The organism is Bacillota bacterium (assembly GCA_023511455.1).
Classification (GTDB): Bacteria; Armatimonadota; HRBIN16; order HRBIN16; family HRBIN16; genus HRBIN16.
Genome location: JAIMBJ010000007.1, coordinates 1 through 57,671 on the forward strand (window position 1 = coordinate 1; position 57,671 = coordinate 57,671).

44 protein-coding genes, 1 tRNA gene and 1 pseudogene (1 of these 46 running past the window's edge) are annotated in these 57,671 nt (G+C 59.7%); 23 read left to right on the plus strand and 23 right to left on the minus strand.

Annotated elements, in window-relative coordinates; genetic code table 11:
• The first annotated feature begins 135 nt into the window (after positions 1–135).
• Together K6U75_06190 and K6U75_06195 are read left to right on the plus strand one after the other, a co-directional pair.
• Positions 136–1,440, plus strand: coding sequence for a cytochrome ubiquinol oxidase subunit I (locus K6U75_06190; GenBank protein MCL6474626.1), 1,305 nt, complete (start codon positions 136–138; stop codon positions 1,438–1,440).
• 15 nt (positions 1,441–1,455) lie between these two features.
• Positions 1,456–2,541: a hypothetical protein gene (locus tag K6U75_06195; GenBank protein MCL6474627.1), complete on the plus strand. Its 1,086-nt coding sequence runs from the start codon at positions 1,456–1,458 to the stop codon at positions 2,539–2,541.
• Positions 2,542–2,583: 42 nt separating this feature from the next.
• Here K6U75_06195 and K6U75_06200 read toward each other — a convergent pair whose 3' ends face one another.
• A complete protein-coding gene (locus K6U75_06200; protein ID MCL6474628.1) occupies positions 2,584–6,243 on the minus strand; it encodes a S8 family serine peptidase in 3,660 nt (1,219 codons plus the stop codon).
• Between the two features lie 170 nt (positions 6,244–6,413).
• Here K6U75_06200 and K6U75_06205 point away from each other — a divergent pair, with 170 nt between their 5' ends.
• From K6U75_06205 to K6U75_06265, 13 genes and pseudogenes are all read left to right on the plus strand, one after another.
• Complete coding sequence (locus tag K6U75_06205) at positions 6,414–7,676, plus strand: bifunctional 3,4-dihydroxy-2-butanone-4-phosphate synthase/GTP cyclohydrolase II (protein MCL6474629.1); 1,263 nt, start codon at positions 6,414–6,416, stop codon at positions 7,674–7,676.
• Positions 7,660–8,142, plus strand: coding sequence for a 6,7-dimethyl-8-ribityllumazine synthase (ribE, locus tag K6U75_06210; GenBank protein MCL6474630.1), 483 nt, complete (start codon positions 7,660–7,662; stop codon positions 8,140–8,142). Before K6U75_06205 ends, ribE begins: the two co-directional genes overlap by 17 nt.
• 6 nt (positions 8,143–8,148) lie before the next feature.
• A complete protein-coding gene (locus K6U75_06215) occupies positions 8,149–9,279 on the plus strand; it encodes a trypsin-like peptidase domain-containing protein (protein ID MCL6474631.1) in 1,131 nt (376 codons plus the stop codon).
• A gap of 15 nt (positions 9,280–9,294) precedes the next feature.
• Complete coding sequence (locus tag K6U75_06220; GenBank protein MCL6474632.1) at positions 9,295–9,741, plus strand: acetyl-CoA carboxylase biotin carboxyl carrier protein; 447 nt, start codon at positions 9,295–9,297, stop codon at positions 9,739–9,741.
• The gene (locus K6U75_06225; GenBank protein MCL6474633.1) at positions 9,666–11,030 is read left to right on the plus strand and encodes a homoserine dehydrogenase; all 1,365 of its coding nucleotides are present in this window, start codon (positions 9,666–9,668) and stop codon (positions 11,028–11,030) included. Before K6U75_06220 ends, K6U75_06225 begins: the two co-directional genes overlap by 76 nt.
• Positions 11,027–12,100 (plus strand): LptF/LptG family permease, encoded by a 1,074-nt coding sequence (locus K6U75_06230; protein MCL6474634.1) that lies wholly within the window; start codon positions 11,027–11,029, stop codon positions 12,098–12,100. Before K6U75_06225 ends, K6U75_06230 begins: the two co-directional genes overlap by 4 nt.
• A 3-nt stretch (positions 12,101–12,103) precedes the next feature.
• Positions 12,104–14,800, plus strand: a complete 2,697-nt coding sequence (locus K6U75_06235; GenBank protein ID MCL6474635.1) for an HD domain-containing protein — start codon at positions 12,104–12,106, stop codon at positions 14,798–14,800.
• Between the two features lie 42 nt (positions 14,801–14,842).
• Positions 14,843–15,073: a hypothetical protein gene (locus K6U75_06240; GenBank protein MCL6474636.1), complete on the plus strand. Its 231-nt coding sequence runs from the start codon at positions 14,843–14,845 to the stop codon at positions 15,071–15,073.
• 137 nt (positions 15,074–15,210) lie between these two features.
• Entirely contained in the window at positions 15,211–15,474 is a 264-nt protein-coding gene (locus K6U75_06245; GenBank protein ID MCL6474637.1) for a type II toxin-antitoxin system VapC family toxin, read from the plus strand.
• Between the two features lie 155 nt (positions 15,475–15,629).
• Positions 15,630–18,479, plus strand: a pseudogene (locus K6U75_06250) (DUF1156 domain-containing protein).
• Between the two features lie 20 nt (positions 18,480–18,499).
• Positions 18,500–21,139 carry a DUF499 domain-containing protein gene (locus K6U75_06255; GenBank protein MCL6474638.1) on the plus strand — a complete coding sequence of 880 codons (2,640 nt, stop codon included), beginning with the start codon at positions 18,500–18,502 and terminating at the stop codon, positions 21,137–21,139.
• A gap of 3 nt (positions 21,140–21,142) precedes the next feature.
• Positions 21,143–24,490 carry a DUF3883 domain-containing protein gene (locus K6U75_06260; GenBank protein ID MCL6474639.1) on the plus strand — a complete coding sequence of 1,116 codons (3,348 nt, stop codon included), beginning with the start codon at positions 21,143–21,145 and terminating at the stop codon, positions 24,488–24,490.
• A gap of 50 nt (positions 24,491–24,540) precedes the next feature.
• Positions 24,541–27,093, plus strand: a complete 2,553-nt coding sequence (locus K6U75_06265) for a right-handed parallel beta-helix repeat-containing protein (protein ID MCL6474640.1) — start codon at positions 24,541–24,543, stop codon at positions 27,091–27,093.
• A 5-nt stretch (positions 27,094–27,098) separates the two neighbouring features.
• Here K6U75_06265 and K6U75_06270 read toward each other — a convergent pair whose 3' ends face one another.
• Positions 27,099–27,722 (minus strand): Uma2 family endonuclease, encoded by a 624-nt coding sequence (locus K6U75_06270; protein ID MCL6474641.1) that lies wholly within the window; start codon positions 27,720–27,722, stop codon positions 27,099–27,101.
• A gap of 38 nt (positions 27,723–27,760) precedes the next feature.
• Entirely contained in the window at positions 27,761–30,427 is a 2,667-nt protein-coding gene (locus K6U75_06275) for a hypothetical protein (protein ID MCL6474642.1), read from the minus strand.
• A 148-nt stretch (positions 30,428–30,575) separates the two neighbouring features.
• Here K6U75_06275 and K6U75_06280 point away from each other — a divergent pair, with 148 nt between their 5' ends.
• The 3 genes from K6U75_06280 to K6U75_06290 all read left to right on the plus strand — a co-directional run bounded on the left by K6U75_06280 (position 30,576) and on the right by K6U75_06290 (position 32,261).
• Positions 30,576–31,496 carry a Tat pathway signal protein gene (locus K6U75_06280; GenBank protein MCL6474643.1) on the plus strand — a complete coding sequence of 307 codons (921 nt, stop codon included), beginning with the start codon at positions 30,576–30,578 and terminating at the stop codon, positions 31,494–31,496.
• 122 nt (positions 31,497–31,618) lie between these two features.
• The gene (locus tag K6U75_06285) at positions 31,619–32,026 is read left to right on the plus strand and encodes a response regulator (GenBank protein MCL6474644.1); all 408 of its coding nucleotides are present in this window, start codon (positions 31,619–31,621) and stop codon (positions 32,024–32,026) included.
• 19 nt (positions 32,027–32,045) lie between these two features.
• Entirely contained in the window at positions 32,046–32,261 is a 216-nt protein-coding gene (locus tag K6U75_06290) for a hypothetical protein (protein MCL6474645.1), read from the plus strand.
• Between the two features lie 40 nt (positions 32,262–32,301).
• Here the strand turns inward: K6U75_06290 and K6U75_06295 are convergent, their stop codons facing one another.
• The 9 genes from K6U75_06295 to hisI form a co-directional block, all read right to left on the minus strand.
• Positions 32,302–35,538, minus strand: a complete 3,237-nt coding sequence (locus K6U75_06295) for a hypothetical protein (GenBank protein ID MCL6474646.1) — start codon at positions 35,536–35,538, stop codon at positions 32,302–32,304.
• Between the two features lie 77 nt (positions 35,539–35,615).
• Complete coding sequence (locus K6U75_06300) at positions 35,616–36,611, minus strand: ABC transporter permease (protein ID MCL6474647.1); 996 nt, start codon at positions 36,609–36,611, stop codon at positions 35,616–35,618.
• Positions 36,612–36,619: 8 nt separating this feature from the next.
• Complete coding sequence (locus K6U75_06305; GenBank protein ID MCL6474648.1) at positions 36,620–37,072, minus strand: J domain-containing protein; 453 nt, start codon at positions 37,070–37,072, stop codon at positions 36,620–36,622.
• Between the two features lie 41 nt (positions 37,073–37,113).
• On the minus strand, positions 37,114–37,998 hold the full coding sequence (locus K6U75_06310; GenBank protein ID MCL6474649.1) for a hypothetical protein: 885 nt from the start codon (positions 37,996–37,998) through the stop codon (positions 37,114–37,116).
• Entirely contained in the window at positions 37,998–38,783 is a 786-nt protein-coding gene (locus tag K6U75_06315) for a PspA/IM30 family protein (GenBank protein ID MCL6474650.1), read from the minus strand. Before K6U75_06315 ends, K6U75_06310 begins: the two co-directional genes overlap by 1 nt.
• A gap of 192 nt (positions 38,784–38,975) precedes the next feature.
• A complete protein-coding gene (locus tag K6U75_06320; protein MCL6474651.1) occupies positions 38,976–39,755 on the minus strand; it encodes a DUF1559 domain-containing protein in 780 nt (259 codons plus the stop codon).
• Positions 39,756–39,868: 113 nt separating this feature from the next.
• Positions 39,869–41,614, minus strand: coding sequence for an ABC transporter ATP-binding protein/permease (locus tag K6U75_06325; protein ID MCL6474652.1), 1,746 nt, complete (start codon positions 41,612–41,614; stop codon positions 39,869–39,871).
• On the minus strand, positions 41,611–42,339 hold the full coding sequence (locus K6U75_06330) for a hypothetical protein (protein ID MCL6474653.1): 729 nt from the start codon (positions 42,337–42,339) through the stop codon (positions 41,611–41,613). The genes K6U75_06325 and K6U75_06330 overlap by 4 nt, the downstream gene beginning before the upstream one ends.
• A 1-nt stretch (position 42,340) precedes the next feature.
• A complete protein-coding gene (gene hisI / locus K6U75_06335) occupies positions 42,341–42,727 on the minus strand; it encodes a phosphoribosyl-AMP cyclohydrolase (GenBank protein MCL6474654.1) in 387 nt (128 codons plus the stop codon).
• 100 nt (positions 42,728–42,827) lie between these two features.
• Here hisI and K6U75_06340 point away from each other — a divergent pair, with 100 nt between their 5' ends.
• The 5 genes from K6U75_06340 (at position 42,828) to K6U75_06360 (ending at position 47,679) form a co-directional block, all read left to right on the plus strand.
• The gene (locus K6U75_06340; protein MCL6474655.1) at positions 42,828–43,574 is read left to right on the plus strand and encodes a biotin--[acetyl-CoA-carboxylase] ligase; all 747 of its coding nucleotides are present in this window, start codon (positions 42,828–42,830) and stop codon (positions 43,572–43,574) included.
• Between the two features lie 123 nt (positions 43,575–43,697).
• A complete protein-coding gene (locus K6U75_06345; protein ID MCL6474656.1) occupies positions 43,698–44,816 on the plus strand; it encodes a DegT/DnrJ/EryC1/StrS family aminotransferase in 1,119 nt (372 codons plus the stop codon).
• Between the two features lie 9 nt (positions 44,817–44,825).
• Complete coding sequence (locus tag K6U75_06350) at positions 44,826–45,899, plus strand: Gfo/Idh/MocA family oxidoreductase (protein MCL6474657.1); 1,074 nt, start codon at positions 44,826–44,828, stop codon at positions 45,897–45,899.
• 139 nt (positions 45,900–46,038) lie between these two features.
• The gene (locus tag K6U75_06355) at positions 46,039–47,142 is read left to right on the plus strand and encodes a DUF3866 family protein (protein ID MCL6474658.1); all 1,104 of its coding nucleotides are present in this window, start codon (positions 46,039–46,041) and stop codon (positions 47,140–47,142) included.
• Positions 47,143–47,679 carry an NUDIX hydrolase gene (locus K6U75_06360; GenBank protein ID MCL6474659.1) on the plus strand — a complete coding sequence of 179 codons (537 nt, stop codon included), beginning with the start codon at positions 47,143–47,145 and terminating at the stop codon, positions 47,677–47,679.
• Here K6U75_06360 and K6U75_06365 read toward each other — a convergent pair.
• The 11 genes from K6U75_06365 to K6U75_06415 all read right to left on the minus strand — a co-directional run.
• A complete protein-coding gene (locus K6U75_06365) occupies positions 47,655–48,728 on the minus strand; it encodes a glycosyltransferase family 4 protein (protein MCL6474660.1) in 1,074 nt (357 codons plus the stop codon). The genes K6U75_06360 and K6U75_06365 overlap by 25 nt on opposite strands.
• 6 nt (positions 48,729–48,734) lie before the next feature.
• Positions 48,735–49,685, minus strand: a complete 951-nt coding sequence (locus tag K6U75_06370) for a hypothetical protein (protein MCL6474661.1) — start codon at positions 49,683–49,685, stop codon at positions 48,735–48,737.
• A gap of 6 nt (positions 49,686–49,691) precedes the next feature.
• Positions 49,692–50,603, minus strand: coding sequence for a diadenylate cyclase CdaA (gene cdaA, locus K6U75_06375; protein ID MCL6474662.1), 912 nt, complete (start codon positions 50,601–50,603; stop codon positions 49,692–49,694).
• Between the two features lie 117 nt (positions 50,604–50,720).
• The gene (locus tag K6U75_06380) at positions 50,721–51,569 is read right to left on the minus strand and encodes a hypothetical protein (GenBank protein MCL6474663.1); all 849 of its coding nucleotides are present in this window, start codon (positions 51,567–51,569) and stop codon (positions 50,721–50,723) included.
• A gap of 29 nt (positions 51,570–51,598) precedes the next feature.
• Complete coding sequence (gene rdgB, locus K6U75_06385) at positions 51,599–52,213, minus strand: RdgB/HAM1 family non-canonical purine NTP pyrophosphatase (protein ID MCL6474664.1); 615 nt, start codon at positions 52,211–52,213, stop codon at positions 51,599–51,601.
• 1 nt (position 52,214) lies between these two features.
• A complete protein-coding gene (gene rph / locus K6U75_06390) occupies positions 52,215–52,940 on the minus strand; it encodes a ribonuclease PH (protein MCL6474665.1) in 726 nt (241 codons plus the stop codon).
• Between the two features lie 80 nt (positions 52,941–53,020).
• Positions 53,021–53,095: transfer RNA gene (locus tag K6U75_06395), tRNA-Arg, on the minus strand.
• A 46-nt stretch (positions 53,096–53,141) separates the two neighbouring features.
• A complete protein-coding gene (locus K6U75_06400; protein MCL6474666.1) occupies positions 53,142–55,397 on the minus strand; it encodes an AAA family ATPase in 2,256 nt (751 codons plus the stop codon).
• Positions 55,398–55,511: 114 nt separating this feature from the next.
• Positions 55,512–56,345, minus strand: coding sequence for a prepilin-type N-terminal cleavage/methylation domain-containing protein (locus tag K6U75_06405; GenBank protein ID MCL6474667.1), 834 nt, complete (start codon positions 56,343–56,345; stop codon positions 55,512–55,514).
• A gap of 31 nt (positions 56,346–56,376) precedes the next feature.
• Positions 56,377–57,432: a LacI family transcriptional regulator gene (locus K6U75_06410; GenBank protein MCL6474668.1), complete on the minus strand. Its 1,056-nt coding sequence runs from the start codon at positions 57,430–57,432 to the stop codon at positions 56,377–56,379.
• A gap of 53 nt (positions 57,433–57,485) precedes the next feature.
• Positions 57,486–57,671 carry the 3' portion of a hypothetical protein gene (locus K6U75_06415; protein MCL6474669.1) on the minus strand. It continues 24 nt past the right edge of the window, so only the last 186 of its 210 coding nucleotides appear in the window; its start codon lies off the right edge, out of view — the gene reads right to left on this strand; the stop codon is at positions 57,486–57,488.

The following is a 57,671-nucleotide window of genomic DNA, read 5'->3' on the forward strand; positions in this document are numbered from 1 at the left end:
ATGTGACATTTCAAATTGGGAATAAAATAGGACATTTCAAATTGGAAACCACAATAAAACTTTAGGTGATTGAAATACCTCACTGGATTAGGATATAATGATAACGGTTATGATTGTCGTCGTGGGAGGAAGGCGATGGAGTACCCATTCTGGGATGTTCCTCTACTGGGTGGCGGAATGCTCATCGGCATTATTGCCATCCTGCACGTGTTTGTGTCCCACTTTGCCATTGGAGCAGGACTGTTCCTCGTGCTGACGGAGCGTAAGGCGCGCCGTGAGAATGATACCGCCCTGCTGGACTACTTGAAACGCCACAGTACCTTTTTTATCCTGGTAGTGCTGGTGTTCGGGGCAGTCAGCGGAGTAGGTATCTGGTGGGCTATCGGGTTGGTGCACCCCACAGCGACCTCCGCTCTCATCCACGTCTTCGTGTGGGCGTGGGCGATTGAGTGGGTGTTTTTCCTGGTGGAGCTGCTTGCCGCGTTCATCTACTACTATGGTTGGGACAGGCTCAACGCCCGCACGCACCTTGCCGTGGGATGGATTTATTTCGTGGGCGCGTGGTTGAGCCTGTTCATGATTAACGGCATCCTGACGTTTATGCTGACCACAGGCAGATGGACGGAAACTGGGTCCATTGTGGACGCTTTCTTCAACCCATCGATGTTGCCTTCGCTGGTGGTGCGTACCGCGGTCACTGTTGCGCTGGCAGGTCTGTACGCGCTAATCACTGCCTCCGCGGTGGCGGACGAGTCGCTGCGCGAGCGCGTGGTGAAATATGCCTCCAAGTGGGTTCTGGTGGGAATGACCATTATTCCCATTGGCGGTATCTGGTATATCTCTCGTATTCCCGATCAGGCGCGAGAGATTTCGATGGGCGGCGCACCGGTGGTGACGCTTTTCGCCGCGGCGAGCGTTATCTTTTCCGCCTTCGTGTTCCTGGCCACGTTCATCGGACCGTTCCTTTTCCCCAAGAGGTTCCATGTGACCTTTGCTTTTGTCATCGTGGCGTTGGGACTGGTCACAACGGGCCTCACCGAGTGGGTGAGGGAAGCCATCCGCAAGCCCTACATCATCTACGACTACATGTACTCCAATGCGATTCGCACCGAGGAAGTGCAGAATCTCTGGGAGACAGGCGTACTCGGCACGGCGAAATGGGCGCTGCTCACGCCCGAGGAAAAAAGCGACCCTCTCAAGATGGGCGAAAAGGTCTTTCGGTTCCACTGTCAATCGTGCCATACCGTCAACGGCTTTAACGGCATCAAGTTCGCCGTCAAAGGATGGCAAAAGGATTTTCTGGACATACAGATACAAAACCTGAACCAGCTGAAGGGTTACATGCCACCCTTCCTTGGCACGGATGAGGAACGCCGTGCGCTGGTAGAGTGGCTATACAGCTTAAACAATCCGCCGCAGCAAACCGCGGCGCGTCGGTAGAGGAGGTAATGCGAGATGCCGGTTGTTGTTCCACCGCCCGATCCGGCGGGGCTTCCTGCTCCTGCGTGGTTGTTGCAGGTGTTGCTGGTGTTCACCTTCATCCTGCACTTGCTCGCGATGAACTTGCTCGTCGGCGGCACGACAATCATGGCAATCAGTCTGCGCAAGGGCAGAAACAGCCCGTTTCACGCCGAGCTGGCAAGGCGTTTGTCCAAAGCGTTGCCTGTGACCATGTCGCTGACCATTACACTGGGCGTGGCACCCTTGCTGTTCGTACAGGTGCTGTACGGTCAAGCTTTCTACACAGCGTCCATCCTGATGGCGTGGCCGTGGCTTGCGGTCGTCGCGCTGGTCTTGCTGGCGTACTACGGGTTGTATCTGGTGCAGTTTCGCCCCGACTGGCTGGGCAAATGGGTAACGCCCATTGCCTGGGTGAGTGCGCTTTTCATCCTGCTGGTGGCGTTACTGTACACCCACAACGCCACGCTGAATCTCGCCCCGAACATGTGGGCATCTCTCTATGCGATGAGCGCAGCGGGATTGCATCTGAACTGGTCGGAGCCGACGCTGATCCCGCGCTATCTGCATTTCATGGTTGCCGCCTTTGCTGTTACGGGATTGGGTATCTCACTGCTTGGGGTACAGGCGAAGAAGGCGCAAAACGCCTGGGGGCAGGAGGCGGTTGCCTACGGCTCGCGGTGGTTTCTCGGTGCCACCCTGTTGCAGCTTGCCGTAGGGCTGTGGTTCCTGTTCAGCCTGCCGGGCAACCTGATGCAAAGCTTCATCGGAGGCAACGTAGTCCACACCGTCGTGCTGTGGAGTGGGGTGGTGCTGGCGGTAGTTGCGCTTTTGCTGGTAAATCGCTACTTGCCGGCTGCCGTGGGGCTGACCGTGCTGGCTGTCGCGCTGATGGCTGTTACCCGGCACAACCTGCGCGAGATGTACCTGCGACCCCATCTGGATGTCCGCACGCTGGAGGTCAATCCCCAGTGGGGCATGTTCATCATCTTTGTGGTGCTGCTGGTGATAGGGCTGGCGGTGGTGGGATGGATGGTGTGGCAGTTCGCCAAAGCCAGTCAGCCGCAAGCCAGCGCAGAGTAGAAGAGTTCGGCTCCCACCCCTCGCAGAGGGGTGGGAGCTCGCTCACTCGTCCCCAATCGCGCCGAAGTTGCTCACGAGAATACCGAAGTCAAACAGGCTGACCTCATCATCTCCGTCCAGGTCTGCGTTAGGGTTCCAGTTGCTATCGCCCGGCACAGAGCCGAACGCGCCTACCAGCTGACCGAAGTCGAACAGGGTGACCTCGTTATCACCATCCACGTCACCGTTCATCACGGTGTAGAAGTCCACAGTAACGTCGCCCGTGAGGGAAATCTGGGTTCTGGTACGCCTCAGCCAGTGCGACACCTTTGCCGCCATGTCGTACGTGCCGTGAAGTGTGGTCTGCAAGGTGTAGCGTGCCTCGGCATCGAGGCTGAGGAAGTGTGTCTCCAGCGGGCTGGTGCTTCCCGGCAGGCGAATGTCGATGGTAGCCGTCAAACCGGAAGGGTATCCGATAAACTGTTGCAAGTCCATCGTGCCGGATACCTGTTTGGTGCTTGCAGGAATGGTGTAGACTGGGCTTTCGGCGACATGACCCGCGACATCAGTTGCTATGAACATCACCTTCGTGGGCGGGTTTCCCTGCAGGTTCAGGGGTACCTCACTGGCGGTCAGCGTTTCGAACGCACGCGAGCCCGGAACTCCTGTGGTAGGTGCACGGTGGAAGGACCACGTGTTGCCTCCGTCGGTAGAATAACCAAAGGAGCACGCTTGGGTGTTCAGCCCCGAGAGTTCATCCCGCACGCGCACCGTACAGGAGGCACTTCGTCTATCTGCGCTGAAACCAGTGATGGTGAAGTCCTGCCAGTCGCCAGGCGGGTGCGGGTCCAGTCTGATGGGGAACCACTCGCTGTCGGAGTAGTTGCCTGCCCGGTCGTAGGCGCGGAACCGTACCGCTGCCTCGGACACCAGGGGCACGTAATCCGTATAGACCCACTCCAGACTCGTCGAACCGTCGGGGAAGTAAGTGGTAGCGGAAAGCGGACCGACGGTGCCTAACTCCGGCGTCCAGTACCAGTAGTAGGCGCCGCTGGAGAGCAGCCCGGAAACGGCGTCGCGCACCCTGATTTGGAATAGCCCGTAACCGGCGTCCCAGCCGGAGGGGCCGTTCTGCCAGTCACCGGGCGGGGTTCCATCCACGATGACCAGGTTCGTTGTGTAGGCGATACCGCCGTTGACGGACGCCACGTTGTAGGTGATGTCGAGCGCCCCTTCGTCAAAAGCGGTTACATTCCAGATTAGTTGCCTGTAAAATCCGGCAGGGATGTTTCCCTGATTGATGCCATCTCTATCGGTGAAGGAGAAGCTCTCTTCCATGCCGTCCGGCGCGTAACGGACGAAGGTCATGTGAGCCAACGTCAGAGCGGGATGAAGGCTGATGCTTCCGTACACGCCGGATGCCACGTAGGAGTGTGCGTATGCCGTGCCGATGACATCAAACGGGGTAAAAGGCTGTACAGCCACCGGTGTGGAAAGGTGCAGCGTGATGTTCGGGAAACGCGGTCCATACACCGCCCGCACAGCGACCGCCCACTTCTGCCAGGGGTCTCCGCTATCGCGGTGTGCATAGGTATGAACGTCGATGCGGTAGTTTCCCGCTGGAGCATCGTGTATCTCGATGACCTCTACGGTGTCACGCATGGAGGTTCCCCAGCTACGGCCTGGTCCATAGAGGTAGAGGTCCAGGTCGTTGACGAGGGCGGTCGTGGCTCCGGAGGGTGCCGGAGCATCCGGGTAGACCAGCACGACGCGCAGCAGCGAGGCGTCGTACGGCAGAACGAACTCCCTGGACTGCACGTCGCCGGTACGGTAGTTTGCACCCCAGTACACCTCCCACCAGCCGTCCACGCCGAAGTGACAGAGCATCGCATCCACTTTCCCAAGCCCCAGAGCATCAGGGTAGCCCAGTGGGATGGCGTTTGCCAGAATGATGGCTTTCGTGACCCACGCGTACAGGTCGTAGTTGCCGAACTGCCCGATGACGCCGGTCGCCAGCCCTGCCACGTGGGGAGCCGCCATGGAGGTGCCTGTCCAGTTGTACAGATATCCCGCATCGTCGGTGTTGCTGCACGAATCGATCCAGGCACCGGGCGCCACCACGTCCGGCTTGCGTCGCCAGTCACCGGTCGGTCCTCGTGAAGAGAAGTAGGTTACCTGATCCACGTAGCCGGGGAGGTCATCATAGATGGCGCCCACGGTCAGTGCCCCTTTGGCAACCCCTGGCGACGCGATGGTGCGTTCACGGGGCCCTTCGTTGCCGGCGGCGATAACGGGTAGAATGCTCTTGCGGAAAATCTCGTCCACCTTGCGGGACTCGGCGTCCGTACCCTTGAGGTCTGTGCCGGCGGCACCACCGCTGAAGTTGAACACCTGGCGAGAGTACACCGTGCGATTCCCCATTGAGTCCAGCGCCGCCATATCCAGCAACCCGCGGTACACAGAGTCGCCCTCTGCATAGCGGTCTCCGCGAAACACCTTGCTGACGAGCAGGTTATAGCCGGGCAGACCGGTATCACGGAAGCCCTGTGCCGTACCGCGGTATCGTGCCGCCGCATTGCCCGCGCCGAGCAAGGTACCCGTCACATGGGTGCCATGACCGTGCACGTCGTCCCACCAGTAGGTTTCGGAGGTACGGTTGTAACCAGCCGTATTGCTCCAGATGTTACTGAAGTCCAGGTGGAAGCTCAAGCCGGTATCCATCACTCCGACCTTGGTGCCTACGAACGGGTCTCCTCCATCGCGCCCGTAATACCATATCAGGTCGGCGCTGATAGACCCTTGCGACTCGGTGTGCAGGGCGCGTGAGGGACGGATGGGCTCCACAAACAGCACCGCGTCCATATCGAGTATGCGGTGTACCGTAGGGGCATCCGCCACCACTGTCATCACCCCCAGTGAAGGGTCGTACACACCCATCTGTGCCACCCGACTCGCAATAGCGTCGCAAGCCGTCTCGTCCGCGCTAAACAGGTTCACATACAGCCAGATGCGCTCTCCAGACCTGTCTCCGAGAAACAAAAGGAGATCCGGGTCAACCTTCTGCAAAGGGTATGGATGTCCCACCCAGCGCACCTGCGGATGAGAAGCTACCGCCTGTAAGGCGTCTGCGGGGATGCGTGCCTGATAGGCGTTGTAGGGATAGAAGCCCAGCAGTTGCACGCCCTGCGCTTCCAGCCATGTCTGCAGGGTCTCATCCAGCCAATCGTTAAGCAGGATGAGCGCATAGACGGTGCTCTGTGCGTTGACGCCCTGTCGAGCGCGTTGTTGCACCAGCGCGGCCAGAGCAGGCTGCAGCTTCTCGCCCGGGGGCGGTTCATAGTCTCCGCAGAGAAAACCGAGCGCAGCCTTCTCCCCCTTGGTGCCGAAGGAAAGCACACGGCGTTCTCGTTGTACCACTCCCTCGCCCCCCAAAACTCGTCCTTCCCGCAGATACTGGGGACCGACGGGCCGGTCGAGATTCGCAAGTTCCGGACGGGTATGCGCCACCGAGGTGTGGTACTGCAGAGGGGGAGCCAGATCGCCGGGAAGGGATGGCATCCCCACCGCATCGCGCATCTCTAATAACCGCTGGAACGGGAACAGCTCGGAACCCATGTTGGGGCGGTTCGCGTGTTGGGCGGTGGACACATTAGTGCAAACAACAACCAGGAACAGGATACCCATCCAGCTTACAGGAAACCACCCGATGCTTTGCCGTTGCATCGTGCCGACCTCCTTTGCTAATGTGGTATACCTAGTATGCATAAGCAATTACAAAAAAGTCAATGCATCGACGTGCGTTTTTGCTCGCTATACCGCATGACACATCCAAAGTTGCACTGCGCCTGAAGGTGCTGGTATCATTAACATAGCCGATGCGCTGAGGTGAGGTCATGAGCGATTTTTGTGCCATTGAAGAAGCCGTAGAGCGGCTGAAGCAGGGCGAGATGATTATCGTGGTCGACGATGAGGACCGCGAGAATGAAGGAGATTTTGTCATTGCTGCCGAGAAGGTCACGCCTGAAGCCATCAACTTCATGGCGAAGTATGGTCGGGGACTGATATGTCTGGCTGCCACCGCACAACGACTGGACGAACTGCGCATCGGGCCGATCACCAGCAAATACAACGCCCGGCACGGCACCGCGATGATGGAGCCAATAGACGCTCGAATCGGGACGACCACGGGCATCTCTGCGCACGATAGGGCGCAGACCATTCGACTGTTTGTAGACCCGCGTGCCCGTCCGGAGGATTTCGAGAAGCCGGGGCATGTGTTTCCCCTGCGGGCGGTGGAAGGAGGTGTGCTGAGGCGCGCCGGACATACGGAGGCGGCAGTAGACCTGGCGCGGCTGGCAGGACTGTACCCGGCAGGTGTTATCTGCGAGATTATGAACGACGATGGCACGATGGCACGCCTGCCACAGCTGATGGAGCTGGCGAGGAAGTTCGGTATGTGCCTGGTGACCATCGAAGACCTGATCCGTTACCGCCGGCGATACGAGAAGCTGGTAAACAAAGTGGCGGTTGCCAAACTGCCCACTCGCTACGGGGAGTTCACCATCCACGCCTACGAGTGTACCGTCGACCCCAACCCATACGTTGCCCTCGTGATGGCCGATGTTGCCGATGGTAAGCCCACGCTGGTGCGGGTACACTCGAGTTGCCTGACAGGCGACCTGCTGGAGTCGCTGCGTTGTGATTGCGGAAGCCAGCTGGAAATCGCTCTGCAGAGGATAGCGCAAGAAGGGCGTGGGGTCTTGCTGTATATCCAGCAAGAAGGACGTGGTATCGGTTTGTTGAATAAATTGCGAGCGTATGCCCTTCAGGACGAGGGGCTGGACACGGTGGATGCCAACATCGAGCTGGGCTTCCATGCCGACGAAAGAGACTATGGCATCGGGGCGCAGATTCTGGCGGACCTCGGTCTGCGAGAAATTCGGCTGATGACCAACAACCCCACCAAGCGCATCGGGCTGGAGGCGTACGGCCTGAAGATTGTGGAAATTGTGCCGATTGTGGGCGATGTTACTCCTTACAACAAACACTACCTGCGCACCAAGCGGGAGAAGATGGGACACACCCTTCCCGAAGATGTAGAACAAATGACTGAGCAAAATCCGGAGGGTACGGTTTGCCATGCCCAAAATGTATGAAGGACAGCTGGTGGCCACAGGCTACCGCTTTGCCATTGTGGTCAGCCGCTTCAACGAGTTTGTTACATCCAAACTGCTGGGAGGCGCGCTGGACGTGTTGGCACGCCATGGCGTGGACATCGAGCGCGACGTGGAGATAGCGTGGGTGCCGGGCTCGTGGGAAATACCGCTGGTAGCGGCGCGCTTTGCGCGAACGAAGCGGTACGATGCGGTAATCTGTCTGGGCTGCGTCATCCGCGGGGATACGCCCCACTTCGAGTACATCGCGGCGGAGGCGGCAAAGGGTATCGCCCAGAGCATGTTAGAGTCGGGTGTGCCCATCGCCTTCGGCGTGCTGACCACTGACAATATCGAACAAGCCATTGAACGTGCGGGCACGAAGGCTGGGAACAAGGGTGGTGATGCCGCCATTAGCGCGATAGAGATGGTCAGCCTGATGCGCCAGCTGCCCGAACCAGAGCGGTGAGGCATGATGCCCAGACCATGGAACACGGTTATCGCTTTCGTGCTGGGATTCGCCGCCTGCGCATTGATACTGCGGTGGATGGGGTACCAGTCTCCATCGTCCTCCCGACAGCTGGTTCTGGCGACGCTGGATGCCCCCGTACGGCAGGTGGGTAGTGTAACCGGCGCGAACGCTATCGCGGAAGCCTGCGCACGTATCGAGCCTGCTGTGGTGAACATCGATACGTTTATGCGTCCCCGACGTTCCCTGCGCCTGGAGGATTTCTTCGGTCCGCAAGAGGCAATGCGAGGCTCTGGCTCGGGGGTCATTATCAGCCCGGATGGCTACATCATCACCAACCACCATGTAGTGCGAGGCGCGGACGAGATTGTGGTGTCGTTGGCTGATGGCAGACGGTACCTGGGCAAGCCGGTGGGTGCTGACGAACAATCGGACATCGCCGTGATTAAGGTCGACGCGCGAGGTCTACCCACTGCCGAACTGGGTGACTCCGATAAGCTGCGTGTGGGGGAATGGGCGATTGCGGTGGGTAACCCGCTGGGTTTGGGCAGCACGGTAACGGTGGGAGTCATCAGCGCGCTCAATCGGCGCAAGCTGTTGGTCGAGGGAGACCGCTATCTGGAGGTGGCCATCCAGACGGACGCCGCCATCAACCAGGGCAACTCTGGCGGCGCTCTGGCGAATATCCACGGGCAATTGATAGGGATTAACACCGCCATTGCAGCTCCGCCCGGCGGCGGTTCCATTGGCATCGGTTTTGCCATCCCCATCAACCACGTCAAGAAAGTGGTGCGCGACATTCTTGTGCAGGGGGGAACGGTGCGGCGGGCACGACCCTGGATTGGTGTCTATTTCGACGCAGTCCGCCCCTCCCTGATGCGGCGTGCGCGCCTCCCCGACCTGAACGGCGTAGCGGTCGAAGAGGTAGTGCCCAATAGCCCGGCGGATAGAGCGGGTCTCCGTGCGGGCGACGTGATACGCGCCTTTGGCGAACGCCCTGTACGCGCGACGCAGGAGCTGCTGGAGGAAATCATGAAACGACAGCCAGGCGACCGTGTGAACATCAAGGTGTGGAGAAATGGCAAGGAAATCACCCTCTCTCTAACCGTTGGGACTTTTCCCGATGGCAATCGGTAACATGAGGTGAGTGCGGTGACCGAGGAGATAGAGCGAACCGAAGCCCTGTTGAAGCTGGCGAGGCGATACCATCTGCAGGAACTGGAATGGCAGGAGGAAGGTTTGCGTGTTTTCATCCGCCGGGAAGCAACGCCGGTGGAAACGGTGGGTGTCCCCCTGACATCCGGGGTTGTACAGGACACAACTGCTGGTACTCCTGCCAGTGCCACGCTGGTTGAACTGTGCGCCCCGATGACGGGAGTATTTTACCGCGCCACCTCGCCCGATGCTCCTCCCTATGTCGAGGTGGGCGACTTCGTCGAAGAGGGACAAACCGTGTGCCTGATTGAAGCCATGAAGGTGTTTAACGAAGTGCCTGCCGAGCGTTCGGGCAGGGTGGTGGAGATATGTGCCTCCAACGGGCAGCTGGTGGAACAGGGAGCGGTGCTCTTTCGTCTGGAGCCAGAGGAGGTAAGCGCGTGAGCAAGGAGGTCATCCATCTGGGCATCCTGGGGCTGGGCGTGGTCGGCTCGGGAACGGTCGAAGTGCTTCGGCGCAACCGCGAAAGCATCGAGCGCAAGATAGGAGCGCGTCTGGAAATCCGCCGGATTGCCGTGCGGGACGTGAACAAACCCCGCCGTGTGCCTGTAGACCGCTCATTGCTCACCAACAATGCCTATGAGGTCATCGATGACCCGCAGGTAGACATTGTGGTGGAGCTGATTGGCGGTGTGCATCCCGCCAAGGAGTATGTGCTGCGCGCGTTAGAAAACGGCAAGCCAGTGGTCAGCGCGAACAAGGAACTGCTTGCCAAAGAGGGCGCGGACATCATGATGGCGGCGGGTAGATGCCATCTGGACTTTGCCTTCGAGGGAAGCGTAGGAGGTGGCATCCCGATTATTCAACCCATGAAAAACGCGCTGGCAGGTAATCGTATCGAGCGGGTGATGGGAATCGTGAACGGCACGACCAACTACATCCTCACGAAGATGGCAGAGGATGGCACCGACTTCGACCAGGCGCTGAAAGAGGCACAGGCGCAGGGCTACGCGGAAGCCGACCCCAGCGCGGACGTGAACGGACATGATGCCCAGTATAAGATAGCTATCCTGGCATCGATCGCCTTTACTGCCCGTGTGAAGGTGGACGACGTGTATTGCGAGGGTATTGCCAAAATCACCCGCACCGACATGGAGTGGGCGAACCGGCTGGGATATGCAATCAAACTGGTGGCGATAGCGCAGGAGGTCTCGCCCAAAGCGGTACAGGTGCGCGTACATCCCGCGCTTTTACCTCTCTCACACCCGTTGGCAAGTGTGCGCGACGTTTACAACGCCATTCTGGTGCACGGAGATGCCGTGGGCGATGTGATGTTCTATGGGCGCGGGGCGGGCAGTTTGCCTACGGGCAGCGCAGTAGTCGGAGACATCATCGATGTGTCGCGCAACTTGCTGTTCGGTAGTAGCGGGCGTGTGGGCTGTACGTGCTTCGACCAGCGTTACGTCATTCCCATCGAGCAGGTGGAAACCAGCTATTACGTCCGGATGCGCGTGCAGGACCGTCCAAACGTACTGGCGCAGGTCGCCGGGGTGTTTGGCATTCACCACATCAGCATCTCCTCGGTGGTGCAAAGACAGATTAACCCGCAAGAGGCGGAGATTGTGTGGATTACGCACCGCACGCAGGAGGGCGCGATACGCCATGCGACCGCCGAAATCCGACGTCTACCCGTCGTGATGGACGTGTGTAGCACCATTCGCGTGGAAGAATGAAACTCATAGACCGCATGTTGCTATCCGAGCTGCTGGTGCCCTTCTTGGCGGGCACGCTGGCTGTGGTGCTGATGCTGATTGGCAACATGCTGTTTTTTTATGCCGAAGTGCTGTTTGCCAAAGGCGTACCGGTGGTTGCCGTCGCGCAGATGATTGTCTATCATACCCCCTTCTTGCTGGTGCTGACTCTGCCGGTCGCAACGGCGCTGTCGGTGTCGCTGGCGGTGAATCGGCTGGCGAGGGACTCCGAGATTGTTGTACTGCGCAACGCGGGCGCGAGCCTCTGGCGTATTTTCCTGCCCCTGCTGGTGGCGGGATTGGTGATTTCTGTGGTAAACTTCTGGCTTGAGGAATCGGTGGTGCCGCAGGCAGAACGACAGTTCCGCCGTGTGCGAGACCGCATCTTCCTGATGCAGACGGCGCCGATGTTCCGTTCCAACGTGGTTTTCAAAGTGAGCGATTATGCCTTCTACATTGGCCTGGTGGAGAGCGTCAAGGACAACCGCGCCGAGTTGCGAGATGTTCAGGTGTGGGAGATGCCCGTATCCGGCTATGCGCGGACGATTTTGGCTCCTCGCGCGGTGTACGACGACGGGACATGGCGTTTCTACAACGCGCATGTGCATATCTACGGCAGGGATGGGTTTGCCATTGATGCCCGCGCTGCCGGGGAGATTACCATCAACTTACGGGTGGCGCTGGAGGAACTGCTCAGCCCGCCGACACCGGAGGAAACCAACGCAGCGGAACTGCGTCGTCAGGCACAGGAGCTGGAGAAGGCAGGGATGCCAGCCACGCGGCTGTGGGTAGGATACTACTTCAAGTATTCCATCCCTTTTGCGTGCGCGGTGTTTGCTCTGTGCAGCGCGCCTCTGGCGTTGACCTTCGCCCGTGCGGGCAGCTTCATGGGAGTGTTGCTGGCGATTATTCTCGTATTCCTGTTCTGGAATACCCTGCTGCTGGCGCGATTGCTGGGCAATCAGGGGTTTTTGCCTCCGGCGGTTGCCGCATGGGCGCCCAACGTGCTGTTCGCCGCTGGCGGACTGTTTATTCTGTGGCGGTTGGAGTAAGGGATGAGCCGTGTGAAATCCAAAAAGCAAGATTCGCCTGACGCGGTACAGGCTGGAGCCTGTACGACCCCATCCAGTGATAGCATCATTGCTCTCCACCTGCGTGAGGAATGGGTTCACGCGCTGGCTGAAATGCAGGACGCCCGGGAGATAGGGCAGTGGATAACGGAACAACGCGAGCAGCTGATGCATCACATTCAGCCCCACCAAGATGGACTGCATACCTGCCGTTCTTTTACAGCTCTTGCCGACGCGGTGGTGCGTCGTTTGTTTCAGCTTGCTGTCCAGCGCGCACACGTCGCACAGCCCCCGGAGATTGCCGTCGCCGCCACCGGCGGGTACGGGCGCATGGAACTGTCGCCGCACTCGGATATCGACATCACCTTCATCCCGGAGCGCGACGGCGACGCCACTACCGATCGCATCATCCGCGAAATGTTTCGTCTGCTGATGCACGTGATGATGGAGTACGGGCATCTGAAGGTGGGCTACGCCTATCGGCTGATTGAGGACTGTGCCACGCTGGACCACACTACCCAGACGACCCTCGTGGATGCCCGACTGGTAACAGGGAGCCGACACATCTTCGCCCGCTTTCTGGAGGAGTTCTGGGCAAACTTCAATCCCACCGATTTTCTGTTCCGCAAAATCGCCGAGCGGCGCCAGGTACGCGCCCGTTATGGCACCACTCCTTATCTGGTGGAGCCGAACGTGAAAGAGGGGGCTGGCGGGCTACGTGATATTCACCTCGTGCGGTGGCTGGCAGCCGGATGGGCAGGGCTGCCCACGGCAGGGGAGTGGGAACAGCTGGTAGCCCGTGAGTGGCTGACGCCGGAGGACGCGGACCGCCTGATGGAGGCGCACGAGTTTCTGCTGCGCGTGCGCAACCACCTGCATGTTCTGGCAGGGGAACAGCGAGACGTTCTCACCCCCTCCAAACAAGAGCAAATCGCCTCTCGTCTCGGATACGAGCCCGGCGAGCACGCGCCCCCCGTGGAACAGTTCATGCACGATTACTACCTTCACGCCGCAGACGCACACCGAATCTGCGAGGAGGTTATCCGTCGGGTCGAGCAGGGGAGGCACGTGCTGGGCATTGGATTAGACTGCGAGCGCAAAGAGGTGATACCGGCACAAAACCTGTTGCAGCGCGAGGACCCTGTATGGATGGTGTGGGCGGTGCGATTAGCACTGGAGTACGACCTGAATCTGAGCACACCTCTGCAACGGTTGATGAGGCAAACCGCTCAGCGGAAGCCGACCACGCATGACCCCAAACACCTTGCGGAGACGTTTCTTGCCATCCTGCGTGCCCCCAGCGGGGTGGCACGCGCCCTGCGCCAACTGGCAGACACGGGTGTGCTGGGATGGATACTGCCGGAGTTCGAGGCGACCCGCACGCTAATCCCGTATGACCCCTCGCATAACTTCACCGTGGGCGAGCATACCCTGCGCGTGATAGAGAACGTCGATGCGCTGAACAGTATCACCGACCCCAACTACGCGGATTACCGGCGCATTTTTCAGGAGACGCCGCACCGTGAGATACTGTACCTTGCTGCGCTGTTGCACGATGCGGGCAAGGCGAACCCACACATGGAGCACGCCGAAGCCGGAGCGCAGATGGCGCAGGAGGTGGGCAAAAGGCTGTACCTGAGCGAAGACGCGATTGCCGACCTGGTGTTTCTGGTGAGGCATCACCTCTTAATGGCGGAAACCTCGCGGCTCCGCGACCTCAACCTGGAAGAAACCATACGCGATTTTGTCCACATCGTGGATACGGTAGAGCGACTGAACATGCTGTATATCCTGACGTATGCCGACACCCATGCGGTCGGCAGCGGGCAGTGGACGGAGGTAAAGGCCGCCTTCCTGCGAGAACTGCATCGCAAAGCGGAGCGGTTCCTGATGGCATCGGAAGCGGTGGATCACGCACCGCCTGACATCGGCAGATTCCGCCGCCGCCTGGCAAAGGAGCTGAGCCTGGAAAACCTGCCCGAAGAGCTGGTCACTCGCCACCTGAACCAGATGCCCGCGACCTACCTGCTGAACACGCCGCAGGAGCAGATTGGCTTGCACATCCGGATGGTGCAGGAGGCGATACAGGGCACACCCCAGCTGGCATTCCAGACAGCTCCCGATGCATCGGTTACCGAGCTGACGGTCTGTGCTATCGACGACCCTGAGCCGGGCTTGCTGGCAAAGATTGCGGGCGTTCTTTACGCGGGACAGGTTGCCGTGCACGCGGCGAACGTGTTCACCCGCTCGGGGGAAATCAAGATTGCCCTGGATACGTTGTGGGTGGACTATCGCGGTCGCCCGATACCCCCTTCGAAGCGCGCGGAGATCGAGGAGCATATGGTCGCAGTGCTTACGGGCGAGTTGTCGGTAGCGGAACTGCTCCAACGTCGCCGTCGCCACGAACAGACGCCACCTGAGCTGGTCAGTCTGGTAGTGCATCACGACCTGTCCGAGCAGTTCACGGTGATAGAGGTGCGCACCACCGAGCATATTGGGATGCTTTACTGGGTGTGCCGCGCGCTGTCGCAGCTGGGCTGGAACATCCACAGCGCGAAGCTCAGCACGTGGGCGGGCAAGGCGGTGGGCGTGTTCTACATCACCGACTCGGAGGGACGCAAAATCCACGCCGACGCCCAGCGACTGAAGGACACCCTCGCGGAAGGGGCAGAGGCGTTATAGCAACGGGTGATATAATAGGAGTTGCAGGGAGGTGGCGCAAAGGTGGAAGAACGTGAAGAAGGCTGCACTCATCAGACGCCGTCGAGTAGGGATGTCTTTACCACTTTGAAGCAGGCATCCATCCAACACGGCAGCAGCGAGGCTTTACTCTTCTGCTTTGGACGACTTGCCAGTTGCGCCGACGAGTTGAAACGACTGGAAGACCAGATTGAACAGATGGACACGGCCGCCGTCGAGAAAGCAGGCTCGTCTTTAACCTTTGCAGACAACTGACCACAATGAGCCGCTACCTCATGGACACCAACCATGTCAGTGGTCTGTGGAGAGGGGAGGAACGCCTCGCCGAAAGGATTAGGTCGTTCGATGGCGTAGTTTATCTGTGCACTCCAGTGGTTGGAGAGCTATAGCACATGGTGTATTCCAGTCATCGACAGGCAGAAAACATCGTCGAATTGGAGATTCTGCTGAGCCTTTTCCCTGTGTTGGCTTATGATGACCTTGCCGCACGTGAATATGGACGTATCCGCTCTTTGACGAAGCAACAGGGCTTCACACTACCGCCTGTTCACGCGATGATCGCTGCAACTGCACTGGTGCATGGTCTAACAGTGTTGACGTCGGATAGCGATTTCCTGCGGATTCCCGATTTGCGAGTGGAAAACTGGCTGATGTGAGCGCTGCTTAGGGCGATGATGGCAGACAAGCGAACCGTGGGGAGGTGGACTCCCGTGACACCCGAAAGATGAATCTGAGATGCTTCGCTAACACTCAGCATGACAATGGAGTGCCAACATCACATGACAGAAAGGTCATTGCTAGGAGTGCCGACATGAGTAAAGACGAGTCTCCGAACACGAGCGCGGACAAAGACGCACGTCCTATCGAGGTGGACTTCCCGTTGCAGAAAGTCTCCCAGGAGTCGGTGCGGGAGAAGAATATCCGACACGGGCACATCAGCACGCTGCATATCTGGTGGTCGCGCAAGCCGCTGGCAGCATCGCGGGCGTCCATCTTAGCCGCACTGCTGCCCGACAACCCCATCAAACGCCACGAGTACCTGAAACTCATCGAGCGACTCGCCCCGTGGGAAGACGCAAAGGCAAACAGCCGTGCGCTCCTACTACAGCAGGCGCGCGCCCTGATACGCGAGGCGTTCGGTGGGCGCGCCCCGCGCGTGTTAGACCCCTTCGCGGGCGGCGGCAGCATCCCGCTGGAGGCGATGCGACTGGGCTGCGAAACCTACGCGCTGGACTACAACCCCATCGCCGTGCTGCTCAATCGCTGCGTGCTGGAGTACCCGGCGCGCTTTGGCGCGCCCGACTCGGTGTCCAGCGTGCCCTTGCCACCATCCGACGCGCCGTCGCAGGCGACCTTGCTCGTGGATGTCCCTGCCCCATCGCCCCTGTTGCTGGCGGTGCAGGCGTGGGGCGACTGGGTGCTACACGAGGCGCGGAAGCGACTGGAACGCTTCTACCCGCCCGACCCTGACGGCTCGATTCCTGTCGGCTACTATTGGATGCGCACCGTGCCCTGCCAGAACCCCAGCTGTGGCGCGGAAATCCCCCTCACCGCCAACTTGTGGCTGGCAAAGAAAGACCAGAAAGAGGTGGCGCTGAAGATTGTGCCTGAGCGTGCGCAGAGGCGGGTGGCGTTCCAGATTGTGGGTCAGGAGGGCGAACCGATAGACTTCGACCCTGAGCGGGGCACGGTGGCGCGGGCGCATGTGGAGTGTCCCCTGTGCGGGGGCGTGATAGACGACAAGACGACCCGTCGTCTGTTCCAGGAGGGCAAGGCGGGTCAGCGGATGGTTGCCGTGGTGCTGCACCACCCTAATCATCGGGGCAAGCGGTATCGGCTGGCGACCGAAGCGGATGGGGACGCCTACCGCGCTGCTCAAGCGGAGCTGCAGCGTGTGCGCGACCGTCTGCGCGAAGAGTGGGGCATGGAGCCGGTGCCCGATGAGCCGCTGCCGCCGCTGGAAGCGCTCGGTTTTCGAGTCCAGCGCTACGGTCTGACCCGTTGGGGCGACCTGTTCAATGCGCGGCAGCAGTTGGCGTTGGTGACCTTTGTTGACCTGGTGCGTCGGGCGCACGCCGAGATGCTGGCGCAGGGCGCCGACCCCGAATTCGCTAAAGCCGTGGCGACCTACTTGGCGTTAACAGTCTCTCGAATGTCCGATTTTGAGACATCGCTAGCAGCCTGGCATCCACAGTGGGAGTTTTCTAAGAACACATTCTCACGACAGGCAATCCCGATGACTTAGGATTACTCAGAGCTTAATCCGTTGTCTCCCATCCTAACAGGCACTTGGCGGAGTATGTTTGGGCAAGTTATGGAAACCTTATCGAACCTTGTTAGCACTCCAATCTCAGATACGACTCTTGGGAGTATTCAACACGGTTCCGCGACCGACCTGCCGTGGGAAGACAACTTCTTCGACGCCGTCATCACCGACCCGCCCTACTACGATAATGTGCCCTACGCAGACCTCTCGGACTTTTTCTATGTGTGGCTCAAGCGCAGCGTGGGGCACCTGCACCCCGACCTGTTCGTCACCCCGCTCACGCCCAAATCCCAAGAGATGGTCGCCGACGCCAGCAAGGTGGGCGGCGATATGCAAAAGGCACGCGAGCGATTCGAGGCGATGCTTCTGCAGGCGTTTCGTGAAATCCGCCGCGTGCTGAAGCCGAACGGCATCGCCGTGATTGTGTTCGCGCACAAGACCACCGCAGCGTGGGAGACGGTGCTGGGCGCACTCACGGAGGCAGGACTGCGCATCACGATGGCATGGCCCATCCACACCGAGATGCAGGCGCGGTTGCGCGCGCAGGAGTCGGCTGCACTGGCGAGCAGCATCTATATGGTCTGTCGCAAGCGTCAAGGCGCGACAACGGGCTACTGGAGCGAGGTGCGCCGTGAGACGCGCGAGCGCGTGGAGCGCCGCCTGCAGCAGTTCTGGGACGCAGGGGTGCGTGGGGCGGATATGTTCATCAGCGCGATTGGCGCGGCGATGGAGGTCTTCACCCGCTATGCTCGCGTGGAGAAAGCGTCGGGCGACCCTGTGCCGTTGGGCGAGTTTTTGCAGGAGGTGCGCCAGGTGGTCGCCGAGTTTGCGCTGCGGCGCGTGCTACACGAGCAAGCCGTTGCCAGCGAGCTGGACGCGCTCACCCGCTTCTACCTGCTCTATCGCTGGTCTTACGGGCGCGCGGAGGCGCCGTTTGATGAGGCGCGCAAGTTGGCGACCAGCGTCGGGCTGGAGCTGACGCAGGTGTGGGGCGCGGGCGAGGTCATCGAGCAGGACAAGGAGCGCGTGCGCGTGCGGGCGCACTACGAGCGGGCGTGGGGCGTGCGTGTGGGCAGGAATGCGGGGCTTCGACGTCCAAAGACAACGATTGAGCAGTTCACGATGGAGGCGATGCAGCAGGGCGAGGGCGGGAAGGACGATGCGGTCGCCGCATGGGATGTGCTGCGGGAGCGCGGGCGCAGCGCGCTGATTGAGGCGATTCAGCTGGCAGCGGCGCTGTGGGAGGCGAACCAGCTGAGCCTGTTGCGCGAATGGCTCGACGAAGGCTACGGTAACCGCCCCGCCTTCTGGCTGACGGCGCAAGCCATCTCGGAGCTCCTGCCCGACGGCGAGCGCGAACGCCGCGTCCTGCAAGGACTACTTGCACATCGGTAAAATAACAGATGGAGGCACCCATGCGGGCATGGTACGAGGTGATTAAGCCGCGCGCGGACATTCTGAGTGGCGAGTTGGACGAGGCGATTTTCGCGGCGAACTTGGCGGATGTGCTGCACGGGCGCGCGCCGCTGGAGTATGGCGACCCCGCGCGGTTCTTTCAGCAGACCTACCCGACGCAGGGGCTGGTGAACCTGCTGGCGGCGGTAGCGAAACGGCTGGCGCAGGGTACAGGCGACTCGGTGATTCAGCTCCAGACGCCGTTCGGCGGGGGCAAGACGCACGCGCTGATCAGCCTTTACCACCTGTTTCGGCATGGGAGGCAGTTCCCCGACGCCGTGCTAGTGCGCCAGACGGTGGAGCGGGCGGGGCTGGACGCGCTGCCAGAGGTGCGCATCGCCTGCTTCGTCGGCGAGGACGCCGACCCCATTCGCGGCAAGACGCCGTGGGGCGCGCTCGCCGAGCAGCTCGGCGTCTACCCGCTGGTGGAGGAACACGACCGCCGCCGCCGCGCGCCCGGACGCGACCTCGTGCTGCAAATGCTCGGCGAACAACCGACGCTGATCCTGCTCGATGAGCTGGCGGTCTACCTGGTGGCAGCAAAAGACTTTCAGGATCAGGTGCTGGCGTTCTGTCAGCAGTTGACGGAGGCGGTGAGCGTCTCGCCGCGCGCCGCGCTGGTGGCGACGCTGCCCAGCAGCGCGCCCTACGGCGAGGAGGGTGAACGCGCCCTGCGTCAGCTGGAGCAAATCTTCGGGCGCGTGCAGGCACTCTACACCCCCGTTGAAGGCGACGAGTTCTTCCGCGTGCTGCGCCAACGCCTGATGCAGGAAGTGATTGACCCCACCGAGCTGAACCGCGTCGTGGACGCCTTTTTCGAACTCTACAAGCGCGCCGATGTGCCCGAAGAGGCGCGCCAAGACGCCTACCGCGAGCGGATGCGCCTGGCGTACCCGTTCCACCCACTGGTCATCGACACGCTCAATCGGCGGTGGAGCACCTTTTCGAGCTTTCAGCGCACGCGCGGCGTGCTGAAGTTTCTCGCCTCCGCGCTGCGCGACCTGTACGAGCGTCAAGTGAACACGCCGCTGATTCTGCCCGCGCACCTGAATCTGGAATATGCCTCCATTCGGCAGGAGCTGCTGCGGCATATCGGCAACCCGTATGCAGGTGTCATCAGCCAGGACATTGCGGGCGCGGGCGCAAACGCCGTGCAGATTGACCAGCAGCTGGGCGCGGAGTACGCGCCGATGCGCATTGCGTCGGGGCTGGCGACCGCCATCTTTTTCGGCTCATTCAGCGCGGGCGAGCAGGTGGGCGTCACGGAGCCTGAGCTGCGCTTGGCAGTCCTGCGCCCGAACCTGCCCCCCGCCGTGATTGGCGACGCGCTGCACAAACTCACCCAGAAGCTCTGGTACCTCCACTCCGAGAGCGGGCTGTACGCCTTTCGGCTCACGCCCAACCTGAACAAGGTGCTGCTGGAGAAAGAGGAGCAGGTGCGCGCCCACGACTTAGCACAGCGCGTGCGCGACGAGGTTCAGGCGCGCATAGGACGCGAGAGCCTGACGCCGCTGGCGTTCCCGAATAATTCCGGCGACATCCCCGACACAAAGGAGCTGAAGCTCATCGTACTGGCGCCTGAACATCTCTTCGGCAGGTCCGAGACGGAGGCGTTCGTGGGGGAGTTGCTCACGCGCGCGGGGGACAAGCCGCGCGTCTACCGCGCCACTTGCTTTGTGCTTGCGCCCGACGCCAACGAACTGGAGCAACTCCAGCGTCGCGTCAAACAGCTGCTCGCGCTGGAGGCGATTCAACGCGACCAGAAGCTCCTGCAATCGCTCAGCGACGAAGACAAGCACACCGTCAGCGGTCGGATTAGCGAGATACGGAACGCCCTGCCGCAGTTGGCGCTGAGCGCGTATCGGCATCTTGCTCTCTGGCGCGAGAACGCCGTGCAGTGGTTCAATCTCGGCATCCCGACGGCGGGCAGGCAGGAGACGCTCACCTCGCGCGTGGTGAACTTTCTGCGCAAGGAAGACATGCTGGTCAGCCGCGTCTCGCCGCAGCTGGTGCGCGATAAGGCGGTCGGCGCGGATACCGATAAGCCCCTTGCAGAGGTGGTGGACGCTTTCTACAAGTACCCCTCGCTGCCGATAGTGGAGTCGCCGCGCGTGGTGCTGGACGCGATTCAGCGCGGGGTGCAGGAGGGGCTGTTCGCCGTGCAAATCGGCGAGCGCGTCTACTTCAAGGAGCCTGTGTCGCTGAGCGAGAGTGAGTATGGAGCGACGGTGCGCACCGACTACACGCCGCCTGCTGCGCAGCCGTCCGACCAGACCGCGCCCGCGACAGACGAGGCGACGCCTACGCCTTCGCGCGTTATCGAGAACGGCGTTGAGCTGCTTCCCCCGCCTGCGACGCCCGCCTCCGCGCCGACGCCCGCCCCCAGCTACCGACGCTACGCCCTGCGCGCCCGATTCTCCACCGACAAGTTCTCGGAGGTCTACTCCAGCGTCATCAAGCCGATTGTCGAAACGGGACGCAGCTTCACCTTCACGCTGGAGTTCGAGGTGGACGGCGAGCTGCCCAAGCAAGTGGTCGATATGCGCGTGTCGGAGTCGGCGCGGCAGCTCGGTCAAGTGGAACGCGAGGAGAAGGCATAACCGATGGACGCGCCGCTACGCAAGGGGCAATTGCTGGAGTCCAGCCGCTACCCTGAACCCGTCACGGTCATCGAGGTGGAGCCTTACGGGGGGGATGGGATATGGCTATTGCGTGCAGTGGGCGTCAACTCGCGTCAATACTACGAAGAAATCCTCACAACAGATGAGCTGCGTGCCTTGTGCCCCGCTGCGCCGCTGGCGAGCGACTCTCGTGGCGATGCGGAGCTGTTCTTTCTGGGCATCGAGGCGCACCGCCTGCGCGCGGCGTACCTGTTCGACCCGCTGCTCGCGGTCAATGTCTCGCAAATAGACCCGTTGCCTCACCAGATCGAGGCGGTGTACCACTACATTTTGCGCCAGCCCGATGTGCGCTTCCTGCTGGCGGACGACCCTGGCGCGGGCAAGACCATCATGGCGGGGCTGCTGCTCAAGGAGCTGAAGTATCGCGGAGTCGTGCAGCGCACGCTGCTGGTTGTGCCCGGACACCTCAAGTACCAGTGGCAGCGCGAGATGAAGGAGAAGTTCGGCGAGCCGTTCGCCATCATCGATCGGGGCGTGCTGGACACCCACTGGGGACGCAATGTGTGGGAGGAGCAAGCGCAGGTGATTACCTCACTCGATTTCGCCAAGCGGGACGATGTGCTGGAGACGCTGCAGGAGGTGCATTGGGACTTGGTGATTGTGGACGAGGCGCACAAGATGGCGGCGTACCAGTACGGCTCCAAGACGAACAAGACGGCGCGCTATCGGCTGGGCGAGCGGCTCTCGCTGCAGACACACGGACTACTGTTCCTGACGGCGACGCCCCATCGCGGCGACCCCGAAAACTTTCGGCTGTTTCTGGACCTGTTGCGCCCGGGCTTTTTCGGCACCGTGGAGATGCTCAACCAGTCGATCCAGCAGCAGGACAACCCGCTGTTTTTGCGCCGTCTGAAGGAAGACCTCAAGGACTTTCACGGACGCCCGCTGTTCCCCCCGCGCCGTGTCTACACGCGCACCTTTCGGCTGAGCGACGCCGAGAAACGGCTCTACAATCGCCTCACCGAGTATGTGGAGCAGGAATACGGGCGCGCGATGCAGGGCGAGAAGCGCAATGTCGCCTTCGCGCTGCTTTTGCTGCAGCGACGCTTCGCCTCCAGCATCTACGCCGCGCGCAAATCGCTGGAGCGACGCCGCGACCGCCTGCAAAAGTTTCTGGAGCTGGGCGCGCGATTCACTGAGCAGGGGCAAGGGGTGCTGTTCCTCGATGAAGACGAACTGGAGGAGTTGGAAGAGCAAGAGCGCGTGCAGCTGGAAGACGAACTGCTGGAAAAGCTCACCAACGCTGCCACGCAGGCAGAGCTGAGGCGTGAAATCGAAACCCTCAACGATCTGGTGCAGCTTGCGCGTCAAGCAGAAAAGCAAGAGATTGAAACGAAACTGAACGAACTCCGCGAGGTGCTGGACGAACTCAACCTGCGCGGCACGCGCGAGAAACTGCTCGTGTTCACCGAATCGCGCGACACGCTCGACTATCTGGTGCGGCAGCTGCGCAAGTGGGGCTATGCGGTCACCGAGCTGCACGGCGGGATGAACTTGGACGCACGCATCCGCGCCGAACACGAGTTCCGCCACGAGACTCAAGTCATGGTCTCCACCGAGGCGGGCGGCGAGGGGATTAACCTGCAGTTCTGTGCGCTGATGGTCAACTACGACATCCCGTGGAACCCGAACCGCTTGGAACAGCGCATGGGGCGCATCCATCGCTACGGGCAAAGCCGCGAGGTGCATATCTACAACCTTGTCGCCGAGGACACCCGCGAGGGCGAGGTGCTGGCGACGCTGTTTGAGAAGCTGCAGAACATCCAACAGCAGATGGGCACCGACCGCGTGTTCGATGTCATCGGTGACCTGCTGGAAAAGAGCCTGCGCGAGTTGATTGTGGAGGCGATTACGAACCCCACGCGCTGGCACGAAATTGTGAGCCAGATTGCCACGACCCCCGACGAGGCACTCATAGCGCGCGTGCGCGAAGCCACGCAAGAGGCGTTAGCCACGCGCCACATCGACATGCAGGCGATTCTGGGCGAGGAGCGTCGTGCCCGCGAGCAGCGTCTCGTGCCCGAGTATGTGGAGCAGTTCTTCGAGCGCGCATGTCGGCGTCTGGATATCCGCTTGCGCCGCCCTCCACCTCACCTGTGGAGCCTCGATACACCCTACGAGCTGCGTCGCCAGTCCCAAGCGTTCAAGCGCGCCTACGGCGAGGTGCAGCCCAGCTATCAGCGCTTGACCTTCCACAAATCGGTCGCCCGCGAGCAAGGCGCGGAGTTCATCGCGCCAGGACACCCCCTGCTGGAGGCGGTCGTCGAGCAACTGTTGGAGCAGAGCAAGACCGCTTTGGCGCAGGGCGCGACCTTCGTCGACCCCGACGGCAAGCGCGACCGCTGGCTCTACTTCTACGCTTTGGAACTGCGCGATGGGAACAACCAAGTCGCCGCACAGCGGCTAACGGCGATTTTCTGTCCGCACGGCGGCGCGCCTCAAAGCGTCAACCCGTCCATTCTGTGGGATTTGCAGCCCGCCGTGTCGCCGCCGTATCAGGCGCAACCACCCGATGAAGCCGCCATTCACACCTACCTGCTGCAGCACCTCCTGGAGCCGTTGGAGCAAGAGCTGCGGGCGCATCGCGAGCAACTGGCGGAGATCAAGCGCAGGTATGGCGTCGCTTCACTCAACCGCCGTATCGGGGAGTTGACCCAGCGTCTGCTGGAGTACGAACAACGCTTGGTGCCTGCGCCTGAAGTGGCGAATGTGCGCCGCCGCAAAGAGGAAGCAGAGGCGCGCAAACAAGCGTTAGAGGCACAGATCGAGCGCGAGCGCACGATTCGGCGCGTGCCGCCGCGCTTGCTCGGCGTGGCGCGAGTGGTTCCCGCGCCGTCGGACAGCCTCCCGATGCACGCCGACGCCGCCATCGAAGCCATCGGGATGCAGGTCGCGATGGAGTACGAGCGTCAGCAGGGGCGCGTTCCCGTCGATGTCTCCGCCGAGAATCGCGGCTACGATATCCGCTCCGAAGCGCCCGACGGCAGCGTGCGCTACATCGAGGTCAAGGCGCGCGCCCACATCGGCGACCTCGTGCTAACGCCCAACGAGTGGACGATGGCGCAACGGCTGGGCGACGAGTACTGGCTGTACATCGTCACGGCCGCGGCGAACCAGCCACAACTGCAGTGCATCCAGAACCCTGCAGCAGCACTCAAACCGCTGCCAATTGAGGGAGTCGTGCGCTATCAAGTGCCGATGGAACACTGGCAGCGAGTCGCACGTCCAGCGGAGCCGTCAGCTCAACTTTCGACCGAAGGCGCATTATAGTTGGTCCGATAGACAAATTATCTATCCGAACATTCTCTAAGAGGACGATGATGGACAAAAGTCTCATACTGTGTCTGTTGCTCTGTTTGTCGCTGATGACGGCGCACGCGCAACCCATTCGCTTCTACGTCGCAACCGATGGCAACGATGCATGGTCGGGCAGGCTTGCCAGACCGAACGCCCGCCGCACGGATGGTCCCTTTGCCACGTTGCAACGCGCGCAGAAAGCGGTGCGTGAGGTCAAAGCCAGCCGCACCGCGCAGCCGATCGAGGTCATCGTGGGGCAGGGGGTGTATTACCTGAAGGAGCCGCTGGTTTTCACTCCACAGGACTCGGGCACCAGTCCGTCTCCGATTACCTACCGTGCGCAACAGCCAGGCAAGGTCATCCTCAGCGGGGGCAGAGTTGTATCGGGCTGGCGAAGGGTGGATAAACGACTCTGGTCAGCGCGGGTACCCGAAGCGCGAAGTGACGACTGGACTCCTCGCCTGCTGCGCGTGGGCAATCGCTGGGCAATCCGCGCGCGACATCCCAACTTCGATGCGAAAAACCCTCTCACTGGCGGCTGGCTCTTCGCCGACTTTCATGGGGAACGATGGGAGCGCGGCGTCTTTGGGCAGGGAGTTGGTAATATCCATAATCCTGGCGATACCCTCGCTTGGCGCGTGCGCGTTCCCGAGTCGGGCACGTATCGAGTATGGATGCGGTACGCTGCCGATAACACTGGCGACGCGGTGGATATGAGCGGTCGGTGTGCCTTGCAGGTGGACGACGGTCAACTGGTAACCCTGCGAAACTTGCCGAACACGGGCGGCTGGGGAGCGTTTCGCTGGTCGATGGTGGCGGAGCTGCGTCTGGAAAAAGGGGAGTGTGTGTTGCGATGGAGGAACCTGCTGGGCGGCGGGCTGAACCTGGACGCACTGGCGCTGGTGCAGGACAGCGATTGGAACCCCGAAACCGCCATCGGTGGCTACGAATGGTGGGGCGCGTATCGTCTGGAACAGCCCAGAACCGGGCGCCTACTGCTGATTCAGGCGGAAGCCTGCGACGAAGCCATTGGCAAAGAGGTGACCGTTGCCACGCCACAGCCCCCCGGCTCGCGCGAGGTATTGTCTTTCCGTGAAGGCGATATTCCCCGCTGGCGAGACGTATCAGGGGCAGAGTTGCACATTTTCCCCGCGTGGGGCTGGGTCAACGCGATTGCACCGATTGTGCGTATCGACTACGACGCCAGAAGGGTGATTTTACCACCCGACGGTTATACGGATGAGATACGGCTCGGCAATCGCTATTTCATTGAAAACGTGCGCGACGCGCTGGATGCACCCAACGAGTGGTATCTGGACAAGCGCACGGGCGAGTTGCTCTACATCTCTGAGAACGAGAAGCCTCCTGTGGAGCCAGCCGTGCTGACACGGTTAGACCGCCTCATCGTGCTGAAGGGTGAGCCGGGGCAGAACCGCTGGGTGGAACACCTTCGCTTTGTCGGCTTCACTTTTATGGACACCGACTACACCCTCACCACGAACTACTACATGCCTGCCGACGCGGTGATATGGATGTCGGGGGCGCGTGATTGTCTGGTCAAAGATTGCAGGTTCCGCCGTGTGGGCGGTTACGCGCTTCGGCTGGAGGAACAGAGCCATCGCGTGCAGTTTGTGAAGAACCGCGTGGAGGAAGCAGGGCAGGGGGGTGTTATTCTCGTTGGCGATAACCGTTCGCAGCCACGCCATAACCTCATCGCAGGCAACGTAATGCAGCAGCTGGGTCTGGTGTACAAACACGTTGCCGGGGTGTACGTCATCACCGGCAGCGACAACCGTATTGCACACAACACTATCTGGGATACTCCGCGCTATGCGATTTCTCTCAAGACGCTGGACGAGACGCGGCAGTCTCACCGCAACATTGTGGAATATAACGACCTGCGCCGCACCAATCTGGAGACCAACGACACGGGCGCAATAGAGACACTGGGCAGAGACCAGCAGGACACCGGAAACATCATTCGCTACAACCTCATACTGGATTCGGTAGGCATGGTGAGTACACCCGACGGCAAGGTCATCACGCCGTACTTCACCTGGGGCATCTATCTGGACGACTACAGCAGCGGCACGACGGTGTATGGCAACGTCGTGGCGCGTACGGTGAACGGGGGCATCTGCGTACACGGAGGCAAAAACAACCTGTTCGAGAACAACATCTTCGTGGACGCCTCAGTAGAGCAAATTCGCCTGCAACCGCGCGATGAGTTCATGCAGGGCAACCGCTTCGTGCGGAACATTGTGGTCTACTCAAAACCCGAAGCATCGCTCATCTTCTCATGGGACAGTCGGCGCGACCGCTTTAGCGAATGGGACTATAACCTGTACTGGCTGCGCGGAGCAGATTTGCGCACAATAAGTCGGCGTATCACGCCCTTTGGTACCTTTGAGGACTGGATCAAAGCGGGCTTCGACGCACACTCGGTGGTTGCCGACCCCATGTTCGTTGCACCAGACAAGGATGACTATCGTCTGCAGCCGGACTCACCAGCATACCGGCTCGGCTTCAAACCCATACCGGTGGAGAAGATAGGAGCAAGGGGGTATCAGGATTAGTGGCGTCAAACCCAACCCCATACTTTGATGACCTCCATCATTGGGGGACGTTCCCACAGCCACTCGACTCGAAGCCAGAAGCCTTCTATCGCAACAGAGTGGTACTCGCCTTCCTGTCCCACAAAGGCCGGTTGATAGATACCCTTCTCGGAAAGCACGTAAAACTCCACCTGCTTGCGCTCGGGGTCGATGATCCAGTACTCCCTCACGCCTGCCTGCTCATACTCATAGTATTTCTCTCCGCGGTCGCGGGCACGACTTTCCGGGCTGATAACCTCCACCACCAAGTCGGCAGGTCCGTTCAGGAAGTGCCGTTGGATGAGATGTTGTCGCTCGGCGGAGACGAAGAGAATGTCTGGTGAACGACCGGGCAGGTTGGGACCGCTCTTCATCTGGAAAGGCTCGGTAAGTACTCTGCCAGCACGGGTCTCGAGCGTGTGAAAGAGGAGTAGCGTCGTGAGATAGTTCACTACTGCTTGATGTTCATCGCTCACAGGGCTCATGAGAATAACCTCACCGTTCACCCACTCCGCCCAGGTGTCTTCGTCCAGCCACTCCAGGAACTGCTCGTAGGAGATTTTTCCTTCGGGCAGAGGACGGGCGGAGGACGCTTGCGTCAGCGTTGCCATGCGGCTCACCTCCGCCCGTATTATATCCCATTCGCAAGCTATCGTTCAATCAGGTAATACATCACCGTGGGCTGCAGAGTGACTTTGCCTCCCGTCGACGCTTTGCCTGCCGGATGGCCGTTTGCATCCAGAGGAGTTACTTTCATCTTGCTGGCATCGGGACGGTTGAGAGTAACCGTACCTGCGAACCGCCGGACGTTAATCGGCGCGGTACCAAGACTCTGGATGGCTCTTTTGCCGCTACCAGGCGCGCTCCAGCCGTAGTTGGTATCCTCGCTCATCACCTGCAGGAGCATCTTCCGCGAAGTGCGCAAAGGTTGCCCATCCAGCGGCACCAGCAACACCGTGCCGTAGTCCATCTGTGCGCTGATGCTGACATCGCGCAGGCTCACGGTGCCTGTCTTCTGCAGGAAGCCGCAAGCACCCTGCGCTTTGGGAGCGTTCACCGTAACCAGCCCCCACTGGTAATCCCATGTGAGCTCGCCCGTCGCGCTGCGCACAACGCCTTTGGTGCGGTCGATGTAGCGGGAGAGGTTTGCGATTCGTGACGGTGTATCGCCCTCCACGAAGTTCATCTGTACCTTGCCGACCAGATGGACGAGGGGGTCTATCGCCTCCAGCTGCTGTACCTGAGCGGTTTGCCCGGCCGGGATGTCCTTCGCACGCAGTTCGTCGAGGTTCATCGGCTGAGAGACGGGCGCGCCCTTCAGGGCGAAAAGGTCTGCCATCTTCAGGTTCGCCTCCACCACGACGGGACCTTCCTGCACCAGCCCCAGCCGGTATACCAGCGCATTGGCGGGAAACTGTCCCATTACCACTGGAGTCTGGATGGAAAACTTGCTCAATACCTGCTGCCACGAGGGTCCGGCGATGGCGAAGAAGTACACGCCATCCGTGCCCTGAAGTATTCCATAGGTGGCGAACAGGAAGGGGAAGTCTGCACGGAATCGGTTGGGTGGAGTCCAGTTCACCTCGCTGATGATGGAAGGCAGACCGTTGTAGATGACATCCATCAGCGGCAGGGAACCTTTCGCCACTTCGGTGAGGGCGCAGGCGTCGTCGTACAGGTCGCCAACGTTCAGAGACCATCCTGCGCGCTCGCCCTCATGCGGCCCGCCAAAGTAGCCGTGTCGGTCCATGTAATCGCACCCGGCGTTGCTCCACTTGTCCAGCGGACCCAGTATCTGCGCGCTGGCGGTAATCCAGTTGGAAGCCTGCACCAGCCCTTTGTAACCCAGCTCCTTCTTCAGGTAATCACGCATGCCGTCGAACCAGGCGCGCTGGTGTTTGGCGAGGAACTCGGCGGTGTCCTGCGCGCGCTTGTTGCGCTGGTTAAACATTTCCCACAAGCCCATGAATCCGGCGCGCCCTGCCGCTTCATCGTCTCCGCGGATGCGGTCGCCACCCCACGCCGCAAACGCTGCGCCCAGCGATCCATACTTCGCCTTCAGCCAGTTGCCGAACTCCTTTTCCAGTATCTCCATCTGCTGAGCCGGGATGTTCTGGTAGGGGGTGAATGTCCAGAAGAAGTAAGAGTCTTCATTCATCAACTCCACCATCGCCACCGCTGGGTCATCCTTCAGCGCGACGCCTGTGTACGGATTGCGTGTGGTCATCAGCGCGCGCCACCAGCTCTTGTAGACCTCCTGAAATCGCTTGTTGAAAAACGGCATGGCGAAAGGATGCTGGTAGTTGTAGTCCCCGTAGCCGTCCTGCGGCGTGAACCGCAACCACAGGGGGAAATAAATCGACAGGGTAACGTAGATGCCTTCCCGCTTCATCGCGGCGATGAAGTAGAAGTACTTGTCCAGATACTCCCTGTCCACCTTCGTGTAGTCGTTCTCCTGCCAGATGCCTCCATGCAGCCGCACCATGTTCACTCCGTATTTCGCCAGGTGGCGCGCCAGATAATCCACCGACGCCCTGTCCATGCGGATGATGTCGGGACCGACATTGACCGCCCAGAAGCGCACGGGTTTGCCGGTCTTGCTATGCAGAAACCGCCCATTTTTGACCACGATCCAGCCGTTTTCGCCCGCGACCTTCTCGTTCAAGAAGCGCAGGTCGATGGGCGATGGGCGGAAGTCATCCGGTGCAGGCTCAAAGGCAAACCATCCATCCATGCTGAGATTGTATTTTTCGTTCGGCTTCAGTTTGCCGCGTGGGATGATATAGCGGTTGGTCAGCAGGAAGGCGTCAAAGCAGACCGCGCCCTCGTTTTGCAACACCTCGACGCGCAACCGATGGGTTCCAGCCGATAGATTCACCTGCCCGAGAGACACCCAGTTTGCTACCACGAACTGCCGTAACGGGGCTTCGTCCAGCAGCGATACATCGCGTCCACATATCTGCCACTCCTGGTCATCGAATCGCCAGCGGAAGGGACCATGCTTCCAGAACTTGCGGGCGAAGAAGAAGTAGTTGCCGCTCTGCGGCACCTTCACTTCGTATTCCAGAAACAGGGTCTTGCCGCCGTAATTGCCGTCTGCGCCAATCCACCTGCTTTCAGACAGCACGCTTGCCTCTTGCGGATTGGCAAGTTCAAAGGAGTGACGTTCGGGAAAGTTGGTCGCTGAAGGCTTCTCGCCTTCCCACCATACCCATACCAGCCCCGGTTGCGCGGGCTGGCGCGGGGTAGGGGACTGCGCGTAGCAACCCACTACTGCCACGAGCAGAAGGGGTACCAGGCAGCTTCTTCTATTCACGGCGAACCTCCTTAACCATTCAGATGGATTACTTAAGCGTTTTAGTACTTCAGCAAAGTTGCGCTTTGTTCCTGCATCAGCAGGAGAAGCACTCATCTCTGGCGAAGCCATAGGCGAGTATGTGCAGGGAGAGGAGGAGCTGTTGTCGGTGAGCAATCAGCGCACCATCTGGGCTTACCTGGTGCACCTGAGCTTCAATATGTGGTGCGACCGTAAGGCACCAGAGTGGGAAGACTACGGTACATACCAGCCCGCCCTGCGTTTCGATGAAGGATTGTGGAACGAGCTGCTGGATGAGATGCCTCGTGGCGGAGTAAATATGGTGGTTATAGACCTTGGCGATGGGGTGCAGTATCGTTCTCATCCCGAGATCGCCGTGCAGGGTGCATGGAGTACCGCAAGGCTGAAGGAAGAACTGAAACGCCTTCGAGAAAGAGGGCTGGAGCCCGTCCCTAAACTCAATTTCTCCACTGCACATGATGCCTGGATGGGCGAGTACTCCCGTTGTGTCTCCACGCCGCGATATTATGCTGTGTGCCGGGACCTGATTGAGGAGGTTATCGATCTGTTCGAACAGCCTCGCTTCTTCCATCTGGGTATGGATGAGGAGACATGGGAGCATCAGCGGCACTACGCCTATGCGGTCGTTCGGCAGCACGAACTCTGGTGGGAGGATTTTCGCTTTCTGGTGGAGCAAGTGGAACGGCATGGCGTGCGGGCATGGATATGGTCGGATTATTACTGGCATCACCCGGAAGCTTTTCTGCAAAATATGCCGCGTTCGGTGCTGCAGAGCAACTGGTATTACGGCGACGAGTTTGACCCGCAGGATGTCGCCGTACGCGCGTATATCGAACTGGCGCAACACGGCTTCGAGCAGATACCGACCGGCAGCAACTGGTCGAACGATGTGAACTTCGGGCGTACCGTACAGTTCTGTGTCCAAAACGTACCGCCGGAGAGGTTATTGGGCTTCCTGCAAACGACGTGGAAACCAACGCTTACGGAGTGCAGACAGAAACACCTCGAAGCGTTGCAGCAGGTGGCACGCGCAAAACATCCGGCATAGTATGCATATGTATACTATGCAGACCTGTTGACAATCTACCGACAGCTATGATAGCATGATTAAGGAATGAACACGAGGGCACACAAGCCTGATGGGAGGATAGAGGAGGAAAGGCGCGACTGATGGAACGCAAATACAAGATTCTCGCGGTAGACGACGAGCCGCACATTCGTCGCCTCGTGCAGGTCAACCTGGAGAGGCATGGATACGAGGTGGTGACCGCCGCTGATGGCAAGGACGCGCTGGAGAAGGTTGCTACGGAGAAGCCGGACCTGGTAGTGCTGGACGTGATGATGCCGTATATGGACGGTTTCGAGGTGCTGCAAACCCTGCGCAAGAACCCGGAGACGCGCGACCTGCCCGTCATCATGCTGACTGCGAAAGCACAGGACGCAGACGTGTTCCGCGGGTGGCAGTCTGGCGCGGACCTGTACCTCACCAAGCCGTTCAACCCGATGGAACTCATCTCCTTCGTGAAGCGCATCTTCAAGTCCAAAGAGGCTGGCGGCGAGAAACGTTACGAGCTGTGACCCGAAAGCGAGGACTGCGATGGGCAAGAACCGTCTCGGGCTGTGGCTGGCAGTGGCTGTCGCCACGATGGTGGGCGCAGGGATAGCAGCGTACCTTGCCCTGCGCCATGAGCGAGCGCAGAGTGAGATCAGCGAAGTGCAGCGATTGATCGAGCGCTCGCAAGATATCGTTCAGCGCATCGAGAGCGAATTGGGCAGCCGAGCCTCACCTGACGCTAAAACATCTCGTGCATAGTAAACACACAGCCCGAAACCGCGGTTTCGGGCTGTCTCGGTTACCGCAGAGTAAACAACCTGGTAGCGTAAAGTCGCACAGGCCCCAGCAGTCCCGAAAGTTGCAAGGGAGAGTCCTTCGCCCACAACCTCCATGTGGTGAACGTGTATCGTCCTGCAGGACTTGGACGCCCTTCCAGCAACCATGCGGGCCACTCGCGCAGAGTACCGTCCGGGTTGCGATTGCTGTCTTCCGGCAGATGTTCGTCGCCAATCATACGGTTCACCCAGAGGTTGGTAACCTGTATCTCTATCAGATTCTCACCGGGGCGAAGAAGTTCGGTAATCTCCGCCCGATAAGGTGTTTTCCACAACACACCGGCAGGTTTTCCGTTGACGCGAACAGATGCGACTACCTCGACGCGTCCTAGGTCCAGGTAGATGCGCTGCCCTGAAAGCGGCAGGCTCGCCGGAATACGCAGCATCGCACGATAGCTCGCCGTACCGGAGAAATAGCGGATACCGGGATGTTCGTGCTCGCTCCACGAAACGAGTTTGGTAAAGACCGCTTCCGACGGCGCACCCCATCCGGGGGTAAACCGTACTCTCCACACGCTGGCGATGGGCAGGGCAGGTGGGAGGGCAGGCACCTTCAGCATCTTCATCTTACCGGAGCGGAAGTGCAGTTCGTAATCACCCGGTTGAAAAGCTTCCACACGCAGCCTTCCGTCCGGCAGCTTCTCGACATGCAACGGTGGTTCGCGGTCAGGAGGCGGGTACAGGACGATGGTATCCGGGTCTATCGCGGAAGTTGTGTACACCTTGCCCGCCACCTCATACTCCACCCGGAGGGTCTTCACTACACCAAAAGCAGGGTCGCCTTCCGATGCCAGCTCGGCGACCGTGAACGACTGCCTGCCGCTATCTACCATGCGCTGTACCTGTGCGGTCACATCTTTCGTGCGCGCCGGGTCGCCCTCAGGTCCCCATAACGCGCTGCGGATGTGGAAGCGAGGCGACGGTGCGGTGGTGAAGTACACGTCGCGCCCTCCGCGTCTCACCTGCACTATCGGGTCGTCGCGAGAAGAAGAGTTTCTGAAAACCACAAAGACCGACTCCGACGGCTTGAGGTGCACGGGCAACCGCGTTATCTGTCCGCTCTGACGGTAAACGGCAACCTGCTCGATGTGTCCTGTTTCAGGATGCCAGATTTCCGGGCGTTTGCCGGAGATGCGGAAAGCACAGGTCGCGCTGACGGCGCGGTCGCTGGTATTGGCAACGAAGTACACATCCATAGTTCCGATCCGCCGATGGGTGAACTCCAGCAGACGGTCGGCATAAAAGTCCGGCGGTACTCCCAGCGAGGTCAACACCTGCTGTACGGATTTGCCCCGGACGACCTTGCCCTTGCCCCAGAGTTCAGCAGCCAGCGTCCTGACCTCCTCGTCGGAACGTGGGTAGCCAGATAGACTGGGAGACTTTCCGGGCATAGCCTCAGCGATGACTACCGCTCCGGCGTCCACCAGTTGCTTGATGCGCCGCAGGAGACGCGGGGTCATCCGTTCGACGGCTGGAAGAACCAGCACGCGATAACTCATGCCATGCGGAAGCACCAGACGCCCGTTTTTAACTTGTAAGTCGCGCAACACCACCTCGGCCGGACAGGCATCCGCGCTGTAGCCAGACTGTTTAACAGATGCAGGCGGAACAAAGCTGCGGGGTGCGCCCTCCGGTGCCATAAAAAGCACGTCCGCAACCGGCTTTCCCTGCTGCAACAGATACTGGCACCGGGCAAGATAAAGGTGCCACGGCTTGGAATACTCCCACCACGTTTGCGTGCGCTCATAGTGCAGTCCCCAGGGTCCCATGCTCATGCCGGGACGTCGGTCTTTCCATGGTTGCAGGGCATAGCGGTGGAAAACGAAGCGGTTGATACCCTGACAGAACGCCCAGTCGCCCAGCGACTTGATGCTTCCCGGATGATGCAACCAACGCTCAGCGGAGTCGGCGGTAAACGCCTCTGCACCCACCACACGCTTGCCGTAAACATGCGCGGCGGATGCCATCGCGGGAAGCGTGGTGCTGCCTCCCAGACGAGGCGTTGTCCAGAACTCCGCCATCGGTTCATCGGCGCGACCGGCGTAAGCCATATCGTCGAAAACGCAATCGCCGTACGCCTCGATACTCAGGCGCAAGCCGTGACGATGAGCGAGGGTACGAAGGTGCCCCGCGTAGTTTTCAATCAGCAATTCGGAGACGGTCTGCCGCCAGTCCCAGAGGAAGCGTTCCGAGACTTCCTGGCTTTCTATTACCCTGCCGGTGATAACTGGCAGGTAGGGTAGGGGGTCATAACCGCGTCGCCGCCGGAACTCCTCCCGGAAGCGCGGTGTCCAATTCTGAGAACCCACCTCCCAGCTGTCGATGTGCGTCGCGACCAGCGTCTTGCCAGCTAGTTCACCCACATCAGCGGTGAGGTTCGCCATGAAAGCGGTGAAATGCGCCTCAATACCATCCTTACTCAGCTTATCGCACTCCAGACCGCGACCTGAAGTAGGCGAAGGGGCGTTCATTGCGCCGGTGGGCGTATGTCCGATGCGCAGGATGGTCCACTTGCCTTCCGGCACATCCCATGTGAGTGTGCCGTTTTCCTGCATATAAGAAGTGAGGTTTATTACATTTTTCCATCTGATCGTGGCAGAAGCATCCTCTCCCGGGTACGAAGCTGGCAGGAGAAATTCCTGCCGAATGAGAGCTGCCTTGCCCGCAATGTCGGGAATGCGACTATCCACTGTGGGAGCAGGGAAGGCGAGCACCACTATATCCCTGTAGTATCCCGCAACGGCCTGTGGCTGTGGTAGAACTATGTTGACATGTGTGGGTCCAGTGACCTGTGTTTCCGTCCACACCAGCTTCTGCATGGCTTTATCGGGGGTTACCCAGGGACCGCCGCTGCCGCACCAGCCCGCGTCGTTATTCATGTTCACCTGCAGACCAAGCCGATGGGCCTCGGCAACCACGTGTGTGAACAGGTCACGCCACTGTGGGCTGGCGAAAGGCACCGGTCCCAGAGGAACACCCTGGTCCACCTCCATGATAAGCACACCACCGATGCCCACGCGCTGCATGGCTTCGAGGTCGGCAGTAATGCCTTCGCCCGTGATGTTGCCGTTCAGCCAGAACCAGTAAACCCAGGGGCGCGCCCAGTCTGGCGGATTTCGGAACCCGGCTTCCAGCGATTGCGCCTTCGCGAAGCCGGCAATCGCAATACAGCAAAGCAGCGCAACGAACCAGTGCTTCATACTTCGCCCTCCACCATGGAAATGCAAAGTCCGATAAGAAATATTATGTCTTATTACGCGAATTCTGGGGCAGACTGTTACCGCTGCCGCCGTTGCCACGCATCCCCCAGCACCGCCAGCAGAATCACCACACCTTTAACCACTTTCTGATAAAACGCGGAGACTCCTGCCATCACCAGCCCATTATCCAGCACGCCAATCAATATCGCGCCCACCACCGTGCCTCCAACACCGCCGCGTCCGCCTGCCAGGCTCGCTCCACCCAGCACAACCGCTGCAATGGCGTTCAGTTCGTACATCTCGCCGTATTTGGGGTCACCCGCGCCCAACCTCGCTGCCTGCACGATGCCACATAGCCCCGCTAGAAACCCAGACAGCATGTACACGGTGATTTTCACTCTTGCCACATCCACGCCGGACAGGCGTGCCGCCTGCTCATTGCCTCCGACGGCGTATATCGCACGCCCGAACTGTGTTGTCCTCAGCAGTATCAGTGTACACAACACCACAATAATGGCAATCCATACCGGAACAGGAATTCCCAGCACTTCGCCTCCGGTGCCTCCGCCCAGACGGTTGAACGCCTCCGGCAAATTGCCCACGGGCTTGCCATCGGAATACACGAACGCCGTCCCCCGTGCAATGGTCATTGTCGCCAGCGTCACGATGAAAGGCGCGATGTTCCAGCGTGCAATCAGCCAGCCGTTCCACCAGCCGATCAACACCCCCAGCGTGCACGACACTAGCACCGCCAGAGGTATACCCACTACGAGGTTCGGCTTTGGAACCAGGGTTCGCCCCCCAAGCACCAGCCCGTTCATCATGATATCCGTACCCACCAGTCCACACAACGCCAGCACCGAGCCGACGGAGAGGTCTATTCCACCCGTAATGATGACCAGCGTCATGCCTACCGCTAAAATCGTGTTAATGGCACTTTGTAATAAAATGTTGACGATATTGCGCTGTTCAATGAAACGTCCCTCCGTGACCAGAGCGAAGAAAAAGACGAGAAACAACAGGTAGATGGCGATGGAGTATCTGGAGAACCCTTCTGTTTTCGGAGTGCTCATCGGCCGTTTCAGATTTCGAGGCGGTCGAATCGTGCGCTGGTGGGGTCCAGGTGTTGCCTGACCGCGTCATACGCCTGCTGTATCCTCTGACAAATCTGCTCGGCCCTCCGACGCTCGTCTGTGCCCTCGGGGAAGCGCTGGGGATTTGCCCGTTCCATGAGCCGCTGATACGCCTCCCGCGCTTGACGAAGGTCAGCATTGGGCGGAATACCCAGCAGACGGAAATGTGCCAGCAGGTCTGCTGACATTTGCGCGGTGTTTCTTGCGGCGTTCTCCTGCCCTTGCGGCGCGCGTGTGGAGCCGCCCGGCGCAGAAGTTACCGGGGTGTCCGCAGATGGCAGCCCGGTTTTGGGCGCGCGAGTCGCCCTGGAGTCGGTTCCCGGCTCCAGAAAGTCCTCCAGCTCCCGGCGCGCGTTCAGTTCCGCCTCCAGCTCATCCAGCCTTTCACGAGCGGTTTTCATATATCCTTTGAGGATTCGCCGAATACGTCGTGAGATTCCCATCAGAAACTCGCCCTCAATTCCATGTTCACCTGTTCAAAATCGGCGCGTCGGAACACCACCTGCGGGTGGAGCACAAAACCACCGCCCATGTTTTGCTGTACCGATACCAGCCAGCGCACCTCGCCAGCGCGGCGGTCGGCTTCTGCACGCACTACCGGATTCAGACCGGCAGGTAGTCGTACCGACGCCTGCACGATAAGAAACTCCGTATCCGGCATCATCCGACCACGTCTCGCCACAATCGCTTCCAGCTGCCACAGGGTCAACCCAGCAACCTGCCGCGTATCCACTCCCACCAGCAACCCGTAGCCGGTGTCCAGTGCAGGCTCATAATCCTCGCCGCGAATAAAGCGAAAGGCGGTCTTGCTGAGCGCGAGGTGCTCCCCCACTGCGACCGACGCCCCCAGTGATCGTGAGCCGAAACGGCAGAACACCCCTTGTTGGCGTCGGCTACCATTGGTGGCAAGCGCGATGTCCAGTGCGTTCTTGCGCCAAAGGGGCACAGAAAAGAGAACACCCTTTGCCAGCTCGCGCTCCCCCATCCCCTGCCCAAACGGCATCCACATCTTTCCCGCCTGAAAACGCCAGCCTCGTCCATCATAACGGATAAAGGCTTGCTCGACCTCGTCCGGGTCTACCGGTTTATCAAAGTTCTGCAGCTTTTGTGCAAAGTACATGCTCAGCCGGTTCTCTCCGTACAGAGCGAGGTGCGCAGCAGAGTATTCCCCGAACTGCGAATACAGCAGCAGGTTGGCGTTGCGGTTGTCGTCCACTCTCATGCGCGCACGAATATTGAAACCGAATTCGTATAGCGGTTCTGCGACACACCTTACCGTTAACGCCAACCACCCTGTCAACAGCACTCCCCAAAACCGGTTCATCATCAGCCAGAGGTTGTCGTGGTGCTGTCTCCTTTAAGGCGTGCTTCCAGTTCCTGAAGCTCCCTGTCTACTTCGCTGGAGTCGACCTGAACAGGCTGAGCCTGCTGCGTTTCGCTGGCTGCTGGAGCTAGTCCCAGTCTCGCTTCCAGCTTTGCCAGTTCCTCTTCTGCTGCCTGGCTTGCAGCGTAGTCTTCCAGTTCGGCTACCCGTCCGGTCACGCTTTCGCGAGCCATTTCCGCACGCGCCTGAGCTTCTGCCTCTGCGCGGCTGATTTTGTCCTCCACGCGCTCAAGGTCACGGGACACATCGTCCAGCGACATCCCTTCCAGCGCTTTGTTGATCGAGTTCTGAATCTGCGCGCTCTTCCAGCGTGCCTTCTGAGCCAGAATTTCCGCCGTCTTCTGGCGCACGCGCTCCTCGTCGCGCTTAATAGCAATCTTCACCTGCTCTACCACCTGGTCCGCCTGCGCCAGAGCCTGTCTTACCGACTCCAGCGAGCGCTGATAGGAGGCTTTTTCCATCAGGAACTGTTTTGCCAGCTCCCGGTCGCCCTTGCGCAGCGCCATTTCGGCTCGCCGCTCAAGGTCTATGCACGCACGCTCCAGCTTCTCGACCTCGGCGCGCAGGCGGTTGCGCTCGGTGATTGCCTGCACTGCTCGCTCCTTGTTCTTGAGCAGATTCTCGCGCATCTCTTCGCGCGCCTGCTCCAGTATCACCTCGGGGTTTTCCACCTGTCCCAACAGGCTGCCGAACAGCGCGCGAATATATCGGAAAAGTCGCTTGAGCATTCGCTACGGCCCACTCCTTTCGCCCTGCGTTATCAACGGTATTATCGCACCAACTGGGGGGTGTTGTCAACCTTTGTGCAGCCCGTATCCTGCCCCCGCCCTTGACTCTTAGACCCCGAGCATGAGGCGTTGGTTGCGCCGACAAAAGAAAAACGGCGAGAGCCGAAGCCCTCCCCACCTTCCATCCTGCGATTACTTCCAGAGCTCCCAGTGCTGGGGCGCCTGATCCGACAGCAGATTGAGCGTGGAACAACCCATACCATCTCCCTGGGCGCACACTTTCTCATCCACCGGATACAGCGCCTCGAACGGGAGCGCCTTCACGTGGCCGTCGCAGAAAATGGTGGTCACTTTGCCCGTGTGTCTTCCGTGCGGGCGCTGGTGCCATGTCTGCCACGTTCCCGTCAGCCCCCATGCTGTCGGAGAGAATGGTGGCGACAGGTGGTTCATGTAAGCGCCCCATGCGTTATGCAGCGGCAGGCTGCTGGGACCATCGGGCACAGCATCGGCGACCAGAAGATGTGTCGCAGGGGCTTCTATGCGCGCCATCGCGCCAAACGCGCCGCTGCTGCCCGGCACCGGCACTGCCATACCGTAACCAACCCGTCCTTCCATCCATAATCGCTTGCCGGCCGCGCCGGTGGTGTCCAGCTTCTTTGCCTCGGGACACTGCGAGTACAGATTGTTCTTCGAATAGGGCTGTACGAGGTACAGATAACCAGCGGACACCAGTGAGGTACCGCATATATCCGGCCACGGACAGGGAATCACAATCTGGTAAGGCGGATAGGTTTCTTCGTAGTCCTGGGCGTACATCATTATCGCCAGCCCGATCTGCTTGCTGTGGCTGATGCACGCTGTCTGGCGCGCTTTCGAGCGAGCCTGCGCGAAGACCGGGAACAGAATAGCTGCCAGTATCGCGATGATCGCGATAACCACAAGCAGCTCAATCAGGGTAAAACCTTTTCGCATCGGAGACCTCCTGACCGTTTCCAACCGTTCTATAACGATGTTCGTTTAGTTACAGTATACAGCTCACGGCAAGGGATGTCAATAGGCAATCGCGCGATGGCGAGGGAATTTTCCTACTCGACCAGCAACAGGTCGGCTGCCGATTTAAACTGTTCCTCATACAGTGTGCGATACACACCCGGCTTGTTCACCAGCTCCTCGTGCGTGCCGATGTCTACCACCTCGCCCTTATCCAGCACCACGATTTTGTCGGCGTTCACCACCGTCGACAGGCGGTGAGCAATCACGATGCTGGTGCGCCCCTGCATCACGTGTTCCAGCGCCTGCTGCACGTTCGCCTCGGTCTGGCTGTCCAGTGCGCTGGTAGCATCATCCAGTATCAGTATCTTGGGGTCGGTGAGGATAGCGCGCGCAATGGATAACCGCTGCTTCTGCCCTACCGACAACTTAATCCCATCCTCGCCGATTTTGGTGTCGTACGCATCGGGCAGGGTCAGGATGAAATCGTGCAGGTCTGCCTGCTTGGCAGCGCGCACAATCTCCTCTTCGGTGGCATTATGCCTGCCATAAGCGATGTTCTCTTTGATAGTGACCGAGAACAGCAGCGATTCCTGCATGACCATGCCCACGTTACGCCGGATGGATTCCAGTTTGATGTCCCGCACATCCACACCGTCGATCAACACCTGCCCGTCGGTTACATCGTAGAACCGCGCGATCAGGTTGACCAGGGTGCTCTTCCCCGCCCCGCTGGGACCAACCAGTGCAACCACTTCACCGGGGCGGATATGCAGGTTGACATTTTTTAACACCAGCTGGCCAGGGCGGTATCCAAAACTGACATTACGAAACTCAATCTCGCCGCGCATCTGTGGCAGGGGACGGGCATTGGGTGAATCCTCGATATCCGGGCGGGTATCCAGAACCTCAAACACGCGGTCTATCGCCGCGCCAGCCCATTGCAGGGTAATGTTGAAATCAACCACGCGCACGGCGGGGTCATACAGGTAGCCCATATAGAAAGTGAACGCCAGCAGTTCGCCCGCCTGCAGCTGCCTGCCCAGCACCAGCACACTTCCGTAGTACCATACCGCTGCGGTTCCCACAGCCCGCACCAGTCCTGCGAACAGACCCAGCTGCCGGTTCAGGTGCACCTGCTTCATGCCCAGCGCGAAGTTCTCTTTCACCGTTTGCATGAAGCGCTCCGTCTCATAGTCTTCACGCACGAAGGCTTTCACCACGCTGATACCGGCTATTTTCTCCTGCAATGTGCCCAGCATAGCGTCCCACTTCTCGCGCAGCTGCACACTCAAATCGCGAATATACTTCAGATACAGCTTGTAAACCAGCACATACAGCGGAACCACAGCCAGTGTAATCAGCGCAAGCCGCCACTCCTTCCAGAAGATAACCCCGGTGACCGCTACCAGAGTTACAATATCGGTAATCAGTGTGACAAAACCGCCCGTAATCATGTACTGGATGACATCGATGTCGCCCGTAAGCCGCGCCATAATCTTGCCGGTTTGGCGCTGGTCATAGTAACTGAGCGACAGACGGTTGAGATGACGGTAGCTCTGGAAGCGCAGGTCGAAAACCACCCGCTGCCCCAGCCAGTTGATGAGATAGTTGAGGGTGAAAGAGACTACTCCGCGCAACACATGGATACCGATAACCGCCCAGAAGACCCAGGTCAACGCGCTCCACTTCTTGTTCGGAAACACATCGTCGATAACGTACTGGAACAACAGGGGCATGGGCACTGCGCTGATGGTAATTAGCCCCATGAGGAGCACTGCCGCAATAACGCGCCATCGGTAAGGCTTCAGATAGCCCAGCAGTCGCCAGAAATTGTTCATCGCTTTGTGGCTCCCCTCGCCTGCTCGAAACGAAAACGGGTAGAAGGAGGCGGTTTCGATATCTGGCTGTTATCCCACCGTTGCCCGATAACAATGCTCATCCACGCCTCCTTGTCCACGGCAACATGATATCGATATTCCACCCGATGGATGAGCGCAGTTGGTACATCGACGAGGCAAGTAATGGTGCCCTGCCCTTTCATCCCCTCGTAGGTCACAGGCTCCGACCAGGTGAGCGTTTTGAAGTTCTTTCTGTCGGCAACCTGTTCCTTTGCGCCCAGCATCTTCTGGCGCAGCCGTGGCGAGCCGACAGCCAGCAGACGCAAAACATCGGTGATGTTCGGCTCTTCCAAACCCAGCCACCGATGATAGCGCGCTTCCGCCATCTGGTAAAGCGTGCGCGGCGCTGGCGTCCTGTTCGTTGCGCCCCCCTGCACCTGCGCCTGCCAGACCTTTCCATCACACACACTGCGAAACCAGCCGAAGCCCGAGCGCTCCTCGATGAACAGCCGGTTCGGGCGTAACACTGCCAGCTCGGTGCGTATCTCCTGCCCGATGAGCCGTTTCACCTCTTGCTCCATCTGTTTCCAGCGTGCCGGGTCAATGTTTTCGTACACGCTGGGCTTCGCCTCCACAGACAGGTCCTCGAAACGCGATACCGCGCGAATCTGCAGGCCGGGCACCCCGGTATATCGCTTCCACACGCGTTGTGCGAGTTCGCCCATCTTAACCTGAATAGACCTCTTCGGGGTCAATGAGACGTTCCAGCACCACCTTCAGCTCGCCACGCTCCGTATCCACCTGCCGGAAGAAGCAGCTGCGATACCCTTCGTGACAGGCTGCGCCCACCTGCTTCACTTTCAACAACACCACATCCGCGTCACAGTCTATGTAAATGCCCTGAACCTCCTGAAAGTGCCCTGACGTCTCGCCCTTCACCCAGAACTTCTGGCGTGAGCGACTCCAGTAGGTTGCCTTACCCGTTTCGATGGTTCGTTGTAACGCCTCCCGATTCATCCACGCCATCATCAACACGTCGCCGTTGTCGGCATCCTGTACGATGGCGGGAATCAACCCCTGCTCGTTGAACTTAAGGTCTTCCATCAACTTCATGCGCTAACCTCTCTCCAGCCTCCAGCATTCAATGGATATATTATACCTGTGTCTTTTGGTGCCTGCAGGTTGTTCGCGTCCAAACCCGAATTATGATTTTGTGAACGAGCTCGGACTGATAGTGTACAGCGGCACTGTACCCTCCACGCAGGACCTGGCGCGCGAGGTCCTGCAAAGCCCGCCTGTACAAATCCGCGCGGTAGTGGCGGAGCACCAGACCGCCGGGCGCGGGCGGTACGGCAACCGCTGGTTAGATACGCCTGGCGAAAGCCTGCTGATGACCCTGTTGCTGCCCCTTCAAGTCGGGGAGTCCGATCGGGCGGGGCAGCTGGCATTTGTGCTCGCGCTGGCGGTAGCGGATGCTCTGCGCGAACAGGCGGGGCTGGCAGTGCAGTTCAAGTGGAGCAACGACGTGCTGGTCAACAGGCGCAAGCTAGCAGGCATTCTGATAGAAACTGCTTCCGATGCCCATCAACAGATGTGGGCACTGGCAGGGGTCGGGGTGAATTTGCTTCAGGGCGACTTCCCCGAGGAGATACGGGAGAATGCCACTTCGGTATATCTGGAGACCGGGCGAAGGTTGCCTGTGGAGCCGCTGGCGCAACAGCTGTTGCGGTCGGTTGACCACTGGATGCACGTATGGAGGCGCGATGGTCTCCCCCCGGTGCTTAGAGAGTGGCGCAAAGCAGATGTTACTGCTGGACACCTCTACCGTCTGCCGTCCGGAGAGATAGGGGTGGCACGGGGCATTGACAACCATGGCAACCTGCAGCTCGAGGTTGCAGGACATGTACTGGTTGTGAGCTCCGCAGAGCCGGTTCGCGGGATAGACGCCCCGGGGGAATGATTTTACAAAGAGGCTCCTCTGCAGGACACCTCGGCGTTGACGTCGAAACGTAACATCCCCCACAGCAGGCGTTCTACAACACTGCGGTGGGAACATCAACCTTTAGCCGATGGGAGGTCACCAATGCAAGTTGGATTCTACGGTCATGTCCGTCAGTACCACAACCTGAAGGCGGAGATCGATAAAGCCATCGTGGACGTGCTGGAGACAGGTTCGTATATTACGGGACCCACACTGGAGCGATTCGAGCATGAGCTCGCGCAGTTCTTCGGCATGAAATACGCGGTCGGCGTCAACTCCGGCACCGATGCGATTTGGCTTGCGCTGATGGCCATGGGCATCGGTCCGGGTGACGAGGTCATCACCGTCACCAACACCTTCTTCGCCACCGCGGAAGCCATCTGGATTGCGGGCGCAAAGGCGGTGTTCGTGGATACCGAGCCGAAGACCAATAACATCGACGTCACCAAGATTGAAGCCGCCATCACGCCGCGCACCAAAGCCATCATCCCCGTTCACCTGTACGGGCAGTGCGCGGAGATGGACAAAATCGCGCAAATCGCCCGCAAACACAACCTGCTGGTTATCGAGGACTGCGCGCAGGCGATCGATGCGCACGGCGATACCTTCAAGGTCGGCGAGCTTTCCGACGCGGTGGCAATCAGCTTCATCGCTCACAAGAATCTCGGCACGCCAGGCGACGCTGGCGCGGTCATCACCAACCGCGAGGACGTAGCTATGGGTGTAAAGCGACTGCGCAACCATGGCTCGCTCAAACGCTCGGTGCACAGCTTCGGCTTCAACAGCCGTCTGGACGACCTGCACGCGGGCATCCTCAGCGTGAAACTGAAGTACATTCACGAGTGGAACAACCGACGGCAAGAAATCGCGAAGATGTATACGAGCGCGCTGAAAGACACCTCCCTCAAACTGCCCTATGAGCTGCCCGGTTACCGGCACGTGTACCACCTGTACGTGGTGGAAACCACCAACGGCAAGCGCGATGACCTGCTCCACTTCCTGAACAAGAACGGCATCGACGCCAAGTGCCACTACCCCATTGCCATCCACCAGCAGGAGGGCTTCCCCTGGGGTAAGGAGGCAGCAATCGTGGGGGGCGTGCCTAACAGCGAATGGAACGCAGCAAACTGCGTGTCCCTGCCGATGTTCCCGGAACTCTATCAGGAAGAGATTGACTACACCATCGAGAAAGTGCTCGAATGGTGCAAGGCGAACCCATAGGTGATGAGCATGAGCCAGCCGGTCTATAAAGTCGTCGTGGTGGGCATGGGTAAGCGCGGGATGCACCATGCCACCACTTTCCATGCCAATCCGCGCTTTGAGGTGGTGGGCATCTGTGACATCGACACCGCCAAATTGCAGTCTGCCGCTGCGCAGCTGGGCAACCCTATGACCAGCACCGATGCAGCGGATTTACTGGCGAAAACCAGACCCGACGTGTTCTGCCTGACCACCATGCCCAACATCCGCTACTCGATGATACAGCTGGCGGTAGAGGCGGGTGTCAAACTTATCGCCTACGAGAAGCCGATGGCGCTGAGCCTGCGAGAGGCACGGCAAATCATGGATCTGGTGCGGCAGGCGGGCGTCAAAACGGTGGTCAGCCACCAGCACCGTTACGGCGCGCACTACCAGAAGGTAAAGGAAATCATCGCCAGTGGAGCTATCGGGCGGGTGCACACGGTATACGGGCACGCAACGGGCTGGATGCTGCACATGCTGACTCACCTGATTGACTACATGCGGTGGTACAACGATAACGCTGAGGCGGAGTGGGTGATGGCGCAGGCGAGCGGGCGCGGTAAACTTTCCGATAACCATCCCTCGCCCGACTACATCGGCGGCTTCATCCAGTTCGCCAACGGCGTGCGCGGCATCGTGGAGTGCGGCGCCGGCGCGCCCGACGTGCCGGAAGTGGACTACTGGTGGCGCAAGGCGCGCATCGGCGCGCAGGGCACGGAGGGCTTTGCGGAGGTACTCACCGGCGGCGGCTGGCGTGCCGTGACGAAAGACGGTGTGCTGCAGGGACCGGGCACGATGGATTACAACCTCGACATGCCCCCCTACATCGAGGATATGGCACGCTGGCTGGATGACGACAACGCCGTGCACCCCTGCAACGGTGAGGACGCCTACAAGGGCTTCGAAATCATGATGGCGATGGTTCGCTCGGTAGTGGAGCGCGGGCAGATTGCCCTGCCCCTTCCCGACGGGCCACCCGAAATCGAAGCGCTGGCTGAAGTACTTCCGGAGAAGCCTGTACTGCTCTCCATGCCCGAGAACCGCAAAGAATATCCGGTGTAAGCGATAAGGAGGAAGATGCCGGGCGCAGGAGGTTGCCGTGCATCTCCTCCTTCCTCTTCTTCCTTTACCCCCTTACCAAACCTGCGCGAACGTGCTATAATAGAGCACCTCCCATCGCGGAGGGAGAGGTGGAGGACACATGATTTCCAAGGCGATTGGCACGGTCACCGAGGTGCGGCAGACGCGCGCGGGCGTACAGGAGCTGGTGGTGCAAAGCGGCGAGGAGGTCCGCCTCGCGCTCAACCATATCAACCTGACCGGTGTGGCAGATGTGGGGGATGCCGTGGTGCTGAACACCACAGCGACCGAACTGGACCTCGGCTCCGGCGGCTACGACTTTGTAATCCACAACCTCACCCGTCCACTGGAACCGACGCCGATGGACGGGCACATCGTGCGCCTGCGCTACACTCCCATGCAGCACACGGTGCTGGCTGTGGAAGAGCCCGCGTCGCCTCACCATGAGGTCATGCAATCTGCCAGCTCATTGCACGGGATGCCGGTGGTCTGCTGTGGACTGCACAGCCAGATAGCCCCCGTCGCCGCAGCCCTGCACCACTATACCGGCGGAAAATGCCGGGTGGTTTACGTGATGACCGACTCGGCATCCCTTGCGCTGGGAGTCAGCCGACTGGTGCCTGCGCTCAGTGAAGCGGGCTTGTTGCACGGTGTCATCACGGTCGGTCAGGCGTACGGTGGCGACATCGAGGCGGTGAACGTCTACAGCGGACTGCTCGCCGCGCGGCATGTGATGGGTGCGGACGTGGCTATTGTCTCGCAGGGGGTAGGCAACACCGGCACAGCGACCGCCTTCGGTTTCTCAGGCATCGACCAGGGAATTGCGCTGAACGCGGTTGCCTCGCTGGAGGGTATTCCTGTAGCCTGCTTGCGTCTCAGCTTTGCCGACCCCCGCCCACGTCACTATCGCGTCAGCCACCATACGCTGACGGTGCTGAGCAAGGTAACGCTGGCTCGTTGCCATGTTCCTGTGCCGGAGCTGAATCCCCCGCGGCTGTGGGAGGTTTTGGGACAGCTGGAAGAGCATGGTATCGCCGCGAAGCACCTGGTGCGGGTACTGGATGGTTCAGCGGCGCTGGACCTGCTGCGAAAACATCACATTCACGTGACCACGATGGGACGTTCCGTGCTGGAGGACCGCGAGTACTTCCTTGCTGCCGCAGCGGCAGGCGCGCATGCCGCGGAGCTGGTTTCTACAACGCAAACCATGAGACAGGTGGGATAGATGCAGGAAGAGGTCATCCGTTCCGAACGCATTTTTCAGGGGCGTGTTGTCAATCTGCGAGTGGATACGGTTCAGCTGCCTAACGGCAAGGTCTCGCAGAGGGAGATTGTGGAGCACCGAGGCGCGGTAGCCATCGTGCCCCTGCTGAACGACGATACTGTGCTGATGATCCGGCAGTTTCGGCTGGCTGTCAACGAGGTGCTGCTGGAAGTACCTGCAGGCACCCTCGAACCCGATGAACCGTCCGAGGTATGCGCCGCCCGGGAGCTGGAAGAGGAGACGGGATACCGCGCCGGAACCCTGCGCAAGCTGTTCAGCCAGTATCTCGCGCCCGGATATTCTCAGGAGATTCTGCATGTGTTTCTTGCGAAAGACCTTGAGAAAACCGCTCAGCACACAGAAGACGATGAAAGCGTGGAGGTTGTTCCAGTGCCTCTATCCCTTGCGGTAGACATGGTGCTGAGCGGCGAGATCCGAGATGCCAAAACGATTGCCGCGCTGCTGGTCACACACTATATACTTGCCAGCCGACGGTAGACATCCAGCAGACGCTGTGTGGTGTGCTCCCAAGTGAAATGTTGCCTCACGTGCGCCATGCCTCGCCGTCCCATATCGTGCCACACTGGTCTCTGGCAGATAGCTTGCTGCAGGGCGTTCGCGAGCGCAACGGGGTCATCTGGAGGTATCAGCCAGCCTGTTTCACCATGCAAAACAATTTCCGCCAGCCCCCCAATGTTCGTAGCGATGACCGGCTTCCCCGCTGCCATTGCCTCCAGGGCAAATAAACCCAGTCCTTCCCGGCGCGAAGGTATCACCGCGATGTCGCACGCAGACCATGCGCTATCCAGCTCGGGAAGATAGCCGGCGAACCGCGCCCGCTCTCCTACTCCAAGCTCTAATGACATTCGCAGGAGGCTCTGGTGCTGTGGTCCTTCGCCCACAATCAGCACAAACCATCCGTGCGCGTGCACCAGTGCCTTCAGCAGGATATCTACCCCCTTGTCCTCCATCAACCGCGCAACGCACAAGGCAACGGGAACATCAGCGGGCAGGTTCCACTGCTGCCTGGCGACCTGTATGTCCACTGCGTGAGCATGTATGGCATCTACGTCGACGCCTCCGTATATCACTTCGCACTTTGACGCTGATCGAGGAAAATGATGCAGCCACGCATCGCGCACAGCCCTTGAAACCGCCAGAACCCGTTGCGCGGAGTTAGCGGCACGGTTGAGAAGCCAGCGCACAGAGGGAGCCAGATGCTCGGGAGGGAGATTGTGCAGTGTAAAAACCCAGCGACGAGGCGGCGCCAGCGCGAGAACGCCCACCGTCCGCAATCCGTGTGCGTGAAGCAGGTCATAATGCTTTTGCCAGCCTCTTGCCAGCAAGGCGCAGTGCAGGTCAGTCAGCATCTGTGGACGGTCTGAGATGTTCCAGCGCAGGGTGTGTAAAGAAGACAGCGAGGGATGCATGGACAGCGGACAGGCAACAGCGCACTCTATCCCTTCCCTTTCCAGACGGGGCACCACGTTCTGCAAGAAGCGCAACACCCCACCCGCTGCTGGACGCGCCAGATGCAACACGCGCATCGGAGTTCACGGCGTCGGGCGTTCCGGCAGCTTGCGCACGCGCACCGTCACACGCACGTTCGTCGTGGTTAACTGTGCGCCCTCCACCGAACGCAGAGCGACGCTCCTGGTGACATCGGATGTGAGGTTATCTATGTCAATGGGTTCCGTTTCCACGCTGTGTACCTGGGCGAGTACCTCAGGTTTACCCGAAATGACCACCGTGCGAGGCTCCAGCACAATCTCCTCGATGGCAACACTGGGGTCGGGTTTGCCCTTCCAGACCGGGGTCACCAGCACGGTCTTGGTCAGGCTTACCGGCGCCAGCTTCAATACCACCCGCACATGAGAGGGGCGAATGGTGACGCCACCGCTAACTGGACGGTTCTCGGCATCCAGTGCCACCACCGGCAGGTCGTCATCCACTTCGTCACCCATCTTTTGGGGAACGGCGTTCACGATGAGCCGCCGTACCTGATTCACCTGCTCCCGTGCACCGGAGACCACCACCGTCTCGGGATACACCACTGGCGAGAGGTAAACATAACCTTCGGGCGGTGCATTCACGAAAAGACACTCCACCTTGAATGTCTTACTGATGCGCCTGGTCAGGGTTACCTGCACTGTCGGCGGGATAATCTCCACCTGTACGTCTTGCAGCAGGTCTCTGGTCAGGTTGAGCTGCACCGGCAACCGTTGCTTACCTTCGGTTAACCCAGATACGTCTACCGTTGCACGGATGCCACGGGGGGCAATCTGTTCCACACTGCTGCGCATGCCGGTTAGCACCACCGTTACCTGCGAGGGGTTCACTGTCGGTGGCTCATAGCCGTTTTGTAAATGCCGTACTTCTACATCCACTGTGAACCGCTGGGTGATGGTGGGGTTCCTTTCCGCGTTGACGTACAGCCATATCAGTATCGCACTGCTCAGTGCCATCAGCTTCTCCGGGATGTTTTCGCGGAGCACACGCCACATGACTGTCTACCTCCTCCCCGTCCGCGCAGATTGCTCCTGCTGCCGTCGACCAAAGGTCCACGCAGGACGCCAGCGCATGGTCTGGCGCAGGCTCTCCAGCGCCTGTCTGGGAGGTTGTGCGGAGAGCAGGTTTATCAGCCGCTCGCGCAGGGTGTCCTCGCGGAAACCGCGCTGTAACCTTCCCGAAAAAGCAACCGAGATGATGCCCGTCTCCTCCGAAACCACCAGCGCGACCGCACCCCTTTCCGACGCCGCTATTGCCGCCTTGTGGCGCATGTGCACGTTCTGGTCAATCATCGGGTTCTCCGTCAGGGGTAAAGTGCAACCCGCCGCGACGATACGGTCGCCACAGATAACAACAGCACCGTCGTGCAACGGATTGCCCGGGTAAAACAAAGAGGTCAGCAAGCGTGCGCTGACCTTCGCATCTACGGGTACGCCCGGTGAGACATAATAGTCCAGCGAAGGATACGGTTCAAACACGATAAGCGCGCCGATTTTCTGTCGTGCCATCTCGGTGGCGGCGCGTACCACCTCATTGACCACAGCCGTCAGGTTCTCGCGTCCCGTAGGGTTGATACTCTGTCCCCAGAAGCCAAGCCGTCCCATCTCCTCCAGCACATGGCGAAGCTCGGGATAAAAGAGGATAACCAGCGCTACAGGCCCCAGGGGCAGCACCTGACGCATCAGCCAGTTGAGCGTGGTTAAGCCCAGCTTACCGCTGATATACATCAGCAGGAAGAAAAGGAACAGCCCGGACATGATTTGCCACGCGCGGGTGCCCTTTGCCAGGAGGATGAGGCGATAAAGCAGGTAGGCTACAGCGAGGATGTCTACCAGCAACACCAGCGTGGATGCCACATCCAGCTCGCTTAGGGTCACCAGTAACGGCTTGAATACCGCTTCAATGACGGACAATGCACCACCCTGCTACCTGAAAATGTGATGGGGACGGTTTCAGTATAGCACAACCCACTGCCTGCTGCAACCTGTTCCATCTCTATCTCTGACACCGTTTGCAGCCAGTGGGTTCCATCAAATGGTTTCAGATGGTGGTTCAGAGGGAAGACGCCGGAAGCGAAGGAAGCCCTGTGAGACGCCCCCGCCTACCATCCACTCCACGCCTTCTTGCTGCGCCAGCGCCTGCGACTCGGGAGTTGCCCACTCCTCACCAATCACGACAGGTATAGCCTGAACGCCCACCTCACGCAGCGTGTTTGCCCGAAGCTTTGCACGACGAACGTCCTGCCCGTTCACTTTCTGCGACACCTCGGCGACCACGACCTCGTCTCCCTTCCACCAGATAATATCAGCCAGCAGCGGGTCGGCAAGAGGTTCCGGCATCTGTTGTTCTTGATAGTAGGGCTGCAGCCACCTTGAGATACGACGCCGCACGCTGAACTCAATCGCGTTACCTCCCTCGCCGCCGGCGAAGAGGTTCGGAGCGCGTCGCAGGGTATGTTGCTCGTACTGTTCGCCTTCGCGACGCCCAGATTCACCCCGCTGCCACTCCGCAAGCCGGTCTACCGTCCTGCTCAAACGGCGTATCTCCTCCGCCAACTCCTGGAAGCGTGCATCCGTCTCCGCACGAGAAGCCGCTATCTGCTCTTCCGTGCGCCGTTGGGCTTCCGCTAACTCTTCTACGCGCTGTTCGGTGCGCCGTTGGGCTTCAATCAGTTGCATCACGAGCGCTCGCAGCTCGCTAATCTCACGCGAGTGTTGTTCCAGCAGCTCCGAATGCCGACGTTGTATCGCTGCAATCTCGCGGACGAGCTCGGGCAACTCTAGCAGCTCGCTGCTCAAAAGAACCCGTCTCAGTTCCGCACGCCAGTCCGGATGCTCCTCCAGAAGACGTATTAAATCATGGAGATCTTGTACCGTCATGTCCATCAATCACTCCTGCCATGAGTATTTTACCCCACGCGAAATACCCATTTCAGTAGCGGTATCGCTGCCGACAGGGTCTTCGCGCGGTGGCTAATGCGATTCTTTTGCTCCATCGGTAGCTCCGCCATGGTGCAGCCCAGCTCGGGCAGGTAAAACACGGGGTCGTAGCCAAAGCCATGCTCGCCGCGGGGTTCCCAGTAAATCCATCCGCGACAGGTATCGCGCAGAGTATACTCAGCATCCCATGGAGTGCTGATGGCAACTACCGAATTAAACCGCGCTCCCCGCTGTTCCTGCGGGACACCTTCCAGCAGCTCCAGCAGTTTGGAGATTTTGACCTCCCAGGGCGTATCTTCCCCTGCAAACCGCTTGGAATGCACCCCCGGTTTGCCGCCGAGGTGGTCTACCTCCAGCCCGCTGTCGTCGGCAATGCAGACCCTGCCCGTTTGCGCTACGGCTGCACGTGCCTTGGCAAGGGCATTGGTAATGTAGTCATCCCCGTCTTCCTCGGGCTCAGGATACGCGGGGAAATCCCGTAGCGACTTGATCGCGATGCCGTCCTCCTCCAGCACCTGCAGCAGGGCGTTCATCTCGCGGAACTTTTTGAGGTTGTTGGTGGCAATGACCAGTTCTCGTTCCATCTTACAGAATGTCTTTCAGCACCTCGCGCTGTATCTTAAAAATTTGCTCCAATCCCTGCTGCGCCAGGTCCAACAATTTGTTGAGTCGATCTCTACCGAAGGGCAAACCTTCCGCCGTACCCTGCACCTCCACAAACTTGCCCTTGCCCGTCATCACCACGTTCATATCCACTGAGGCTTGATAATCCTCATCGTAGCAAAGGTCAAGCAGGTCTGCGCCACCGACCACCCCCACGCTCACCGCCGCTACGATGTCGTTTAGAGGCATGTGCTTCATCATGCCCTTCTGGCGCATCCAGTGCAGAGCCTCCGCCAGCGCCACGAAACCACCAGTGATCGATGCGGTGCGCGTGCCCCCATCTGCCTGCAGGACATCGCAGTCGATAGTGATAGTGCGTTCTCCCAGGCTTTCCAGCTGCACCACCGAGCGCAACGCGCGTCCGATGAGCCGCTGTATCTCCATGGTGCGTCCGCCCGGAGCACCTTTGGTAATCTCGCGCGGGGTGCGCTGGCGACAGGAACGAGGTAGCATCCCGTACTCTGCCGTTACCCAGCCCGTTCCCGTACCTTTGAGGAAAGGCGGGACGCGGTCCTCTACTGAGGCAGTACAAATCACGCGGGTATCTCCTGCTTCAATCAGGCAAGAACCTTCCGCGTACTTCATCACCCCCCGCGTTAAACGCAGGGGACGCAGCTCCTGTGAGCCGCGCCCATCAGGACGTGCCATGAACCGACCCCTTTCTGCTGAATTGCGTCACTAAGATTATAACTGAAAAGCGCCTGCAGCGGAAGACGGAAGCAATAAAATGGCGCCCCCGAGAGGAATCGAACCTCCGCACCCGGCTCCGGAGGCCGGCGCTCTATCCACTGAGCTACGGGGGCGCACTCACACCTTTATTATAACCTCAGTTGACGCCGTTGTCAAAACCTATACCCCGGAACGCGGGCGGCGCAGAAACTGCAGCTCGTTCATGGTCGCCCGAGAAGCCACTCTCACGAACGCCGCACCCCGATACGGCATCACCACGCTGCCCCACCACACTGCCTGCCTTCCGATAAAAACGCACCAGTCCTGAAACCCCTGCCTGCCCTGCGGCAGGCGCAGAGCGGTGAGCCGCACCCCAGCCTGACGCAAATGCACGGTTCGCTCGTGCAGGTCTGCCTCTTCGGCGTGCAGAATGGTTACATCCACGCCTGCTCGCAGCAGGTTCAGCAATAAGTCTGCCAGCGTTTCTCCGTCGTCGCGGTGCAGCAGAGGCTCCATAACCGTAACGCCCCCCCTTCCCCGCATCGCTTCACGCAGGTCTTGCTGAAGCATTTGGGCAAAATCGGTTTCGCCCACCCATCGCCACAGGCGATTGTTATCCAGAGCTACACCGGCAAAACGTGAACCATCTGTCACCGTTCCCCCATCGCGGATGCTCTGCAGGATATACCGCAGCAAAGCCTGTGGGGGCAGCTTGCGCTCCAGATATCCGGCATCACCCACCAGATAGAGCTGCTGCTGTGCCCGCGTCACCGCCACATTCAGCAGGCGTGTGCTCTCCTCGGCGGGGCTACTGCCACGCAGGAAATGCCCCACCCAACCGAAAGGCGGGGCGTCTACACAATCAAAAAGGATAACCTGTCTCTCCTCGCCCTGAAATCGGTGCACGGTAGCCACACGCACCTCATGCGCGAGGTCGCAATCCAGCAGCATGGCGTGTATCAGAGATGCCTGTGCGTTATACGGAGTCACGATGCCGATGCGTGCAAAGGGGTTTTCGCTCAGCAGGCGCTGCGTCAGCCCCACGCATACCAGCGCGCTAGCGACGTTGAAATGGGAATACCCGCTGGTGCGGTCGGAACAGGCTCGCATGGGGGCGGTATCCACAAGGTAGAGGCAATCCTCCGCATTGCCGTGAAGGTGCTCGGGAGTGCGAAGCATTCCTTCGTACATCGGCTCGTTCACCAGCTCGCAGATGGGGGTTCGCATGCGCCACTGTTCCGCCAGAGACACCAGATTCCAGCGGTGCTGCACGCTCCCATCTGGCGCGACGATGCCTGCTTGCTGGAAAATGTCGGTGTTCAGCCATCGTGCCGCATCCTCGTCCTGCGTCACGCTGATAGGCGGCAGCTGGCGGAAATCGCCGCCGATAACCGCCCGCTTCCGACACAATGCAGCAAGCGCAGCGACATAAGGCAGAGGCGCCATGCTTCCTTCGTCTATCAGCAGTACATCGAACCGTCTCTCACGCAGGTAGGGGTCGGTGGCGGCTTTTGCCAGTGTGCAGGCAATCAGTTGCGCCTTTTCTATCAGGCGTCGTCTCTCGTTTTGGGAGCTGTGTTCGCCTCTGTTGCGGTTGTGTTCAGACTCATTGGCTGTTCCGAGCCGCTCCAGATGACTGCTCAGCAGTAACGGCTGGAGTAGAGGCAATTCCGATATACCCAGACGCAATATTGCACCCTGCGCCATCCTGCGTGCCCATTCACCATCGCTACCCACTGCATCCAGTAATTTGGTCAGGGCGCGGTCTACCGCCACATTGGTATTGGAGACGAGCAACACGCTCTCACCCCGCCGCACACACACCTCGGCAATCCACGCCAGCGTGGTAGTTTTGCCTGTGCCGGGAGGACCCCATACAAACAGCACGGGTGCATGGCTGGACAGGTCAATCGCAGCGCGTTGCTCGGGGTTCGGTCGCTCGTGTGCAGGAGCATCCTGCTGCATACAGCGCAGGAGATGGCAGACTCCGCCGTTTGCCGACACCTCCGCCAGGCGGCGAAGCCCCAGCACCGCCTCCGCCATGGCTATCTCGAAGTGGTGCGGAGACCGGATTTGCTCTTCCAGAAGCTGATGCAGCCGTTCCAGAATGAAGGTCAGGTCGATCAAAAGCTGGCACGCGTCCAGAGACTCGCCGAGGTCGGCGGTAACCACGTGCACCTCATATCCCAGCGCAAAGATGACCTCGCCCGGTACTTCCACTTCGCCTGTATCTACCACCACAGGGGCGTCTTCCAGAGACGGGTGTACCTGTTTGGCGGTCTCAAAGCGGTACACAGCCCTCTCTTCTTCCATCTGGCGGATTCGCTCTGCCCACACGGCACGCAGGCTTTTGAGGTTTGCTTTATCCGCTTGTTGGGCGATGATTTCCGCTTCCACTGCGGCTTTGAGGTTTTCGTACAGAGCCATGATGTTCATACGGGTATTATGCGCATGAAGGAAGGCGTTGTCAACCAGCGCTGTTCGCAGGGCAGAACGAATCACAAAAAGGTCAGGAGGAGTACCCTCCTGACCAGCCGCATGACATGACCGCTATAGTGTCGAGCAGTTGGCAGGGTCTTCGTATGCGTAGTTGGGAGGATTGCCCGGATAGAAGTTCTCTGGCTTCAGCCCGGGTTGTCGGATCCACTTGGCGTGTCCGTCTGCGAACACGAAGTTCGCGCCGTTCGCGTGGCGCCAGTGGATGGCAAAACCTGACTGCCCGCGCGAAGCCGCATACGGATGGAAGGCATCGTATCTCTGCTGACAGCGCACCGACGCCCAGTCAGGGAACCCACCGCCGATGTCGTTGTGGTGCCAGGGGTTCATGGTCGATGCTGCGCGAATCAGACTGCCGTTACCGTTCCAGTCGTTCACGCCGGTCTCGCCGATGATAATCGCGTCAGCCACACGCTCATAGGCGGCGAGCGATACACCCCATCCCACATGCCAGTTGCCCGCGTAAGCGGGACCTGCTGCACCGTTGTCGGTGCGAGTCATGTCTGTCGGATTGACACGAGGTGCGCTGGGGCACAAAAACACCCCGTTGTTTTTCACGTATGGGTAGATGCGCTGCACCCAATGGATGGCACTACCGTCCGGCTGTGGAAACCACCATAGCAAAATCGTGGTCTCATCATAATCCTGGGCATACATCGCCATGGCGGTAGCGAGCTGCTTCATGTTCGACAGGCAGGCAGTCTGCCGGGCTTTGTCCCGTGCTTGGGCAAACACGGGGAAAAGAATTGCCGCGAGAATCGCGATAATCGCGATGACCACGAGCAATTCGATCAGGGTAAAGCCGCGTCTGGACACAGTTGAAACCTCCTTCTGTTGCGTAATCGTTGTCGCATATTTATCATAACATACTCCACTTCCTGTTGTCAAGCGGTGCCGCGTGTTATGAACAACGACGCTGTTACGCCTCGTTTGTCGGGTGCTGGGCTCCACACGATTGCCGGACCACCAGATGTGGAGCCAGAAGAGTCTGTTGTTGCGGCGTCGCCCTGCCTTTGTGTATCCTTTCCAGCAAGAGGGACGCAGCCTGCTGACCTATCTCCCGCATCGGCTGTGCTACCGTAGTGAGCGGGGGCAGGAAGAATTTGCTGGTGTCCTGATTGTCGAAGCCGACTACGGAAACATCATCCGGCACGCGGATACCGTGTGTTTGCAGGGCACGGATGGCGCCATAAGCCACATCGTCGTTCACCGCGAAAACGCCATCCATTGTCCCGCCCTGATCCAGATAGTGGCTGACCGCATTGTAGGCGTACTCCTCTTCCGGCAAGATGTCGGGCAAGCCAGGACCAAGTTCGATAGTCTGACAGATATCGCACTCGGCAAGGGCGCGCTGGTAACCTGCAAAACGCCCGACGACCGAAGTCGCACGCCGCTCCCGTGACCCGTTCGATACAAACACAATCTGTCGCCTGCCCAGTTGCAGTAGATGTCGGGTTGCCAGATAGCCGCCCAGTTCATTGTTGGTCGCTACAAAATCAATCGGCAAACCGGGAATGTAGCGGTCTATCAGCACCACAGGCACCTGTAATACCAGCAGTTCCTCGTAGAAATCTCTGTTCTCTTCGGGGTCTGCGGGGGCTACAATCAATCCGTCCACCCGCTTGTCCAGCAGCATCTGAATGATTTCTCGTTCCCTCTCGGGGTAGCCGTAGGAGCAGGCGAGCAGTACGCCATACTGGTTTGCCTGCGCTACGCCGTCCACGCCTTCCAGAATGTGCGAGTAGAACCAGCCGGTGAGACCGATGACGACCAGACCGACGGTCGAGGTTTTCTGTATCCGCAGGCTTCTGGCGACCAGGTTTGGGCGATAACCGAGCTCCTGAGCGACACGAAGAATGTGCTCACGGGTTTCGGGGTGTATCCTGCCCTTATTGTGCAGGGCGCGGTAGACGGTCGTTTTAGACACCCCCACTTCCCGGGCAATCATATCCATATCGGCACGAAGTCTTTTCATGCGCAGTCCTCACGATTCTGATGTCCGAACCCATGCGGGTTCGGACATCAGAGTTATCTCGGCATATTTCTCTGCTGTTGCTCCCACTGCTCTTTGGAGCGTTTAATCGCCTCCAGCACTTCGGGTGGCGGCTGTTGCATCCCCGGTGGCGGAGGGTTTTTGGGACGGGTAGACCACCAGCCCAGCACGACCACCACGAGCAGCACCAGCCCGATGATCACCACCGCCGTCAGCGGGCT

What these genes read in the sequence shown, in the direction of transcription:
- K6U75_06190 (MCL6474626.1), top strand. Translation starts at nt 136, where the DNA reads ATGGAGTACCCATTCTGGGATGTTCCTCTACTGGGTGGCGGAATGCTC.
- K6U75_06195 (MCL6474627.1), top strand. Translation starts at nt 1,456, where the DNA reads ATGCCGGTTGTTGTTCCACCGCCCGATCCGGCGGGGCTTCCTGCTCCT.
- K6U75_06200 (MCL6474628.1), bottom strand. Translation starts at nt 6,243, where the DNA reads ATGCAACGGCAAAGCATCGGGTGGTTTCCTGTAAGCTGGATGGGTATC.
- K6U75_06205 (MCL6474629.1), top strand. Translation starts at nt 6,414, where the DNA reads ATGAGCGATTTTTGTGCCATTGAAGAAGCCGTAGAGCGGCTGAAGCAG.
- ribE (MCL6474630.1), top strand. Translation starts at nt 7,660, where the DNA reads ATGCCCAAAATGTATGAAGGACAGCTGGTGGCCACAGGCTACCGCTTT.
- K6U75_06215 (MCL6474631.1), top strand. Translation starts at nt 8,149, where the DNA reads ATGCCCAGACCATGGAACACGGTTATCGCTTTCGTGCTGGGATTCGCC.
- K6U75_06225 (MCL6474633.1), top strand. Translation starts at nt 9,666, where the DNA reads ATGTGCCTCCAACGGGCAGCTGGTGGAACAGGGAGCGGTGCTCTTTCG.
- K6U75_06230 (MCL6474634.1), top strand. Translation starts at nt 11,027, where the DNA reads ATGAAACTCATAGACCGCATGTTGCTATCCGAGCTGCTGGTGCCCTTC.
- K6U75_06235 (MCL6474635.1), top strand. Translation starts at nt 12,104, where the DNA reads ATGAGCCGTGTGAAATCCAAAAAGCAAGATTCGCCTGACGCGGTACAG.
- K6U75_06245 (MCL6474637.1), top strand. Translation starts at nt 15,211, where the DNA reads ATGGTGTATTCCAGTCATCGACAGGCAGAAAACATCGTCGAATTGGAG.
- K6U75_06255 (MCL6474638.1), top strand. Translation starts at nt 18,500, where the DNA reads ATGCGGGCATGGTACGAGGTGATTAAGCCGCGCGCGGACATTCTGAGT.
- K6U75_06260 (MCL6474639.1), top strand. Translation starts at nt 21,143, where the DNA reads ATGGACGCGCCGCTACGCAAGGGGCAATTGCTGGAGTCCAGCCGCTAC.
- K6U75_06265 (MCL6474640.1), top strand. Translation starts at nt 24,541, where the DNA reads ATGGACAAAAGTCTCATACTGTGTCTGTTGCTCTGTTTGTCGCTGATG.
- K6U75_06270 (MCL6474641.1), bottom strand. Translation starts at nt 27,722, where the DNA reads ATGGCAACGCTGACGCAAGCGTCCTCCGCCCGTCCTCTGCCCGAAGGA.
- K6U75_06285 (MCL6474644.1), top strand. Translation starts at nt 31,619, where the DNA reads ATGGAACGCAAATACAAGATTCTCGCGGTAGACGACGAGCCGCACATT.
- K6U75_06290 (MCL6474645.1), top strand. Translation starts at nt 32,046, where the DNA reads ATGGGCAAGAACCGTCTCGGGCTGTGGCTGGCAGTGGCTGTCGCCACG.
- K6U75_06295 (MCL6474646.1), bottom strand. Translation starts at nt 35,538, where the DNA reads ATGAAGCACTGGTTCGTTGCGCTGCTTTGCTGTATTGCGATTGCCGGC.
- K6U75_06300 (MCL6474647.1), bottom strand. Translation starts at nt 36,611, where the DNA reads ATGAGCACTCCGAAAACAGAAGGGTTCTCCAGATACTCCATCGCCATC.
- K6U75_06305 (MCL6474648.1), bottom strand. Translation starts at nt 37,072, where the DNA reads ATGAAAACCGCTCGTGAAAGGCTGGATGAGCTGGAGGCGGAACTGAAC.
- K6U75_06310 (MCL6474649.1), bottom strand. Translation starts at nt 37,998, where the DNA reads ATGATGAACCGGTTTTGGGGAGTGCTGTTGACAGGGTGGTTGGCGTTA.
- K6U75_06315 (MCL6474650.1), bottom strand. Translation starts at nt 38,783, where the DNA reads ATGCTCAAGCGACTTTTCCGATATATTCGCGCGCTGTTCGGCAGCCTG.
- K6U75_06320 (MCL6474651.1), bottom strand. Translation starts at nt 39,755, where the DNA reads ATGCGAAAAGGTTTTACCCTGATTGAGCTGCTTGTGGTTATCGCGATC.
- K6U75_06325 (MCL6474652.1), bottom strand. Translation starts at nt 41,614, where the DNA reads ATGAACAATTTCTGGCGACTGCTGGGCTATCTGAAGCCTTACCGATGG.
- K6U75_06330 (MCL6474653.1), bottom strand. Translation starts at nt 42,339, where the DNA reads ATGGGCGAACTCGCACAACGCGTGTGGAAGCGATATACCGGGGTGCCC.
- hisI (MCL6474654.1), bottom strand. Translation starts at nt 42,727, where the DNA reads ATGAAGTTGATGGAAGACCTTAAGTTCAACGAGCAGGGGTTGATTCCC.
- K6U75_06345 (MCL6474656.1), top strand. Translation starts at nt 43,698, where the DNA reads ATGCAAGTTGGATTCTACGGTCATGTCCGTCAGTACCACAACCTGAAG.
- K6U75_06350 (MCL6474657.1), top strand. Translation starts at nt 44,826, where the DNA reads ATGAGCCAGCCGGTCTATAAAGTCGTCGTGGTGGGCATGGGTAAGCGC.
- K6U75_06355 (MCL6474658.1), top strand. Translation starts at nt 46,039, where the DNA reads ATGATTTCCAAGGCGATTGGCACGGTCACCGAGGTGCGGCAGACGCGC.
- K6U75_06360 (MCL6474659.1), top strand. Translation starts at nt 47,143, where the DNA reads ATGCAGGAAGAGGTCATCCGTTCCGAACGCATTTTTCAGGGGCGTGTT.
- K6U75_06365 (MCL6474660.1), bottom strand. Translation starts at nt 48,728, where the DNA reads ATGCGCGTGTTGCATCTGGCGCGTCCAGCAGCGGGTGGGGTGTTGCGC.
- K6U75_06370 (MCL6474661.1), bottom strand. Translation starts at nt 49,685, where the DNA reads ATGTGGCGTGTGCTCCGCGAAAACATCCCGGAGAAGCTGATGGCACTG.
- K6U75_06380 (MCL6474663.1), bottom strand. Translation starts at nt 51,569, where the DNA reads ATGACGGTACAAGATCTCCATGATTTAATACGTCTTCTGGAGGAGCAT.
- rdgB (MCL6474664.1), bottom strand. Translation starts at nt 52,213, where the DNA reads ATGGAACGAGAACTGGTCATTGCCACCAACAACCTCAAAAAGTTCCGC.
- rph (MCL6474665.1), bottom strand. Translation starts at nt 52,940, where the DNA reads ATGGCACGTCCTGATGGGCGCGGCTCACAGGAGCTGCGTCCCCTGCGT.
- K6U75_06400 (MCL6474666.1), bottom strand. Translation starts at nt 55,397, where the DNA reads ATGAACATCATGGCTCTGTACGAAAACCTCAAAGCCGCAGTGGAAGCG.
- K6U75_06410 (MCL6474668.1), bottom strand. Translation starts at nt 57,432, where the DNA reads ATGAAAAGACTTCGTGCCGATATGGATATGATTGCCCGGGAAGTGGGG.